We start from the raw sequence: 57,671 nt of genomic DNA, 5'->3' as shown, positions 1-57,671 counted from the left end.
CGATCCAACCACCGAACAAAGCTTTACTCCTGCCTTGTGCCATCGTATCGACCGAAACACGCAGGGGCTGGTAATTGCGGCTAAAACAGCTGCGGCTCTTCGCTGCATGAATGAAAAAATCGCACTTCGTCAGGTGGAAAAGAAATATCTGTGTATCGTACAGGGGAAATTGAAAAAAAAGCAGGATCATATCGTACTGTATCATCGAAAGAATGAGCAAAATACGGCGGAGGTTACCGATTGTGAGCGGGAAGGCTATACACGCATGGAAACAGGCTATCGTGTTTTGCAGGAGGCGGAACGCTACTCTCTTGTTGAGGTGGAGCTGCACAGCGGTAAAAGTCATCAGATTCGAGCTCTTATGAGCTGGCTGGGACATCCTCTGCTGGGCGATGTAAAATACGGAGCGAGGAAGACAAAAGAGAAGACTTATCAGGCACTCTGTGCGTACCATGTGGCATTTCATTTTCAAGGGGATGCGTGCTGTCTTCAGTATCTCAACGGCAGAGCATTTGAGCTGCAGGATACCGATATTGAGCGGCAGTTTGCGGATATCGCAAGACCGTTTTGAAATGTTATAACGGCATGCTTTTGACTCTTTCAAAGATACGGTTCTTTGAAAATCGTAAAATCCTATGAGCCCGGTGTACCCATAGGACCTGTAGCATTCCCCCATCTTCACCGGTTTCATGTAAAATCACATGCAGAAGACTTACTCTGCTAGAGCTTCATCACAGATATCGACAGGAAACAGTATGCAATAAAATGACTGGCCAAGGATCATGACTTTTATGAACATTGCGGCCTGTGCTAGAAACGTATGAATATCATATATACACTGTCTGGTTGATCATTGAATCGCTGCACTGGAAATAAATACCGGATAGAATTTGGGTGAAATCGCTTGCTTTTATGAAAAAGGGGTGTATAATCAGTTAAGTTGAAAATAAAAGGAGAGAGTTTATGGAATCTTATCGTTACCTGCTGGACGTGGCGCTGATTCTGCTCAGTACGAAAGTATTCGGACTGCTGACAAGAAGAATCGAAATGCCGCAGGTCGTTGGGGCGCTGGTTGCAGGACTGCTGCTGGGGCCGGCATGCTTTAATATCGTACAGGAATCGGAATTCCTGGATCATATTGCGGAAATCGGGGTTATCGTACTGATGTTCTCCGCCGGTCTGGAAACAGATATATCCGAGCTGAAGAAAAGCGGCAGAAACAGCTTTGTCATTGCCGTTATCGGTGTACTGGTTCCGCTGATTGCCGGTTATGTGCTGGCATCCTTCTTCAATACGGAGCCGGAGGCATTTCTGCAGAACATGTTTATCGGCGTCATTCTGACGGCAACCTCCGTCAGTATCTCAGTGGAAACGCTGAAGGAGATGGGGAAGCTGTCCACACCGAGTGGCAATGCCATCCTTGGGGCGGCTTTGATAGATGATATTTTGGGAATTGTCGCATTGACCATCATTACCGGTATGGCGGATACATCCGTACAGCTAACAGAGGTTATGCTGAAAATCGTTGCATTCTTCGTACTGGCAATTGTTGTTGGCGTGTTTGCACGCAAGGGAATCGAGAAGCTGTTTGACCGTTATCAAAAGGTTCACCGCCGTTTCTCTATTCTGAGCTTTGCCTTCTGCCTGCTGTTCGCCTATGTTGCAGAAGCGTTCTTCGGTGTTGCGGATATCACCGGGGCGTTTATCGCAGGGCTGATCATCAGTGGGACAAGCCGCTGCAACTATGTACAGATGCGTATTGAAACACTATCCTATCTGCTGATATCACCGGTCTTTTTCGCCAGCATCGGCTTAAAGGTTGTGCTGCCGGAAATGAGTACCAGCATTATGATATTCTCTGTACTGCTTCTGGTACTGGCGATTCTGACAAAGATTGTCGGATGCGGTCTGGGGGCCAAGCTTTGCCGATATGAGAATATTCAGAGCCTGCGCATCGGCATCGGCATGGTATCCCGCGGGGAGGTCGCTCTGATTGTCGCCAGCAAGGGCATAAAGGTTGGCTTGATGAATGAGGCATTTTTCGGCCCGATTATCATTATGGTTGTACTGACAACTGTGATAACCCCGATTCTGTTGAAAATCGTATTTAAGGATCGTGAAAATGACCCGGATGTATATGCATCCTCGGAGCTGATTGAAGATTACGAGAAAATCGAGCAGAACGAAAAGCTGGCACAGAAGGTGCTGGAGCAGAGCTGATAGCTTTCGCAAGCTGTGCAAAGAGCAGGAAGTTGGACAATCATCGGATGTATTACATGCAATATTGCTTTCCTATATAAATAAAGAAGAGGATACCCACGGTTATAAATATAGGAGAGAAGATCCACGCAAATTCAAATTAGCAGCCTTATCTATATAGATATAAAGTAATATCCACGAAAACTTCAACGTGGCGGGCTTTATCCATTCGGATGAGGTCTGCTTTTTTTTGTACAGCTGTATGAGCTTGACATTGCAGCTGTAATTGCTGGGACCATACAGTACCAGCTTACGCATTCCCTGTAAGATATCCATGTACAGACAGCGTGTTTTCTTCATGGAAATGATCAGCTGTGCGTGAATGAAATGCTTTATTGCAAGGGGATGCAAGCTAGCATTACAAATTAAATGTCTGCTATGTGGAAAGGATAAAAGCAGTAATCTCTTGAGCCCTCTGCCTGTGTGTGCCTCTTTCATGGTTCGCAAAATGCACTGCGAGATATTCTTTTTACAATCGTTGAAAAAAATTCAAGGAAAAAACGGAATGCCTCCTAGTGAATATCAAAAATGATATATTCGTAGAAAGAGGCAATCGTGCATTTAGAAAATGAACGTTATATCGCCACCTTTACAGCGCAGGATGGCGAAATTGAAAGCTTCAAGAATAAAGAAACAGGTATGGAATATATGTGGCAGGGAGATGAAACCTACTGGAAAGGGAAAAATCCAACGCTGTTTCCCCTGATCAGGAGCACCTTCGATCACGGAAACTATACCATTGACGGGAAAACCTATCATATGAAAAATCATAGTCTGGTTCGCTATGAAGACTTAGAAGTGAAAACACAGAAGGACAAAATTATTATGGTTTTGGACAGCAATCCCAAGTTGCTTGCAAAGTATCCCTTTGAGTTTCATTATGAAATAGAATATGTATTGCATTATAACTGCTTGAATATCACCTATCGTATCACGAATACCGGTAAACGGGATATGCCGTTTATGCTGGGGGCGCATCCGGGCTTTAATTGCCCGCTGTGTGAGGATGAGGTGTATGAGGATTATACGTTCTGCTTATCAAAACACGAGCATATGGAACAGCTGGTTTTTGACCACGAGAAAAAAAGCCGTACAGCGGGTTGAACTGCAGGAAATACCATGTGACTACTCTTTGTCTGTATCCAGTCATTGTGAAGGCATGATGTCATTGAAACCGGAAGAGACATTTACAGCCGGATATACAATAGAGGTGTTTCTGATAAGTATCCGATTTTCACTGCTTGATGTATTGTGGGTTTAACAGAAGCCTGTGTTTCTATTGTAAGGTGTACAGATCAAGCTCCTGCTTATTTCAAAGAAGCACGAAATTATCATAGACTTTCAAAAAGGAGTAATATAGTTCAAAATGAACCGATTACTCCTTTTCTGATAGTTGAGCATTACTGGAATGCTTTCAGCGATAATAACATTAAAATAAAATTTGAAAGAAATGGAGCTGCCGGTATTATTTCTTTTCATATTTCGGAAATACTCCTGCTATGATAAAAACAAAACCGATGAGTGCTAAAAAAGAAGTTTCTTCACTGGAAATTAAAATAAGAGCAAAGCCCAATATTACACTCCTGATTTCATATGGTTTCATAAGTATTCACCCTCCTCCACTATTATATTTAATTATACCATATAGAGTGTTTTATAAATAGTCTTATATTTTATAAAATACGTGTTATTTTTTAAATAGAGGATAGCTATATAAAAGTGAGGAGGGAAAAATATGAAAAAGACACTTATTGCGATGTTATCTATCTCTATGCTATTTGGATTTTCACTATCAAATGGCAGCATAAGCGCAAAGTCCCGGCAAGATACATCAGAAGCAAATAATATTATGGAAGCATTAAAAGATTATGAGTATAGAGAATTAACTTATGAGGAGTATGTTCAAGCAGTAGCTGAAGCGGAGCATATAACTTATAACGCAGCAGAAGCCAGAGTGAGCTTAGGAACAAGAGGTAATACAAGAGCAGCGACATATGGTGAATTTACTAGATATTATGACCTTAATGATGCCCCTTTAAATAGTTATAAAATAAATACGGGGGTTTGGCAACATGGTATTCTCCTAGTTCCAGTGAACCTTGGAGTTCACGGAAATGGATGACAATTCATGCTACACTTCTTGAACCTGGTGAAAACGTAAGAGGATTTACGTATTATTCAAAAAACGCATCAATAACAAGTAACTATATTATCAATTATTATGCCAGTGAAAAATATTATATCTTTGAGCAACCTTCAAAATCCGGTACTATAAATGATATCTTTGCAATTTAATTCTATGCGATTGAGAAAATGTACTCCTTTGGGATGTTTAAAAGGTTTGGCGTAGTACGGTTATAACTGTAAAAATAGGTCTTAAGTCCTTTATCTAAAGGGCTTAGGACTTTATTTTTATTATTTGTTCAGCTTTGCACTCTACTTGAATTTATAGTAATTAAGAGAATTTATGTTTTGTTTATATTTTACATAATTGAAATTTTTATGCACGGGATCCGAAACCGCATATAGAAAAGCAGCTTTAAGACAGCTTTTTAAATCGGAAACAACATCCGACAGCCGTGTACAGAAAAAGGGGTTTCAGGATAGCTTTGTTTACAAAATTTTCATAAGGTAAAAAATACACAAAAAAAGGCTGGAAAACCGCAATTTTTACAGGGGTTTTACGGAACCGATTTCAGGGAAAAAAGGAGTGAAATCTTTGCTTGCACACCAAAATAAAAAGGTGTATACTTCTAGAAGTTTGGTGAACGGCCAAACGAATCGGTGGTATAATAAGGATAAAGGAGGTGTCGTTTTTTGGAAGAAATCATTCGTAATATTGTAGATGCCGACAAGCAGGCAAGAGCGCGTGTCGAGCAGAAACAGCAGGAACGCCACAATATCCAGAATCTGATACAGGACCAGAGTATGGAAATCAGAGAAAAGTATCGAAAGGAAACAGAAGACTGCATAGCGAAGCAGCGCGAACAGATGGACGCGGATTTACAGAGTGCTATGCAGCAGGAAGAAGCAGTCTATGAGGAATCGCTCCATGCTCTCCAGCAGAAATATGAGGAGCATAAGGAGGAGTGGGTTTCACAGATTGTAAAACGAACGCTGGCGATGTAGCCGTGTGTTCGCCTGTACACGTTGGGAGGTGATGTGTATATGAGTATGGCAGAAGGTGTTATTGTGGCGAAGGCCAGAAGCATGCATGGGGAAGCGCTGAGTGAAGAAATGTATCAGGAGCTGCTGCATAAGAAAAGCGTGGCGGAAATCGCCGGTTACCTGAAGCATGAGACCTCCTATGCCGCTGCCCTGAAGGATGTGCGTGAGAACAATATTCACCGCGGTCAGCTGGAAAGTATCCTGCGACAGGAAATTTTCAAGAAAACCATGAAATTGTACCGTTATGCGGATGCGGCCATGAAGCCGTATTACCGGCTGCATATGCAGCAGATTGAAATTGATTTGATTCTTTCTCGAATCCGGGTACTGATTTCTCAGGAGTATGAAGCTGCTATTGCGGAATTTCCTATCTTTCTAAAGCCGTACACCAGCTTTGATCTGCTGCGGCTGGGAAATGTTCACAGCTACGATGAGCTGCTGGATGTTTTGAAACATACGATGTATTATGCAATACTTCTTCCTTACCGTGTGAAAAAGGGGGAGGAAAATGATATTGATTATACAAAAATCGAAACACAGCTGCAGGTGCAGCATTACACCCATACCTTTCAGGTGATTGACAAGACACTGAAGGGGAAAAGCAGAAAAGCAGTCAAGCAGTATTTTGCAACACAGATCGAGCTTAGCAACATTGAGAAGATCTACCGCTACAAAAAATACTTCAATGCCCGTGAGGATGTCATACGTGAATCCCTGGTACCGGTGCATGAGCATCTGTCCGCCGCCTTTGTGGAAGAGCTGATTGCGCAGCCCAATGCGCGTGCATTTATCAAGCTGCTGCAAAGCAGCACGTATCGTCTGGGGATTGAGGATACGGAGAAGGATTATGTATATATTGAATATTATACCGATTCCTTTCTGTATGCATTGGCGAAGAAGAATATTTACTATTCTCTCGATGCCCCGCTGGTATATTCCAGCTATCTGTATACCGCAGAGCGCGAGCTGGAAAATATCATCAATATTATTGAAGGTGTGCGTTATCACGTATCCATTGAGGATATGCAGCGCATGCTGATTTACTAGAAAGGAGAATGTTCATGGCAATTTCAAAAATGAAACTGGTCAACATCCTTGCGGATAATGAATATCTCAATGATGTACTTTTGAAATTCGTGGAACTGGATTACTTTCATCCGGAACCTGCCAGCAAGTTTGTGGACAGTGTACACGGGCTTACCACACTGAGTGATGAAAACCCGATTACCGATGTGCTGACGCATTTCAATGAAGTGCTGCAGGACATGGATATGACACTTCCGCGAAAGGATGTAAAGAACAGTACGTATGATCTGGAAGGCATCCGCAGCTATATCGACAGTATCCACGAACGCTTTGAAAACGGTGCCGCAATCCGCCGCGAGCTGGAAACTGTTATTCAGGAAAACCGCGATGCGCTGACACAGGTTCGCAATATAGAAAGTATTGATCTGAATCTGGATGATCTGTTTGAGTGCAAATATATCAAGATCCGCTTCGGAAGACTGCCGATCGACAGTGTCGAAAAGCTGCAGTATTACCGCAACCGCCCGTTTGTATTCAAGTCATTCAGTACGGATGACACATACAGCTGGTGTGTATATTTCACAACCGCGAAATACGAGGGAGATGTGGACAATATCTTCTCCTCTCTCTACTTTGAACGAATCCGTATTCCGGAATTTGTTCACGGGAATCCGGTTCAGGCAAAGGAATCACTGCAGGAGGAAATCGACAGCGATCTCAAGCAGCTGCAGCATGTAAATGAAGTAATCGAAGCTTTAAAGGCTGAATGTATTGACAATTTCGCTGACATCAAGGCGGAACTGGAGTTTATAAACCACACCTTTGAAGCCAGAAAATATGTACTGGGCCTTGGTGAGAGATTTTCCATTACAGGTTTTGTGGTTGAAGAAGATGTGCCAAAATTGAAGGAATCATTCTCGAATTTGAAGGAGGTGGAAATCGAAGTCAGGCCTGCCCATAGCGACAAGCGACTTTCGCCTCCGACCAAATTAAAGAATGGGTGGTTTGCCAGGCCCTTCTCGATGTTTGTAGAAATGTATGGCACCCCCGAATATGAAGGAATCGATCCGACGCCCTTTGTAGCGTTTACGTATTCTCTTCTGTTCGGTATCATGTTCGGCGATCTTGGTCAGGGAATCGTCCTGATTCTGGTCGGATATCTGTTCTATAAATGGAAAGGCATGCGTCTTGGGGAAATCGGTATGCGCATCGGTATCTTCTCCAGTATCTTTGGGGTTGTATACGGATCCGTGTTCGGTAACGAGGAGCTGCTGAATCCATTGTATAAGACCGTTTTCGGTCTTTCCGAAAAGCCGGTTGAGGTTATGACCAGCAACTTCATCCCCGTTCTGCTTGTTATGGCAGTGGGGCTGGGGGCTGTTCTGATCATAATCAGCATCGGTATCAATCTGTATCTGCAGATTAAAAACAAAAACTACGGTGAGCTGTTCTTTTCACAAAACGGTATCGCCGGACTTGTCTTTTATATTTCTCTGGTTGGAGGAGGCGCTTATCAGCTGATTAGCGGAACCGGCGTCCTAACCAATCCGGTCTTTGCCATTGTCTTTCTGCTTGTACCGCTGGTACTGATTTTCCTGAAGGAGGCATTGGAGCGGAAAATGGAGAAAAAGGAAATGTTTCCGGACGGCTTTGGAGGCTTCTTTGTGGAGAGCTTCTTCGAGCTGTTTGAAATCTGCCTGTCTTTTATTACCAACACCATCTCCTATCTGCGTGTCGGCGGCTTCGTCTTGTCACATGCCGGTATGATGATGGCCGTTATGCTGATTATGGACATGGCCGGAGGTGCAGGATGGATCGTGATGATCCTCGGGAACATCTTCGTCATGTGTCTGGAGGGTATGATTGTCGGAATCCAGGTGCTTCGTCTGGAATTCTATGAAATGTTCTCCCGTTATTTCACGGGGAACGGAATTGTGTTTAAATCACTGAATGATTAAAGGAGGAACTATCATGTTAAACATGTTTGAACTTTTATTACCGCTTATTCTGATCGCGCTGATTTCTTTACCGCTGGTGAATGTATTCCGTGGAAAGAAGAGCGTGTCAGTAGCAAAACGCCGTATGATTACGCACGTCTGCTTCTTCTTCGCTATCGTACTTGGAACGGTGTTCTTCAGCGCTACAAAGGCGTATGCTGCCGGTGCTGATGATGTCACAATGAAGATGGCCGGCTCCATCGGTCAGGGTCTGGGCTTTATCGCCGCTGCACTTGCGACCGGGCTGTCTGCACTTGGTGCAGGTATTGCCGTAGCTGCCGCTGCTCCTGCCGCAATCGGGGCATTCTCTGAAAACGAAAAGAACTTCGGTAAATCCATGATCTTCGTTGCTTTGGGTGAAGGTGTTGCTATCTACGGTCTTCTGATCTCTATCTTCATTATCTTCATGAAGCTGTAATAACGGGTGGTGATCATTCGTGAAATTCTACCTGCTCAGTGATAACATTGATACCCAGATGGGGATGCGTCTGGCAGGTATCGAAGGGGTGGTCGTCCATGAGCGTCACGAGGTTCTGCAGGAACTGGAGCGTGTGATGCATATGGAGGATGTGGCCATCGTCTTAATGACGACAAAGCTGATTGAAACCTGCCCCGAGGTTATTTCTGAATTAAAACTGAAACAGAAGAAACCGCTGATTGTCGAGATTCCCGACCGTCATGGCTCCGCCAAAATCGGAGAAACCATTGACCGCTACGTATCTGAGGCAATCGGTGTGAAACTATGAGGTGTTTGCTATGCTAGATGACAAAATTAAATTGGAGCAGTACTTTGAGGAAGAGATAAAACGAGTTAGCGACATCGAGATTGCCGGTATTGAACAGGAAATTGATGAAATCCGTAAAAAATCCATGGAGGACCTGGAGCTGGAAGCACAGCGTGAGGCTGGACTTACCAGAGAACAGGAGTTGAAGGAAATGGCCAGTGAGCATGCCATTCGTCTAAGCAAGGCGCATGAGGAAACGAATCGCAGACTTATGAAAAAACGCCGTGAGCTTACCGATGCAGTATTCAGGGCCGCAAAACAGCAGCTGAGGGATTTTGCTGTCAGTAAGGATTATGTGGAGCTTTTGAAGAAAAAAGCTGCCGATCTGGCACAGCTGTCCTATGAACAGGTTGTGTTTTATGTCGCAGACAGAGATCAGGCTGTTTTGAAGGATATTTGTGAGGCGTATGGAAAGCCCTGTGAAGGGAAATGCGATGCAGATATTCTGCTTGGAGGATTTCGCATGGAATGTGAGGAAAAAGGAATTGTTGTAGATGAGACCTTTGACACCGGCATTGATGAACAGAAAGACTGGTTCTATACGAACTCCGGATTGTTTATAAAATAAAGTGCATACGAAACCGTATGATTGAGGTGATAATGTGAGTGAAAATGTTATATATTCCATCAACGGTCCAGTCGTAAAGGTCAAAAATGCAGTCGACTTCTCCATGCTGGAGAAAGTATATGTCGGTCATAAACGTCTGATGGGAGAGGTTATTTCCATCAGCAAAGAGGCAACGACGATTCAGGTGTATGAATCCACAACAGGGTTAAAGCCGGGAGAACCAGTCGAGCCTACGGGCAGTCCGATTTCTGTAACACTGGGGCCTGGTATCCTGCGTAATATCTTTGACGGCATCGAACGTCCGTTGAAGGAAATCGCTAAGGAATCCGGAGCCTTCATTGCGACCGGAAGCGATGTGGCACCGCTGGATGAAGAGGCTTTATGGGATGTGACAGTAAAGGTTTCTGTGGGAGATGAGGTTGTTCCCGGACAGATATTTGCGACGCTTCCGGAAACGGATCTGATCGAACACCGCTGTATGATTCCGCCAACCCTGTATGGAACGGTTGTGGAAGCGGCAGAGAGCGGAAAATACAATATCAACCAATGCATCCTGAAGGTGAAGGATGCAAAGGATAAGCTTCATGAGCTGACGCTGGTACAGAAATGGCCGATCAAGACGGCTCGTCCTGTGGCAGAACGATTGCCGATCAGTGTGCCGTTGATTACCGGGCAGCGTATTTTCGATACGCTGTTCCCGATTGCCAAGGGTGGAACGGCAGCGATTCCGGGCGGCTTTGGTACCGGAAAGACCATGACGCAGCATCAGCTGGCGAAGTGGTGTGATGCCGATATCATCGTCTATGTCGGCTGCGGGGAGCGTGGAAACGAGATGACGCAGGTTCTGGAGGAATTCTCCGAGCTGATCGACCCGAAATCCAACCGTCCGCTGACGGATCGTACCGTACTGATTGCCAATACGTCCAACATGCCGGTTGCAGCTCGTGAGGCGAGTATTTACACCGGTCTGACACTGGCCGAATATTATCGTGATATGGGATATCATGTTGCCATTATGGCGGACTCCACATCACGCTGGGCGGAGGCGCTTCGTGAAATCAGCGGACGTCTGGAGGAAATGCCGGCCGAGGAAGGCTTCCCTGCATATCTGCCAAGCCGTATCTCACAGTTCTATGAGCGTGCCGGTTATATGAAGACACTGAATGATCAGGTGGGGTCGGTATCCATCATCGGTGCCGTATCCCCGCAGGGTTCTGATTTCTCTGAGCCGGTTACCCAGAATACGAAGCGTTTTGTCCGCTGCTTCTGGGCGCTGGATAAGCAGCTGGCCTATGCACGTCACTATTTTGCCATTAACTGGACGGAAAGCTATTCCGAATATGTGACGGATTTGACGAAATGGTACAATAAGAATGTGGATATGCGTTTCCTGCGCAGCCGTCAGGAAATCATGAGTCTGCTGGCAGAGGAAGCGAAGCTGATGGAAATCGTGAAGCTGATCGGTAGTGATGTACTGCCGGAGGATCAAAAGCTGGTCATTGAAATCTGCAAGGTCATCCGGGTAGGATATCTGCAGCAGAATGCGTTCCATAAGGATGATACGTATGTACCTTTACAGAAGCAGCTGAAGATGATGGATGTGATTCTGTATCTGTACAAACGCTGCAAGGATTTGGTAGCACAGGGAAAACCGATGAGTCAGGTTGTGACCTCCGGTATTTTCGATAAGGTTACCAAAATGAAATACGATGTGCCGAATGACCATATCGAGCTGCTGGATGATTATTTCAAGCAGATTGATGCGGCCATCTCACAGGTTGCGTAAGGAGGAAAGTGCATGAGTCTTCAATATGTAGGATTGAGTGAAATTAACGGACCTCTTGTCTTCCTGGATAACGTGGAAAACACCAGCTATGAAGAGATGGTGGAAATCAAATGCGGAGATGGAACGACACGTCTGGGAAGAGTGGTTCAGCTGGAGGGTAAAAAAGCAGCCATCCAGGTATTCGAGGGAACCAATGGAATCTCTTTAAAAAATACAAAAACAAAATTCATGGGAAAGCCGATGGAGCTTGCCCTGTCGCGTGAAATGCTGGGACGTACCTTTAACGGAAGCGGGCAGCCAATCGACGGTCTGGGTGAAATCTATGCGGAGAAGAGTGCGGATATCAACGGACAGCCGTTGAATCCGGTTTCCCGTGTGTATCCAAGAAACTATATCAATACCGGTATCTCCAGTATCGATGCCCTGACGACTTTGATCCGCGGGCAGAAGCTTCCGATTTTCTCCGGCTCCGGTATGCCGCACAATGAGCTTGCTGTTCAGCTTGTTAAGCAGGCGAAGATATCGGAGGGGGACGGTAAGAATTTCTGTATCGTCTTTGCGGCAATGGGGGTCAAAAATGACGTTGCCGATTACTTTAAGCGTTCCTTTGAGGAAGCTGGGGTTATGGAAAAGGTTGTTATGTTTATCAATTTATCCAATGATCCGATTATTGAGCGTACGCTGACACCGCGTTGTGCCTTGACCGCTGCGGAGTATCTGGCATATGAGCAGGATATGCATGTACTGGTTATTCTGACGGATATCACATCCTATTGTGAGGCGCTACGTGAATTCTCCAGCAGTAAGGGGGAGATTCCGGGGCGTAAAGGATATCCGGGGTATCTGTATTCTGATTTGGCTTCGCTGTATGAAAGAGCAGGTATCGTCAAGGGAGCGGGAGGATCTGTAACACAGATTCCAATCCTGACCATGCCGAATGATGATATCACCCACCCGATTCCTGACCTTACGGGTTATATTACCGAGGGACAGATCGTACTGGATCGTAATCTGAATCAGATGGGCGTATATCCGCCGGTTGGTGTTTTGCCTTCTTTGTCACGTCTGATGAAGGATGGCATCGGTGAAGGCTTTACAAGAAAGGATCATTCAGATGTTTCCAACCAGCTGTTTGCAGCCTATGCAAAGGTGCAGGATGCCAGAAGTCTGGCTTCTGTTATCGGTGAGGATGAGCTGAGTGATGTCGACAAGCAGTATATGTCCTTTGGTACATTATTTGAGGAGTATTTCCTGAATCAGGGATTTGATGATAACCGCAGTATTGAGGAAACGCTGGATCTGGGCTGGGATCTGCTCAGTGTCCTGCCGCGTGCAGAGCTTGATCGTGTAGATAACGAGGTTCTTGAAGTGTACTACGATCATGAACGTGCGGTGAAACGCTTTGGGCTGAAGAGTGGACCTATCATCAAGGAACTGGCATCTCAGGGTAACTGATTATGGCTAATAAACAGGTGTTTCCAACCAAAGGAAATCTGATTGCGACAAAGAAATCAAACGATCTGGCTCATATGGGCTATGAATTGATGGATCGGAAACGAAATATCCTGACGCGCGAAATGATGTCGCTGCTGGATGATGTAAAGCTTCTGCGTGATAAAATTACCATTACCTATCAGAAGGCTTACTATGCCTTACAGCAGGCGAATATGTCCCTAGGTGTCATCAGTGATATGGTGGAAGCAGTGCCGGTGGATACCGGTATTCAAATCAGCTATCGAAGTGTTATGGGTGTGGAGATTCCAAAAATTCAATATGAAAAGCAGGAGTATAAGCTGACATACGGCTTGGATCATGCAAATTCCAAGCTGGATTATGCCTACCGCTGTTTCTATAAGGTTAAGGAAATGACGGTGATTCTGGCAGAGGTGGAGAACAGTGTCTATCGTCTTGCGAATGCAATCCGTAAGGCGCAGAAGCGTGCCAATGCTTTGAAGAATATCGTCATTCCGGATTTTGAACATAATATCAAGTTCATAACGGATGCACTTGAGGAAAAGGAGCGGGAGGAGTTTTCCCGTCAGAAGGTCATCAAGGCAACCAAGGATCGAAGAAAAGCTGAAGAGTCCGCAACTTAGCGGCTCTTTTTTTTGATGCTGTGCTATACTAGAGATAGAGATAGAGATAGAGATAGAGATAGAGATAGAGATAGAGATAGAGATAGAGATAGAGATAGAGATAGAGGTATAAGGAAACGTGTTCATGTAAAGGAGAGGAATATATGGTAAAGACTACGTATCGGACAATACAGGACTATGTACAGGGATGTGATGAGGAATATCGCGGCCGCATACATGACATACTTTCAATATGCAGAGAGCTGGTGCCGGATGCAGAGGAGAAAATCAGCTGGGGATTGCCAACATTTCTGTATCATGGGTATCTGGTGCAGGTGGGGCAGTGCAAGGGCTATATCGGCTTCTATCCGGGCGATGATGCTATTCGTGAATTTCAGGAGGAGCTTGCTTCCTATAAATGTACTAAAACAGCAATTCATCTGCCTCTGCATGAAAAACTGCCGCTTGCTTTGATTCGCAGAATACTGATTTTTTGTAAAGAATATAATGAGACACACGATTAATCCTGCAAAAGGGGGGGAAAGCAATCGGAGAAAAAGGCACAAGTCCTTTATTTATAAGGCTATTTTGCATCTGTATAAAAAAAACGAAAAAAATTCAAAAAAAGTCTTGCATAAATGGTCTTTCTGTTGTATTATATATGAGCGCTGATGAGAACAGCGTGATGATAGAAAACGAAAAACGATGCGCCCATAGCTCAACTGGATAGAGCGTTTGACTACGGATCAAAAGGTTGTGGGTTCGATTCCTGCTGGGCGCGCCATTTATTTCGGGATGTAGCACAGCTTGGTAGTGCACTTGATTTGGGATCAAGGGGTCGCAGGTTCAAATCCTGTCATCCCGACCATTGTAAAATTGTAAACACGGCTGGGTAGCTTAGTTGGCTAGAGCATCCGGTTCATACCCGGAAGGTCGCGAGTTCGAGTCTCGCCCCCGCCACCAATTTTGCTAATTGGACCCTTAGCTCAGTTGGTCAGAGCATCCGGCTCATAACCGGTGGGTCGTAGGTTCGAGTCCTACAGGGTCCACCATTATGTTACCGAACATCTGGAGGAATACCCAAGTGGTTGAAGGGTCCGGTCTTGAAAACCGGTAGGTCGGGAAACTGGCGCCTGGGTTCGAATCCCAGTTCCTCCGCCATTTAAATCTTCAACAAAAAAAAGAATAGCTCATTAAACATCGCGGGGTAGAGCAGCCTGGTAGCTCGTCGGGCTCATAACCCGGAGGTCGTTGGTTCAAATCCTTCCCCCGCAACCAAATGGTCCCGTAGCTCAGTCGGTAGAGCAATGGACTGAAAATCCATGTGTCGTTGGTTCGATTCCGACCGGGACCACCATTTGACGAAATGTAACCACTCAGAAATGAGTGGTTTTTTCTATGCTCTGCGGGGAAGGTGCCTTGATTCGAATAGGCTGCTCTTATTCAGCGGCGGAGGAGCTGGGATGTTATCCGTTCACCTTCCGGTTTTCGACAGGGGATTCCTCATGATGGGCAAATATTGCGGGGCGAGGCGTTTCACACGCGATAGCTTAACGATATATGGGTAACAGAGGAGGTTGTAGCCTGCGTGAGAAGCTGTGCGGTAAAATTACCATAGACAGCGACCATGAAAAACGTTCCATATGTGAAAGGTGTACACTTTTCTTACACAGTCCCTTTCCGAATTGCAATAGAATGGTAGCTCTTACATTGATTAACACACAGAAAGCGTATATAATGGTGTTATAAATTACATATGCAGGTTTGCAATCAGCCCGTTTCGATTATGATGTATTCTGTCATGATACGAAGCAGCGGCATAGCTCTACCTTCATTCCTGCAGCTGTTGAACTACATGAAAGAAGGTACCTTATGAAAAAAGGCTGGTTGTTTTCTCTGCTCGGAATTTTTTTATGTCTTATACTACTTGGCGGAGTCACCATCAATTCCATATATCGTGTCCAGCGACATGGACGCCTGATCAATTATACCGGAATCGTGCGCGGAGCTTCTCAGAAACTCGTGAAAATGGAGCTTAATGATATTCATGGGGATGACTTAATAGTGTATATTGATGATATTGTGAACAGCCTTTGTACCGGACGCGGTGCTTATGACCTGCCTTTGCCGGACGATGCTGACTATCTTGACGAGCTGCATCAAACAAAGGAAGCGTGGGAACAGCTGAAACAGCAAATCTATGCTGTCAGAACAAGCAGGAATGATCAAAACGTGAAGCATCAGCTGCTACAGGACAGTGAGGATTTCTTTCAGACAACCAATGATATGGTCTTCGCTGCAGAATCCTTTACCGAGCAGCATGCAAAGCGCCTGATGCTGCTGGATATTATCATGTTTTTGAGTGTGCTCGCTTTATGGGTTTTTATTTTCATAACAAATATTCGTAAAATACTCCGTTTGGAAACCACAAACAGACAGCTGAAGGATACGGCGGGAAGAGACACCCTAACCAAAGCCTATACACTTGAATATTTCATCACACGCGCAGAACAGCTTATGAAAAGCAATACGAATTTTAAATACGCACTGTTCTATGTGGATTTTTCGGATTTCAAATATATCAATGATGTTTTCGGTTATGCGAACGGAGACAATCTGTTGAAGCACTATGCGGCGCTGCTGATAAAGGATAAGGAGCATGATGAGCTGGTAGGACGCATCAATGCGGATAATTTTATCATTTTCCGTCATTATAACAGCAGAGCTGAGCTGACAAAACGGCAGTCTGCCGTGGATTCTGCTATTCGTGACTATATGCGCTCTCATCTTGACAGACAGGCGCTCAGTATTTGCTGCGGTATCTGCTGTCTGGAGGATGTCGATGAAAAGCTGAATCTGAATGAATTGCTGAACCGTGCCAATTTTGCGAGAAAAATGGTGAAAAACGGACATGAATTAAACAATTACTGCTTTTATGATGAAAGCATCCGGCAGCATTTACTGGAAGAAAAGTCGATAGAAAGCGGTATGGAGGAAGCTTTGAGTAGCCGCCAGTTTGAAGTGTTTTACCAGCCGAAGGTTTGTATGCGAACCGCAGAGATTGCAGGCTCGGAAGCACTGGTGCGCTGGCGTACGCAAAAGGGCACGTTGCTGATGCCGGATCAGTTTATCCCTGTCTTTGAAAAAAATCGTACCATCCCTCAGCTGGATCAATATGTATTCGAATCCGTTTGTGTGTGGTTGCGAAAGCTTCTGGATGAGGGTAAGCCGATGCTTCCTGTATCTATCAATGTTTCACGTCTGCAGTTCTGCAATATGGATTTTGTAGAGACCTATGCAGGCATAAAAAAGAGCTATGCCATTCCCGACGGCCTACTGGAAATTGAATTTACAGAATCCGTCATGTTTGACAACTGGGAGAGGCTGACCTCCATTGTGGATCAGCTGCATTCCTGTGGCTTTGCATGCTCCATTGATGATTTCGGGAAGGGCTATTCTTCTCTGGGAATGTTTAAAAATCTGAATGTGGATGTATTGAAAATTGATGCGCTGTTTTTCCATAATCTGGAGACAGAGGAAAAGGATCGGCTGCTGGTTGAAAGCATCATTCAGCTTGTACGGCAGTTTGGTGTGAAAACAGTGGCAGAGGGGATTGAAACCAGGGAACAGATTGAAATTCTAAAGCATATGCGCTGTGATTATATTCAGGGCTATGTTTACTATAAGCCAATGCCGCAAAAGGAATATGAAAAGCTGCTGTTGCAGTTGTTTCCTCTTTGCGCACAAGAAGCGGTAACGGTGTGTCCGGTTTGAAGATAGGAGGAATGCATATGCAGGCTGGAGATTGTTTGCAAATTCTGCGTGAGATAAAGGATGTTTCCTTTGCGAGCGTTGATGAACAGGGGAATCCGCAGGTCAGAATCATTGATGTTATGCTTGTAGAGGATGAAAAGCTGTATTTCTGTACTTCAAGAGGGAAGGATTTTCACAGGCAGCTGCTTCAGCATCCGCAAATCGCGATTACCGGAATGAACAGCGCGTATCAGATGGTGCGCCTGCAGGGGCGCTCGATTCGTCTGTCACAGCAGGAGTATTGGATTCATATTTTTGATGAAAACCCGTCTATGAAGGACGTCTATCCCGGTAATTCGTTCAGCATACTGGATGCCTTTGTGGTTTGTGATGCACAGCTTGAATTCTTTGATCTTGGAAGACAGCCGATCGAACGCCGATATTTTACAATCGGAGAAGCATCGATGCCGAAAAAGGGGTTTATGATACAGGAGAGCTGTATCCAATGCGGAAGCTGTATTCGCCATTGTCCGCAGCAGTGCATTGTGTGTGGGGAACCCTGCCATATCCGGCAGAACAATTGCCTGCATTGCGGTCTGTGCGCAGAGGTTTGTCCAGTTCATGCGATCATCAGAAGATAAAGGCAACTCCTGTTTCTGTTGCAATGAGAAAAATGTGTGAATTTGCATGAGAATCAGGGTTAAGAAAAATGTAGTTGTCATGCAGCAATGAAGCAGTTTCATCATTTACTGCTGTTCTCATTCATTAAGCACGGATAACAGCAGATTATTCTTAAAAAAATCAGGTTTTTTCCTGATATATGTGACATCTGTGTGATAATGTGCTATGATATTACTATCGCCGCTGTTATTTCAAATAGAAAGAGATACCTAGGCAAAGGAAGCGGCAGTCATCCGAAAGGATGACTTTTTTCGTTTGCAGGGGGATTCACCTGTCCGTTCGCCTTTTATAAAAAATAGGAATCGTTCAGAGCTATCCGGATCGAGAACGGTAAGCTGCAGTATTAGCAGAGGGAAAAGAATCAAGTGTACGGGCTTGTAGAAAATAATGCACCTGATCTTTTCTATTAGCAGATTATCCAAATGTGTATCCCTGTCTGACTGCCCTGAATCGGTTGTCCTATAAATAGCCATGATGAAAGAAGCATACAGCAGGATAGGACTTATTTATATGGGAAGTGATTGCTGGCGACCTTAATTTCGATAAATATTTCTATGTATTGCTTGACAATTCTTTCTCGATACTGTACTATTGTATTAGATGGTTAATACAGTGATACACAAACCATTTACGAGGGAGGAATTATATGTTCTGGAAATTATGCAAGCATGAGCTGAAATGCTCATATCGAAGCTTTCTTGTTTTATATGCCATCGTCATGGTGGCGGCACTTCTGATGAATCCTAGGAATGAGGGAATGATAACCAACATTGCAGCAATTGTCTATATTATCATGAGTGTGGTTATGTTCATCATGTGTGTTGTCGTCATTATTAAGAATTACAGCAATTCGATGTTCTCCAGGAATTCGTATCTGACGCATACCCTGCCTGTCACAAGCACACAGCTGCTGTTGACAAAAATTCTGAGTGCGGTGTTCTGGATCATTGTTTCCGTGTTTGTCCTGTTTCTGTCGATGCTGATTATCGGTCTGCGTGTCAGCGGCTTTGATTTTTCAGCTATTACAGAGACGCTGCAGCAATTCTTCAGCACCGTGATTGCAGTGGATTCCCTGCTGTATCTGTTCTATATGATTGTCGGTACGGCAGAATCCGTGGCCTTGGTCTATCTGGTTATGAATATAACGCATACCACCTATGTACCGCGATATCGCACGGCAGTTGCCATTCTGCTTTATATTCTGATATCCTGGATACTCAGCTTTGTGTTTGATCGGATATTGCTTGCTCCGTTTCATCTTGCCTCCGATGATTTTGCCGGCACGATCATGGGGATGTTTATGGGAATGCAGGTGGAATACCAGTTCATGGCAGGTGTGGGCATTATGATTGTGAAATCCCTGCTGCTTCTCAGCCTGTTCTTCTTCGGAAGCAAATATATCCTGGATCATAAACTGGAAATAGAATGATGAATGACCTGAAGGAGAGAGCACTGATCATACTGATTATTCTGCTATTCTCGTTCTGGTATGTATTTACCGGATATCTGCTGCTGGATTATTTCAGAATCGGATGGCCAATCTATATCGTAGGAGCACTGCTGCTGGGAATTATCATCATAGCAGTGCTGCAAACAGTGAAACGAATGAAAAACGGAGAGTATTAGGAAGGAAGTGAACCTGCATGAATTTTGATTCCAAGATGCCGATCTATCTGCAGATTATGGATGAAATAAAGCGATGGATCGTTACAGATGTATATCAGCCTTCTCAGAAAATTCCTTCTGTCCGTGAACTGGCTGTGGAATTTGGTGTCAATCCGAATACGGTACAGCGTGCGCTGAGTGAACTGGAGCGCAGCGGTCTAGTGGCGAGTGAACGCACGAGTGGCAGATTTATCTGCAACGATACAGAAATGATACGGAAACTAAAGGAAGATGTAATCTGTAGAAAAACAGACATGTTTATTGAAGAAATCCGTCAATACGGATGTGATGATGAAGCCATCATCGCCACAGTGGAAGAGAGGTTGCACAATGGAAAAGCTGATTGAAATAAGCGGGCTTAGCAAAGCCTATGGGAAAAAGCAGGCCCTGCATAATGTGGATATGGTTTTTGAGGGAGGGCAGATCATCGGTCTGCTCGGTCCTAACGGAAGTGGAAAGACAACGCTTTTAAAGGTTATGACCGGACTGCTGAAGGATTATGACGGTGTCGTAAAAATCGATGGAACATGCATCGGGGCAGAGACGAAGGCGATGGTGTCCTATCTGCCGGATGAGCCGTATTTCTCAGACTGGATGAAGGTGAAGGATGCACTGGCTATTTTTGTCGATATGTATGCGGATTTTGATCTGGATAAATGCCTGACGATTATGCGGCGTTTTCAAATTGATGATGGAATGCGCATCAAGACGATGTCTAAGGGGACAAAGGAAAAGTTTCAGCTGGCTCTGGTAATGAGTCGCAAGGCAAAGATCATCGTACTGGATGAGCCGATTGGCGGTGTCGATCCAGCCGCAAGGGAAGTGATTCTGGATACAATTCTGGAAAATTATTCTCCGGAGCAGACGATTCTTATCGCAACGCATCTGATTGCGGATATCGAACGTATCTTCAGTACAGTTGTCTTCATCAAAAACGGACAGATTGTCTTGAACAGTGAAGTAGAGGATGTGCGTCAGGAAACAGGAAAATCCATTGATGAACTGTTCCGTGAAGAATTCCGTTACTAAATAGTTGCTTGCTTTTCAACCATACAGGTATCAAGGAGATTTCCATCTGCGCTTTTCATTCAGCGAAATGGGAATCTTTTTTTATTTTGCGACCTGCCTGTATATAATATGTACAGCAGCTATGTCTGAAGCGGTGACTATGCCCGTATGCACTATCGGGCATATACGGTTGCGTATCACATGGAAGGCACGGTAGGTTATTGGACCATGGCTCGTACAAGCAGTATACACAGGCAAAAAGCTTAGCACATTATGCGATTGTCCTGCATTGCTGTATATGAAGAAGAGGGTACGATGAAGGCATCATGCAATTATAAAACTTCAAAACATCCTTCAGTATGCGATTGTTTGCACAGCATTGCAGACACAGCTTCGAAAAAGTGGGAAAATCCACAGTATTTTCTCTGTTCAAGGGCTTTTAAACACGATATAATAATGCAGTATGAGAGTACATGATTGATCTTGTTTGGGAGGTACATATGAAATATGATTTTGATACGGTTCTGTCGAGAACGGGAACCGGATGTATCAAATGGGATAAGCCCTTTGCCTGCAGTGATGAACAGACGGTGCTGTCTCTATGGGTGGCGGACATGGATTTTCCCTGCAGCACAGAGATACAGGAGGCCCTGCACCGTCGTGTGGAGGAACAGATTTACGGATACTCCTGCGGCTTTGATGATGCATACAGAAACAGTGTAACTGGATGGTTTCAGCGTCGCTTTCAATGGACGATTGCGGCAGATTCCATCTTTTATGCAGGGGGAGTCGTTCCAGCTATCGCCTATCTTTTGGAAATTCTGAGTGAGGAGGGTGACAGCATACTGATTCAGCCGCCGGTATATTATCCGTTTCGCAATAAGATTCTGGCAACCAGGCGCTGTGTTGTGGAAAGTCCCCTGTGCAATACGGATGGAGTCTACACGATTGACTTTGCGGATTTAGAGGAAAAGCTGGCTGCGGATGAGGTAAAGGGAATGATTTTGTGTTCTCCGCATAATCCGGTAGGCCGGGTATGGTCAAAAGAAGAGCTGCAGCAGGTGGCTGATCTTGCGCATACCTATGGAAAATGGATCATCAGTGATGAAATTCACTGTGATCTGATACGGGAGGGGATTCATCATATCCCGCTGCATACGCTGGTTCCGGAATATAAGGATGAAATCATCGTCTGTACAGCGCCCAGCAAAAGCTTTAATCTGGCAGGTCTGCAAAACAGCAATATCATCATCACAAAGCCGGAATATCAGCAGCGCTGGAAGGAGTTTGTCGGAAACCGACTGTCTTTGAACAGCTGCAATTCCTTTGCATTAGCGGCAACGAAGGCGGCATATAATGAAAGTGAAGACTGGTTGAATCAGGTGAATTCCTATATCGATCAGAATATTCGCTATGCATGTGACTATCTGGTAAAAGAGCTGCCGCAGGCTGTTGTTTCCCCCTGTGAGGGAACCTATCTGTTGTGGGTGGATGTCCGTGCGTACTGTCCTGACGAGAGGCAGCTCGAGAAGCGGATGCGACAGCAGTCTCTGATTTTGGATGAAGGCTATCTGTTCGGTGCGCAGGGAAAGGGCTTTGAGCGTATCAATATGGCTGCACCGCGTTCACTGATTGAAGAATGCATGCGCCGGTTTGTCAAAGCGGTGTCGGGGGAAGCTATAGAATAAATAGAAAAAGAGCAGCTGCTTTCTGCGAGGGAGGCTGCTGGAAAAGGAAAGGAAAATGGTATGCTGTATCTTGAATATATCGTATTGGCGGCACTGGTGGTGTTTTTGTCTGTACGTCTGTCGTATTACGTTGATTGCCTGGATAAGAAAACAAATCTGTCCGGTGCGTTTATTGGAGGTGTCATGCTTGCGGCTGTGACCTCTCTGCCTGAATTATTTACATCTCTGACTGCCGTTCTGGCACTGGATCAGCCGGATCTGGTACAGGGAAATGTGCTGGGAAGCAATATCTTCAATCTCTGTGTCATTGGAGGACTGATGCTGTTTACATCCCGCCGTTATCAAAGAGCCACACTGTCAAAATCACACAGCAAGACGCTGTGGTTCGGTCTGGTCATGTATGCCCTGGTATTTGCGGCCATCATGATGCCGAAGGAGGTTGGGTTCAGTTTTCTGAAGGTCAACCTGATGTCCATTCTCATTCTGCTTGTGTATGCGGTAAATGTGAAATTCATGGGGAATGATGACAGCGGTGATGTGGAGGAGGAAGTGTACATCTCGCTGAGTGTAAGGCAGATTGCTGTTCGGTTTATCTGTTACAGTGTGGGACTTGTTATCGTAAGTATCCTGCTGACAACGGTAACGGACCGCCTTGCGGAGGAGCTGCAGCTGGGGGCTACGGTTGCCGGGGCGATCTTCCTGGGAGTGGCTACCTCACTGCCGGAGCTGAGTGCTTCTGTCAATCTGGTACGGATTGGAAATTTCAACGCATCCTTCGGTAATATCGTCGGCAGTAACCTGTTCAATTTTATCATACTCTGCTTTGCGGATGTTCTCTTTACGCAGGGAAGCATTTATGTCAATGAACCGCAGGTAATGAATCTGCTCGGCTTTGGTGCGTTTTCCATGGTCTGTACACTGGTGGTTATATATGGAAAGAAGCATCGCGCCCTGGTTCTGTTGGCGAGTGTGGCGATACTCGGCTCTTATGTCACAAGCATTTTACTGTCCATGTAATAAATAGCGGAGGGTATGGCCTGTTTCTATGGTTTTTATGCTTTGAAAATAGAATAATCAGGAGGATCAGGTTCGTCTTTATCATGTACCTGATCTTTTTTCTGTATATTTATCATCCTGCTTGTTTTTCGAATATGCTTTTATGCGTTCATTTTTTGTACGGTTATGCAGATCGTGGTGGACAGGAATGACAGACAATGGCTTTGTTAATCTACTGAAACCATCTTGACAGAATGTCCGGGATACGATAAGATAAACATAAATTAAACAGTGTTTAATTTATTAAGAGGTGATGACTGTGAGAACATTACGATTGAATGATACGGAATATGCGTTTTGCGATGAATTGGGGATGGAGACAGTGGATGTCAGAGAGTTGAAGCTGCAGGGCTGTATGGGATGTGGGGCCTGTGAACGTCGCATACATCATGGTGGTGAATGTGCAGTTGCGGATGATATGCAGATGCTGTATCCCAAAATCGCGCAATGTGAAAAGCTGGTCTTCATATGCCGGCAGAGCTTTGGGTGCTGCAGTCCGAAGTGCAAGCGCATTTTGGATCGTATGGCGGTGCTTGGCTATCCGGAATATACCGTAAAAAACAGGGAGCTGACCAAGAAGGGATGGAAAATACCGCTGCGTGAAATCGAATTTCTTCTTTACGGAGAGGCGACGCCACAGGAGCTGGCATTGTTTGAGGAATGGCTGGAGGAGATCCATGGTATTACCGGGGGTACGCTCATGCGTGTACAGTATATTGGCGAGGAGGCAGCACTATGTCCATACTGATTTTGAATCTGAGTCCGCGCAGGCTTGGAACCAGTGCCCTGTTGGGAAGACTTATGCAGGAGCAGCTCGGTGAGCAGACGCAGCTGTGGAGCTGTCTGGATATCGAGGCTGCATGGGACAGCTTTCTGGAAGCTGCAGGGCTGGCAGATACATGGATTTTTATCACTCCCTGTTATGTGAACGCTATCCCGGGGGATGCAGTAGAGGTACTGGCTAAGCTGCATCAGGCAGAGCTGTCGAGAAACAAATATGTATATGCAATCGCACAGGGTGGAATGCCATACACTCATACGCATCACTGCTGTATCGGCAATATCGAGCTGTTTGCAAAGGCGATGCAGCAACGATGGATGGGCGGCTTGATTATCGGGGGAGGGGCAATCATTGACGGTGTTACATTGAAGCGTCTTCCCAATGCGGTACCGGTGGAGCATTGCCTGCAGAAGCTGATTGCCTGTGTACAGCATAAAACGGAAGTTGCCAGCTTGCTTTCAAAGCAGGCGGAAATGAAAATCCCAGGCTTTGTAGCCCGTCTGATGTGTTTGAAAATGAATTATACGATTCACAAGCAGCAAAAGAAAATCAAAGCAGACCGCCATATCTGCTTTTATGCAAAGGAGGAGAAGCATGCGCGTAAAGGATGAGGAACAGATAGCATCACGCAGGGCGCTTATTATGCGTGCAGCCAGAGAAATCATGGAAACGCAGGGAATGGAGGCTTTAAGCATTCGTAAAATAGCGGCGATGATACAGCAGACACCCGGTATTATTTATCATTATTTTTCCGGGAAGGAGGAGCTGATGCTTGCGGTCGTACAGGAGGGATATCATAATATCCTGTGCATCATACAGCAGACCATGGCATCTGAAAAATCTCCCGCTGCCCAGCTGCGAGCCACGTTGTTTGGTTATGTTAGAGGGATGCTGGAGGATCCGCTGCTTTATCAGGTCGTCATGCAGAGCAAGCTTCCTTCCGTACAAAAGCAGACTGCAATTTTGCAGGAAAATCTGCGCCAGCATCGAAAAAGTATCGCTATGCTGTGCACCTGTCTGGAGGAAGGCATTGCATGCGGCGAGTTCAGTGTGGAGCAGGTGGAGCTTCGCGCACAAGGCATCTGGTGCTGTGTATACGGTCTTTTGGAGCGTATCCTCATAGAACAGCCGGTGCCTGCATACCGGGATAAGGTCATTGAGGAAGTGCTGGATTTGATCATGGCATCTCTGCGACCGCATGAAACAGCATAGGATGCAGAGCAGTCAGAAATGTAGGCATATGACAGAGACAGTATCACGATCTATGAGGCAGCCTGCAGAAAGCAGGGGAATGGAGAACAAATGAAAACACTGATTATTTATAAAAGTAAGCATGGCACCGGGAAAGAGGTGGCAGCGTATCTGCAGCAAAAGCTTTGCGCAGATTTACAGGAAGCAGACCCTGCACTGTCGTGGGAAGGCTATGAGCGCATTGTATGTGTTGGAAGCATTTATGCCGGCAGGCTGGCAAAGCAGCTGCTTGCCTGCATTCGTGCAAATACGAAGGAGCTGGCAGGGAAAAGCGTCGGTATGCTGCTGTGCGGTATGAGCGATGCTGCACCGGAAAAAATCATCACAGAAAATCTGGGAGAAGCATGTTATCGGCAGCTTGCCTTTTCTGTGAATATCGGCGGCAGACTGGACTTTCAGAAGCTGGGCTTTCTGGAAAGAAAAATCATCCGCATGGTGAATAAGCAGGAACATCTGTATGATAAAGACGCTGTACTTGTAGACCGCCTGCGCTGGGATACGATTGACAGTGTCATTGCAGGGCAGACTCATGAAGCGTAAGCTCATCAAGGCTCTGGTGGTACTGATTCTTCTTGGCGCGGGAGGGATTGCTTATCAGTTCTATCAGACGAAGCAGCAAAGTGATGCGCTCGCATTTGAAGCCGTGGATATGAACCGTCTGCAGGATGGCAGCTATGAGGGAGAATGTCAGACTGGTCTGGTGCAGGTACGGCTGCGGCTGCGGATTCAGAATGCTGCCATACAGAGAATTGAACTGCTTCAGCACGATAACGGTATGGGGAAAGATGCTGAGCGTATTCTTGAAGATATTCAGAAGCAAAACAGTACGGCTGTTGATGATGTTTCCTCTGCCACCATATCCAGCAGAGCAATTCGCATGGCGGCACAGAATGCACTGAAAAAGGCGGCTCTGCCGCAGTAAAGCAGCCTTCTGCATTCCACCAGTGAATGGGGAACGCAAAGTCCGATTGGGATGAGCCAGTGCGGCTAACTGCTTAAACAGCGATATACGGATACATCCGAAAAGGACGGGATGTATCCTTTTTATGTGCAGGGAAGAAAATTTCTTGCGCCTGATCCATTACGGCACATGAGGATTGCTTTTTGCATCCTGCACAAGATGTTGTGAAAAGCGCAGCGGATATACGCAGTAAAAAGGGAGCGTCAGCTGAACATCGCATGCGCCGTGAACAAAATGGTCGCGCGTGGTTTGAATATGACACATCCGGAAAATGAGCGATAATTTTACTTTTTCAAAGGGGCGAAATATGCTATCATATAAGGAGCGGAAAAGAGGGATTCAATGGAACTGAAACTGATTGATTTAGTGAGAAAAATGGAACAGAACAATCCGGATCTGGAGTATTTTAAACAGGGTACCTTTACTATGAAGCCGGTATATATGAAGAAGTCCAATGTTATCAAAATGGAAATCTCTCTGCCGAAACCACTGCCGTTTCAGGTATGGGATGTTTTCTGTATGCGTTTAACAAAGCTGACACGCTGCAGTGTGGATTTGCATATCACAGCTGAAAAGGCCGAAGCGGAGCTGTTGGAGGTATCCAGCTATATCGAACGCTTTGTCTCCCGGCATATGCAGCTGAAAATATTTCATGAATCACTGCCGACCATCAATGAACAGAAATATCTTGTCTATCAGATTCTGGATGAGCAGGAACGCGACCGGGCGATCCAGAATAAGCATTTGCTGCAGGAATTTCTGGAGCGCTGCGGCTTTCAGCTGGAAATTCATGTTGAGGAAATGAAAAAATCCGCACCGATTCCGACGGTCACGGTGAAAAGTGAAGCGGCAGCGAAGCCGGTGAAGGTGTATGAGGAAAAGAAAAGCTATAATTTTAAGCCGAAGGGGAAAAAGGGACTGGACCAGTATGTGCCGTTTTCCATTCATGATATTACAGAGGAATGCCATGGTATCCGTATCCATGGTAAGATCTTTGAAACGGAAACACGAACGCTGCGCAATGGACGTGATATCCAGATGCTGTGGATCGGGGATGACGACGATGCCATCATCATGAAGCGGTTTGAACGCGGTGCCGTCACAAAGGAAGTACTGGCGGAAATAAAGAACGGAGACTGTGTCGTAGCCTATGGTAAGGCGGAATACGATGCCTATACCCGGGAGCTTGTCTTTATGCCTGACGTGATTGAAAAGGTTGCGGAAGTAAAGCGTGTGGATGAAGCAGAGGAAAAACGTGTGGAGCTGCATGTGCATACCAAGCTTTCGGAAATGGATGGTGTCTGCAATATTGAAGAATACATCGATCAGGCGAATGCGTGGGGAATGGATGCCATCGCCATTACCGATCATCTTGTGGTTCAGGCCTTTCCAAAGGCACAGCATAAGGTGGAGGCGATCAATAAGGGCAGAGAAACACCGTTTAAAATGATTTACGGTCTGGAAATGAATATGGTGGATCCCGCCCTGCAGATTGTTCGTAATATTCAGGACATTGAACTGGAAAAGGGAACCTATTGCGTATTTGACCTTGAAACAACCGGCTTATCCAGCCGTTTTGATCACATTATCGAATTCGGCGGGCAGATCGTTAAGGATCGTGCCTGTATAAAGAGTCTGCAGCTGTTTATCAAGCCGCCGGTGGCGCTGAGTGCCTTTACCACGGAGCTGACCGGTATTACGGAAGAGCATATGAAGAATGCGAAATCCTTTGCGGACAGCATAGATGAGATTCTCGACTTTATCGGGGACAGTATCCTGGTGGCACATAATGCGACCTTTGACTATAACTTTCTAAACGATGAGCTGGCAAGGATCGGACGTCCCCCAATCATGAATCCCGTGATTGATACACTGGATCTTGCCAGAAGCATGCAGGCGGACCGTAAGGGCTATCGGCTGGGGCAGATTGCCCGTTCCTATGGCATTCGATACGATGAGGATGTTGCTCACCGTGCCGATTATGATGCGGAGGTTCTTGCGCAGACCTATATGAATATGCTGAACGATTTGAAGCATATCAAAAACCTGCAGGAGCTTCAGGATATGCAGACAGCAGAGAGCTTTCGCAAGGTGCGTGTCAAGCATGTGACGATACTGGCGAAAAATATGGCGGGACTGAAGGAGCTGTTTGAGCTGGTGACGCTTTCCCATACCAGCTATCTTGCCTACAGCAGTAAAAGTACAAACAATATCGTAGCGGAGCCTAGAATTTTGCGAAGTGAAATTGAAAAGCGGCGTATCAACGGCAATCTGCTCATTGGCTCCAGCTGTCTGAACGGCGAAGTGTTTGACATGGCACAGACTCGTAATGAACAGACACTGGAGGAGGTTATGCAGTTTTATGATTACATAGAGCTGCAGCCGCTGGAAAACTACCGCCACCTTGTGGAACGTGATTCCATTTCCAGTATGGAGCGGTTAAAGGAAATTCTGACATCCATTGTGAATGCAGCCGATAAGCTGGATAAGCTTCTGGTTGCCAGCGGAGACTGTCATTATGTACAGCCCGGTGAGAAAATGATTCGTGATATTTATATTTCCTCACAGGCGATTGGCGGTGTCCGTCATCCTCTCTATATCTACAATCAGGAAAAGCGTCGGAAATTCAAGGCGCCGGACCAGCACTTCCGTACAACGAAGGAGATGCTGAAGGAATTCGCATGGCTGGGAGAACAGCGCGCCTATGATATGGTTATTAAAAACACCAAACGGATTGCCGATATGATCGGGGAAGTGAAGCCTGTCAAGGATCGTCTGTATCCGCCGGATATCGAGGGCTCTGATCAGAAGCTTACGGATATCTGTTATGAAAATGCTCATAAAAAATACGGACCGGTGCTTCCCGAAATCGTGGAAAAGCGCCTGGAAAAGGAGCTTGCAAGTATCATCGGACACGGCTTCTACGTTGTTTACTATATTTCCCATCTGCTGGTTAAAAAGAGTCTGAATGACGGGTATCTGGTAGGCTCTCGTGGATCGGTCGGCTCCAGCTTCGTTGCGACGATGTCGGAAATAACCGAGGTTAACCCGCTTGCACCGCATTATGTATGTCCGAAGTGTCATTATGTGAAATTTTATACGGACGGAAGCGTGGCAGATGGCTTTGATCTGCCGGATATCATCTGTCCAAACTGTGGAGAAACCATACGAGGGGACGGACACGATATTCCGTTTGAAACCTTCCTTGGCTTTGAAGGGGATAAGGTTCCCGATATCGATTTGAACTTCTCCGGTGATTATCAGCCCAATGCCCACGCCTATACAAAAGAGGTGTTCGGGGATGATCATGTGTACCGTGCAGGAACGATCGGTACCGTTGCGACGCAGACAGCGTTTGGTTATGTGAAGGGCTATGAGGAGGAAATGGGCATTGAGGGAAGTATGCGAAATGCACAGGTCCTGCATCTGGCGAAGGGCTGTGAGGGAGTGAAGCGTACGACCGGGCAGCATCCAGGTGGTATTATCGTCATTCCGCTGGATTTGGATGTTCATGATTTTACACCGGTACAATACCCTGCCAACAACCCGTATGCGGAGTGGAAGACCACCCACTTTGAATTCCACGATATCCATGACAATGTTTTGAAATTTGATATTCTGGGACATGTCGATCCGACCGCAATGAAGATGCTGGAGCGGATGAGCGGGATTGATCCGACGACGATTCCGATGAATGACCCGGAAACGATGAGTGTTTTCTCCAAGGTGGATGCCCTGAAGATTGATACGAGTAAATCCTGTGAGGAAACCGGAGCAGCCGGATTACCGGAGTTCGGAACGCCGTTTGTGCGCGGTATACTGGAGCTGACGCGCCCGACCACCTTTGATGAGCTTTTGAAAATATCCGGTCTGAGCCATGGTACCGATGTCTGGCTGGGAAATGCGAAGGATCTGATCGACAACGGAACGTGTACGCTGAAGAGTGTCATCGGATGTCGAGATGACATCATGGTCTATCTGCTGCACAAGGGACTGCGTCCGAAGCTTGCCTTTACCATCATGGAGAGTGTGCGTAAGGGGAAGGGCTTAAAGGATGAATGGATTCCGGAAATGAAGGCCAATGGTGTGGAGGACTGGTATATTGATTCCTGTCTGAAAATCAAGTATATGTTCCCGAAGGCACATGCGACAGCCTATGTTATGATGGCGATACGTATCGCCTGGTTCAAGGTGCATCGTCCGCAGGTGTATTACTGCATGTTCTTCTCGATTCGCTGTGATGCCTATGACATTGAAACGATGATTAAGGGAGAACAGGCGATACGGCGCCGGATGCAGGAAATCAGCGATATGCTGAAAAATAATGAAACGAAAAAGGATGTTTCCAAAAAGGATAAGGATACCTTCAATACGCTGGAGCTTGCTCTGGAAATGAACCTGCGAGGCTATTACTTTACCAATATTGATATCATGCGCTCGGCATCCCGTGAGTTTATCGTCGATCCGGAGAATGCGAACTACATCATTCCGCCGTTTACCAGCATCGACGGACTTGGTGAGAACGTTGCGGATACGGTTGTGGAGGCACGAAAGCAGGGAGCCTTCCTTTCCAAGGAGGATTTACAGCGGCGTACGGCATTGAGCGGAACACTGGTGAAGAAGATGGAGAGTATGGGAGTTCTGGAGGGAATGCAGGATGAAAATCAGATGTCTCTGTTTTCCTTTTAAGCGTTAAGGAATCCTTGACTCGCAAAACAGCACTTCCGTGTTGTAGGATGAACAGGCATATGCCTGTTTTTCTTCGCCCTTATAAAAGAGCATTGACTCGTAAATTGCACCTGTACAGGCTGAACGGTGTGACTGCTGACGGCTTCGGCCGTATAAGAATCGTGTAGCAACGGGAAGTGATTTGTAAAAGGGAGATACGAATGCTATAATTTTAGAGAAAGAAGGATGAGATTTGTGAAAGAGAGAAAACATGGAAGTACGCTTCATATTCTGCATAGTGCAGGAAATTTTAAATACGTATTGATTGGGGAAGGGCTTGCGGCCGGTCTTTGTGCCGGTCTGATTGCCGTGCTGTATCGCATCATTCTGGGCTACGCGGAGGATTTTGTTGCGGCTGCGGTTGCATTTATCCGCACCGACTGGACGCATATCGTGTTGTGGTTTGCTTTTCTGCTCATACTGGGATTTCTGGTTGCGCAGCTCTTGAAGGCGGAGCCGTTGATCTCCGGTAGCGGAATTCCGCAGGTGGAAGGAGAAATCATGTCCTTTATCGACCAGCAGTGGACGCGTGTGCTGCCTGCGAAGGTGATTGGCGGAACGCTGTGTGCCTTCGGCGGTCTGTCTCTGGGAAGGGAAGGCCCCAGCATACAGCTGGGAGCGATGGCAGGAAAAGCGATTGCAAAGCTGTTTCACCGTGTAAAGATGGAAGAGCGTCTGCTTTTGACCTGCGGGGCTGCGGCAGGATTGGCTGCAGCATTTAACGCACCCCTTGCCGGTGTGATGTTTGCACTGGAGGAGATTCATAAAAATTTCAGCGTGTCGGTATTGATTTCCGTCATGTGTGCGAGTGTGAGCGGAGATTTTCTATCCCGCAATGTGTTCGGTCTGGCTCCGGCATTTCATTTTGAAGTCCTGAACACCTTTCCGCTTGGCTATTACTGGATGCTGATTCTGCTGGGAATCGTCTGCGGCTTGTTTGGAGTACTGTACAATAAATCCACGATGAAGGTGCAGGCACTGTTTGCAAAAAGCGGTCTGCAGCATTACGGTGTGATGGTGGCAATGCTGCTGTCCGGTGTGCTTGCCCTGTGTCTGAGCGATGTGCTTGGCAGCGGACATGCGATGATCGAAATGCTCAGTGAGAATCCTGTCATGATGCTTCGCACACTGTTTCTTCTTCTGGCAGTGAAATTTGCGTTCTCCCTTATCAGCTTCGGCTCTGGAGCTCCGGGCGGTATTTTCTTCCCGCTGCTTGTCCTTGGCAGCTTTACCGGGGCAATTTTCGGGAATATCGCCGTACAGGTGTTCGGCTTCTCTGCCGGCTATATGAATAATATAATCATTATGGCGATGGCAGGGGCATTTGCCGCTATCGTTCGCGCACCGATCACCGGAATCATTCTGATAGCAGAGATGAGTGGTACCTTGACGAATCTTCTGCCGCTGGCGGTGGTATCGCTGATCAGCTATCTGTGCGCCAGTCTGTTGAACTGTGAGCCGATTTATGAAAGCCTGCTGCACAATCTCCTTATGAAAAACGGTGTGAATCTTTCTGCCTTCCATGGAGAGCGCCATCTGGTGGAAGCCGTTGTAGAGCTGGGAAGTCCGGTCTGTGATCAGGCGATATGCGATGTGAAGTGGCCGAATAAGTGCCTGCTGATCAGCATTGAGCGGCAGGGGAAGGAGCTTCTGCCGAAAGGAAGTACTGTGCTGCATACCGGGGATAAGCTAATCGCCTTACTGGATGATGAGGATGCCCCCTATATTCAGCATCAGCTGGAAAAATGCTGCAGCTCAAAGCTGGAATAATGAAGCGTATGGAAGCAGAAGGAATACGGTATACAGCTGGTTCATGAGACAGATGAACAGGAGAACTCCTAAGAAAATCATACAGCTTGTTCCTGTATGCAAGAGAGACATGAAAGCGACGCAATCTGGAAGCAGGGAAAGACATATGCTTGCGAAGGAAGAAAATGGAGGCGTTTATGAAGCTGGTTTATAAAAATTTTACCATCTGCAGCAAAGCGGAAGGAAGTATTCCTGTATGTGATACAACCTGTGTTCCTCAGCTGCAGGAAAATCTAATGAACAGCACTTTGCAGCTGTATCTGCTGCTGGATACCATTTATGCCGGCTATATGCAGGTGACGCTTCAGTCTGCACGCACGGTGACGATCGCAATGCGGCTGGCGAATATCGGAAAGAATTTTGCACTGCTGCATCGACAGTATGTGTATATGCTGCTGTTCTACGTCCTGTATCGCTGGGATATCGAGCAGGTGATGATGGAGGTGGATGCAAAGGAGCAGCAGCTGCAGGAAAATCTTGTTCAGCTGGGCTTTCAAAGAATCGAATATGAGCAGGAACATCCTGCCATAGCAAAGACCCCTCTTCTGTACCGATTACAGAAGTCTGATTTCAATCGTACAGATAATCAGGATGCAACGGAACTGCAGAAGCTTTCTCTGGAACAGCTCTGGGAACTGTTTCCGATTGTCATACGACCGTATAATGAGCAATATACAGCATGGTATGATGCGCAGCGTCTTCGTCTTCAAAGCCTTCTAAAGGCTTCTATCGTACGAATATCCCATATGGGAAGTACCGCGGTAAAGGGATTGGAAGCAAAGCCCTGTGTGGATATTCTGCTGGAAACGGATACCCGCCATCCGCAGAAGCTGATCAAAACGCTTACACGGGACGGCTGGATACTGATGTCGAGAAAACAGGAGGAGCAGGGGGATATCTTATGCTTCAATAAAGGCTACACGGCCCTTGGGTTTACGGAGAAGGTATATCATCTGCATGTACGCTATCCTGCAGCATGGGGGGAGCTTTATTTCTGTGAGTATCTGCGTACGCATGATGCGGTGTGTCGCAAATATGCAGCCTTGAAAAAAGAACTGGCACAGACCTATCGCAGAGATCGGGATGGATATACACAGGCAAAAACAGAATGTATTGAGGAAATAACAAAACTGGCCCGTGCAGAGCTTTCTGATAAATTCATCATCAAGTGAGGAAATCGCAGAGAACGCAGCTTTTGATGCATTTCTTCCATATACGTCACATAACTGGAAAATTAAGGAAAATCCGTCGAACCCGGCAGGATAAAATCCTTAATTTTTTTAATTCTTTATGTACAAAACCATAGCCAGAGGGTATAATGGTGGTATAAAGTAGCAGAAAGTGGTAGATAGTGGAGGTGAAGGGCATGTTCATGGGTGAATACGCACATAATATTGATAAAAAAGGGCGTATCATCATTCCTGCAAAGTTTCGAGAGGAGCTGGGAGATCATGTCATCATCACACGCGGGCTGGACGGCTGTCTGGCTGTTTACACAAAAGAGCAGTGGGAGACCATCTATGAGCAGCTGATGAAGCTGCCTTCAACGAAGAAGGATGCCCGTATGTTTGTCCGAATGATGACGAGCAAGGCCGCTGAATGTGAAATTGATGCACAGGGTCGTGTACTGATTCCCTCTCCCCTTGTGAAGCTGGCAGAACTTGTGAAGGAATGCATGGTGATCGGTGCTGCCAATCATGTGGAAATTTGGTCCAGAGAACGCTGGGAGCCGGTGGATGAGGAAGCAAACGACGCCTTTGAAGACATAGCCGAGAGCTTAACGGAGTTTATGATATGATGAAACACTACAGCGTATTACTGCAGGAGAGCATTGACAATCTGGCAATTCATAGCGATGGAATCTACGTGGATGGTACGCTGGGACGAGGCGGTCACAGCGCGGAAATACTCGCACGGATACCGCAGGGGCATTTATATGCCTTTGACCGTGATGCCTCTGCTATCGAGGAATCCAGGGAACGGCTTGCGCAGATTGGCGATAATGTAACCCTGATACATAGTAATTTTTCAAATCTGAAGCGTGAATTAACAGCACGCGGCGTTACCGGCATCGATGGTATGGTTCTGGATCTGGGCGTATCTTCACCGCAGTTTGATGAAGCACAGCGCGGTTTCAGCTACCGCTTTGATGCACCGCTGGATATGCGCATGGATCAGAGCCAGAAGCTCAGTGCCTATCAGGTGGTGAACGAGTGGGAGTACCAGGAGCTAGTACGCATCTTTTTTCAGTTTGGTGAGGAAAGCTTTGCGAAGCAGATTGCCAGAAAAATTGAAAAAGCAAGAGAAGTAAAACCGATTGAAACAACCTTTGCGTTGGTGGATGTCATTAAATCCGCACTGCCTGCGAAGGTGCTGAATAAGAAGGGACACCCGGCAAAAAAGGTGTTTCAGGCAATTCGTATTGCCGTGAATGATGAGCTGGGTGAGCTGCAGCTGGTGCTGCGGGATGCACTGGAGCTTCTCCATGTCGGAGGAAGGCTGTGTGTCATCAGCTTTCAGTCGCTGGAGGATCGGATCGTAAAGGATACCTTTGCCTCCTGCAGCAAGCCGAAGCAATATGATAAGCGCATTCCGATCCTGCCGCAGGATATGGAAGCTGCACCGTATCGGCTTCTCAGTAAAAAGCCGATAACCGCTACGGAAGAGGAGCTGAGGGAAAACATGCGCTCTCATTCCGCAAAGCTAAGATGTATAGAAAGGATCAGGTGATGAACATGGCGAAGGCGAAAATAGTGAAAAGAAAAAGAAGACTGCGTATAGAAGGACTTGCGACACTGCTTTTAACACTGTCGATTTTCGGATACTTCGGTGCCAAGTTTGCACTGAAATCCTATAACATAACGCTTCAGCTGAAGGCACAGGAAAGCGAGCAGAAGGCAAACACATTAAAAGAGGACGTGGCAAATCTGGAGGCGGATATCACAAAGCTGGAGGATCGCGACCGCGTACTTGGAATGGCTGAAAAAGAGGGGATCAAAACGAATCAGGACAACGTTGTTGTTGTAGATAAAGATGAAAAGAAATAACAAAGGCGTGATGATATGAACCCGAAAAGAAGTAATCGAACATTAGTATATATGCTGTTGATGATAGGGATCATTGGGGTAGTTATTTTATCCAATGTCCTTTTTACTATGGTGACACAGAAGCATCTGCGCACCGGTACCAATGTAAAGGAATACAAGGATCCCGACATTTCCAGCAGCAATGTCCTGAAGGCAAAGCGCGGTACAATTTATGATCGAAACGGCGAGGTAATTGCGCAGGATGAGGATACCTACAAGCTGATTGCATACCTGAACAAGAATCGTAAGGGAATCGGCAACAAGCCTGCCTATGTACAGGATATCACCAAGACGGCCAGACTGCTTGCCCCGAAGCTGGGCATGGACGAGAAGGATATTGTCGATACGCTGACAAGGGCACAAAAAAACAATCAGTATCAGACAGAGCTCGGGGATAAGGGGAAAAATCTTACCAAGGAGGTAAAGGAGAGCATCGAGGCGCTGGAGCTGCCGGGTATTTCCTTTGAAGAATCGGTAAAACGGTATTATCCATCCAGCGTATTTGCTTCTCATCTGATCGGCTATGCGCAGTTTGATGAAGAAAAGAATACAATGGTTGGCAAAATGGGGCTGGAGTCTGCGTTAAATAAATATCTAAGCGGTAAGGACGGTCTGGAGGTGTATCAGCAGGATGCAGACGGAAACCTGTTGCCGGGTACCAAATATACGAAGACCTATGCGACGGATGGGAACAATGTCGTTTTAACACTGGATCGCAATGTCCAGCAGACCCTGCAGAATTCACTGGATAAGAGTGTGAAAAAAACAGCAGGCGGAGTCCGTGGCTGGGGCATTGTCATGGAGGTGGAAACAGGGAAAATTCTCGGTTGGGCATCCTCTCCTTCCTTTGATTTGAATAAACGGGATATGAAGGATTACATAGACCTTCCATCAGGCTATCTGTATGAACCGGGGTCTGTTATGAAAGGCATTACGTATTCTGCGGCCATCGACAGCGGCAAGTATCCGTATAATGAGACCTTTGATTCCGGAGCCTTCCATTTCGTGGAGGACTCCAAGGGGAAAATCTATCGAACAAGTAATTCGGATTTAACTATATATGATGCATTGGGTAAGAATCACGGCACGGTTACCTTTGATAAGGGCTTTGTATTGTCCAGCAACATTGGAATCTGTGAGCTTTTGACAAAGTATATGGATCCCTCAATCTATAAGGAATATCTTGATAAATTTGGTTTTTTGAAGCCGGTGAATTCGCCATTCTTAAATAATAGAGGAGGTACGATGTCCTTTAATTATGCATCGGAGAAGCTCTCCACCGGCTTTGGACAGGCAATCAATGTTAATGCCCTGCAGATGGTACAGGCATATTCCGCAATTTTCAATGATGGGAAAATGGTGGAGCCGTTTGTTGTCGACCGTATTGAAAATGCGAATGGCAAGATTGTAAAGCAGTATGACACAACGATAGCAGGTCAGCCGATTTCAGAGAAAACAAGCAAGTATATGCAAAAGCTGATGAAACGGGTCGTATATGATAAGGATGGTACGGCAGCTCCCTATAAAATGAATGATGTGGAAATCATTGCCAAGACAGGAACCGGCGAGGTTGCGGGGAAAAACGGCTATGACGGCAGCCTGTACACCAACTCTGTCATGATGGCGGCACCGGCGGATGATCCGAAGGTCATGGTGTATTATGCATTTCAGGCAAGTGATATTCTCAGCTATGACAGAGAGCCGATGAAGGAAGTCATGCGCTCTGCTCTGGTAGCGGCAAACATCACCAGTGACGGGGAATCGAATAATGGACAGAAAACATATAAGGATTTTAAGCAGTCCGATATGCCTTCTTTATTGAATCATTCTCTTGACTATGCGAAGGAAAAGCTGGAGGGAACCGCAACCAATCAGGTCATCATCGGAAACGGCTCCAGTGTTATCAAGCAGTATCCGGAGGTGGGAGAAACCATTATATCCAATCAGAATGTCTTTATTCTGACAGATGGCTCCAAAATCACCATGCCGGATATGAAAGGCTGGACAAAGAAGGATATCACCGCATTCTGGGAGCTGACGCATATCGAGGTTGAAATGAGCGGTACCGGCAGGGTGACCTCACAGAATATCAAAACGGGAAAATCAATCAATAAGGATACCGTTATTAAAGTTAAGATGGAATAGTGGAAGTGGCACCTGTTAAGGGGCCATTTCCTGTAAAGGGGGATTGTAGATGAAGAGAAGCAACCGCACACTGGTAATGATGATGATGGCTATGGGATGCATTACGCTGTTCATTTTATCCAATGTTTTATATACCATGACCTCCGCCAGACATTTTCGTACCGGAATGAATGTAAAAGAATATAAGGATGGCGATATCGTAAAAACCGAGGTTTTAAAGGCCAAAAGGGGAAGCATTCTGGACCGCAGCGGAGAAATTCTTGCAAAGGATGAGGACACATATACAATCATTGCTGTTCTCAGCAGGACTAGAAAGGATATCGGTAATCGACCCGCTTATGTACAGGACATTGATAAAACAGCAAGGCTGCTTGCACCCAAGCTCGGTCTGGAGGAGGCCTTTCTTCGTAAAAAGCTGCAGGATGCCAGAGATTCGAATATGTATCAGACCGAATTCGGAGAAAAGGGGAAATATCTTTCCAACAGTGTCAAGGAAAGTATAGCAGCCTTAAAGCTGCCGGGCATAGAATTTCAGAGCAGTGTGAAAAGAACCTATCCCAACAGTGTCTTTGCCTCGCATCTGCTTGGCTTTGCACAATATGATGAAGCAAAGAAGAAAATCACCGGACAAATCGGTCTGGAAGCAGCGCTGGATGAGGAGCTGAGTGGTACCAATGGCAGTAAGGAATATCAGAAGGATGCGGATGGCAACCCACTGCCGGGTACAGAATATACAAAGGCCTATGCGAAGGATGGCGATAATGTCGTATTGACACTGGATCGCAATGTGCAGCAGACCCTGCAGAGCTCACTGGATAAAAGCGTAAAGAAGACAAGCGGCGGTGTTCGCGGCTGGGGAATTGTCATGGAGGTAAAAACCGGTAAGATTTTGGGCTGGGCTTCCTCACCGTCCTTTAATCTGAACAGCCGGGATGATATTAAGGATTATGTGGATCTTCCTTCTGATTTTTTATATGAGCCGGGGTCTGTCATGAAGGGCATCACCTACGCAGCGGCGGTAGACAGCGGACATTATCCCTATAACAAAACCTTTGACAGTGATGTGTATCATTTTGTAGAGGACAGCAAGGGAAACATCCATCGTACGAATAATGCGAATGATCAGGCAATCTATGATGCCGAGCAATACAAGCACGGGACGATCAGCTTTGACAAGGGCTTTGTGTTATCGAGCAACATCGGTATCTGTGAGCTACTGGCAAGCTATATGGAGCCATCGATCTATAAGGAATATCTTGAAAAATTCGGCTTTCTGAAATCGGTGGATACCCCTTATCTCAGCAATAAGCCCGGAGAAATGCAGTTTACCTATGCATTGGAAAAGCTTTCCACCGGCTTTGGACAGGCAATCAATGTCAATGCTTTACAGATGGCACAGGCGTTTTCTGCTATTTTCAATGACGGCACCATGATGCGGCCCTATGTGGTGGATCGCATCGAGCGTTCCAACGGAACTGTCGTGAAGCAATATGAACCGAAGGTGGTGGGGAAGCCGATTTCAGAAAAAACAAGCGCCTATATACAAAAGCTGATGAAGCGGGTTGTGGATGATAAGGATGGAACGGCAAGAATGTACCGGATGGAGGATGTGGATATCATAGCGAAGACCGGTACCGGACAGGTATATGGCAAGCAAGGCTATGATCGCAGTCTGTATACGAATTCCATTATGATGGCAACTCCTGCAAAGAATCCCAAGGTGATGGTCTACTATGCATTTCAGGCGAGTGATTATCTGAACTATGACAGAGAACCTGCGAAAGAGGTCATGCGCTCTGCGTTGGTCGCAGCCAACATCACTACCGATAAAGCGTCCCTGAATGAAGAGAAAGCATATAAGGGTTTCAGAGAAACGCAAATGCCCGTACTGAGAAATCATTCACTTTCCTATGCATTGGATAAGCTGAAGGACACGCATACGGAGCAGATCATCATCGGGGATGGCAGTGAGGTTATGGAACAGTTTCCACAGCCAAAGGAAACCATCATTTCCAATCAGAGAGTATTCCTTCTCAGTAATGGCGGCCGCTTAACGATGCCGGATATGACAGGCTGGACGAAAAAGGATATCACCGCATTCTGGAAGCTGACACATATCGCTATGGAAATGGATGGAACCGGAATGGTTGCTTCGCAGAATATAAAAGCAGGAAAGGCGATCAATAAGGATACTGTGATTCAGGTGACAATGAAATAATGCGATTGCCAAAGAGCGGATAGCGGCGGATACAGGATGAAAGCAGGGAATACACAATACCTCCCGATAAAGCAGGGAAAATGTAATATGGAATAAGACTTTACAATCCTATAAAGTGATTATGATAGCAGGAGTGCGTACATGGGACAGCGAGTCATGAAACTTGGATGAATAAGAGGATGATACAAAGCGAATGCTTGTCATCTTCTTTTTTATACATTCCCGATGATGCTTTACAGCCTGATAGGAAATTCACCTTTTCTTTGTTTTAACTGTTATACGTACTTTAGAAGGCGGATAGAAGCTGATAGTTCTTCTTTTTTCATCAGCTGCACGTGCAAAAATATGACGACGAGATACTGGTGGAATTGCTTGCTGAAGGGATGTGAAGCTCCTGAAAATACGACCTTACACAGCATGGCAGCACTGCGGTGTTTATCGGTTACATGACAAAACTGATAGATACCTGATCGTGTTCTTCAGGTATAATAAAGAAAAGAAAATACGCTAAAGAAGAGAAAGAAGGAATCGTATGAAAATTCTGATAGCCGAGGATGATGAGGTATTGGCAAGAGAAATACAAATGGCCTGCACACGCTGGGGCTTTACCGTGGATACCGTGCAGGATTTCCAGCAAATCGCAGAAACGCTAGCACAGCTGAAGCCGGACCTTCTGTTGCTGGATATCAATCTCCCATACTATGACGGCTTTTACTGGTGTGAAACCATCCGCAGATGTTCCATGCTTCCGATTTTGTTCATATCCAGCAGGGATCAGGATCAGGATAAAATCATGGCGATGATGAGCGGTGGCGATGATTATCTGCAAAAGCCCTTCTCTTTACCCCTTCTGATGGCGAAGCTGCAGGCGCTTTTGCGAAGGAGCTATGAATATGTCGGACATACCGTAATTGTACTGCATGAATCTCTTTGCTACGATCTTGACAAAGGAGTGCTGCAGTATGGTTCACAGGAGATTGTGCTGACCAGGACAGAGCATAAGATTTTGCAGATTCTTGCTCGAAACCGTGGCAGTATCGTAAGCCGTGAGGAGCTGATGATGCAGATTTGGAGTACGGATGAATTTATATCGGATGGCTCCTTGACTACCGGCATTTCACGCTTAAAGGCAAAGCTGCGGTTGTTCAGTGATGAGGATTTGATACAGACACGCAAGAAACAGGGGTATCTGCTGATATGAAGGGCTGGCTGAAGGACAGGCGTTTATGCATTTGTATCCTGTTAGCGGTGCTGATCATTTACCATCTGTATTTTCTCTGGCTTTCCTCTGTAAAAATGGAGCTGTCCGAACTGCTTTATGCGGATTTCATGCTGCTCGTGGTGATCGGAGTGTGTACGGTGTCTGATTGGTATCGATGGATAAAAAAGACAGAAGGTTGGCAAAACGCGATGCAGACAGCCTCCTATGTACTGATTGAGGAGCTGGATGATACCGGAGAACTGCAAACGGTGCTTGCACATAATGAGCAGGAATACCTCAGGGAACAAAAGGAGCATTATATGCAGCAGCAGGAGCTGCAGGACTACATATCCCGCTGGTCGCATGAAATAAAGCTGCCGCTGGCTGCCCTGCGAATGATGAATGAGCGAAATACCGATGCCGCCTTGCAGAAGGATATGCAAAAGCAGCTGGAGAAAATGGAGCGTCAGCTGCATATGATGCTGTGCACCGCCAAAGCCTGGATGCCGGCAGGGGATCGCAGCATTATGAAAATAGAATTGAAAAAAGCCATTCAAAGCGCTGTGAAAAATGCTTCCTATTTTCTGATTCACGAGGGCTTTGAAATTCAAATCGAGGATTCTGTGGATATCCTTGTCCTCAGTGATGAACAATGGCTTGTCTATATGCTGGATCAGCTGATATCCAATGCTGTCAAATACCACAAAGAGCACCCCGTGCTTACCTTTTCCTGTGAAGTAAGGGAATATGCTGTTCTGCACGTTCGAGATAATGGCATCGGAATTCGTCAGGAGGAGCTTTCAGCGGTGTTTGAACGGGGGTATACGGGAAGAAATCAACGCAATGGTGCCTATCGTTCGACGGGGATGGGTCTGTATTTTGTGCGCAAGATTGCAGACCTTCTGGGACATACGGTTACCATCACCTCTCGTGAACAGGACTATACGGATATACAGATTACCTTTTCCCATGACGGCGATTTCTTTCATCTGACAAATTTGTAAGGTTACGTATAAAAACTGTCATCCTGTGGTAAGGATTTTACTATCACGGGCATGGTATGCTTAACCTGTAAGGAGGAATCTGAAGATGAATGAAATCATGAAAATAAGAAATCTGTCGAAAATCTATGGAAAAAAAGAGGTAAGAACGACAGTACTGAATAATCTGTCACTGGATATTGAGGAAGGGGATTTCATCGCGGTCATGGGTCCCAGCGGGGCGGGGAAGAGTACGCTTTTGAATCTGCTGAGTACGATTGACAAGCCGACACAGGGCAGCATTATACTGGATGGACAGGAGCTGACAGCCATTCGCAATGAAAAGCTGGCAAAGCTTCGAAAGGAACACATCGGCTTTATCTTTCAGGATTACAATCTACTGGATAATATGACGCTGATGGACAATATTGCCCTGCCGCTTTCTTTATCAAACGAGAAGGCAAAAAACATACAGCAGCGTGTGCAGGAAATGGCAGGGCTGTTTCATCTGGTGGGGCATTTGAAAAAGTATCCGCATCAGCTAAGCGGAGGTCAAAAGCAGCGTGGAGCCGCTGCACGCGCACTGATTCGCAATCCCCGCATTGTGTTTGCGGATGAACCGACGGGTGCACTGGATTCCAAAAGCAGCCGTGAGCTTTTATGCAGCCTGAAGGAAATCAACGAGGAGCGCAATGCGACGATTCTGATGGTCACACACGATGCCTTCAGTGCCAGCTACGCCCGCAAGGTGTTTATGCTGAAGGACGGAGAGATATTTACAACGCTTCATGCGGATGCAGAGCGTTCGGTATTCTATGAGCGCATCCTGCAGCTGCTCGCTTCCATGGGAGGTGACTAACATGCAGATACTGCGTCTGAGTATTGCAAATTTCAAACGCAATATCCGGTTCTATCTGTCCTATATTCTGTCTCTTTCCTTCAGCGCCTTTATCCTGTATGACTTTCTTGCCTTAATGGATTCCGGACTGCTGGAAATCATGGGAAAAAAGAATCAGGAGTTCAGTGATATGATTCTGGTCTCTATGATTGTCGTGCTGCTGTTTTTCGTCTTCTGCTTTCTCTGGTATGCGACCAACGTGTTTTTGAATTTGCGGAAGAAGGAAATGGGGACCTTTATTTTCATGGGACTGGACCAGAAAGAAATCTCCCGTATGTATACGCTGGAAATGCTGTTGGCTGCTTTGAGTGCCGTATTGACCGGTATTGGTGCAGGTGTTGTATTCTTTAAGCTGTTTGCCATGCTGTTTTTTCAGCTGAGTGGTATGGAAGCGGATATTTCCATGCAGTTTTCCTTCGTATCCGCTCTGCAATGTGCCGCAGCCTTTCTCATTTTATATCTGCTACTTGCCATAAAAGGGTATTTTTCTATCATAAAGACAAGCATCAGGGATATGCTGGAGGCAACCCGTCAGCGTGAGGTGGTAAGGGCAACAGGGCTTCGTGCTCTGCTTTCTTCTCTTCTCTTTTCCATCCTGCTGATTGGCGGATACTTCTGTGCTATGCAGATTGGGGAAATGGACAGCTTCAGCTATATGCTGCTTGCTGTTGTTCTGGTCATTGCTGGTGTATACGGCCTGTATCGTTCGCTGTTTCCCTATCTTTTACAGCAGCTTTCTATCAAAAAGGGTTTTCTTTATCGAAAGCAGCGGACATTATGGATCAACAATCTGGTATTTCGTGTAAAGAAAAATTATCGTACCTATGCCATCGTAACCATTATGATGCTGTGCTCCGTCAGTGCTCTGAATGCAGGGCTGGCCTTTAAGCAGCGCTATGACGCCATGGCGGCAGGGGAAGGACAATTCTCCTATATTCTGCTCAATACACAGCCTATTCCGACAGAAGACCTTAACAAAGCCGCAGCGGCTTTTGGAAACATGGGATATCAGGCAGTGCTGCAGGGCTTTCCGTATACCTATGAGGATGAAAACCATCTGATCTATACAGATATGGTGCTTTCCTATACAGACTATGAGACATATTGTAAAAGCATTCATAAACAGGTGTTCGCCAGGGAACCGAAGCCGGGAAACGGTCTTCGTCTATCAAAGAAATATCTGATTTCCATGGCTGATGAGGTAGAGGATATCGTTCCCTTTCCTCGACGCTCTATCCATATTCAGGAAAAGAGTGAGGAGTATTATTTTGGAATCATGCAAAACAATATGAACTTTATCATTCTGAATGATGAGGACTATCAGGCTGTTATCAATGAAAAAACACAATATATGCATATGCAAATGGTGCAGATGGATACCGCCGTCGATATCAAAGAGCTTCGCAAGACATTGGCACCGCTGTGTGATGAACAGATTTCAGCTATGGGGGTCGATCCCGAAAATGATGATCTGGCATTTGTCCGCGTTATGTACGCTGCCTGCGTCTTCATGTTTCTAGTCTTCGTCGTTTCCTGTGGTGGTGTGATCTTTATGAAAACCTGCAACGATGCGGATGATGATTATGGCCGCTGTCAGATTCTGAAAAATATCGGCATATCGAAACAAGACATGAAAAAAGCCATCCACAGGGAATTGGGCTTCACCTATATCATGCCGCTGCTGCTGACAGCTATTTCCAGTGTGTTCATCATTCATGCCATTGAACGGGTTATGCGAACAAAAACACTGCTGCCGATCAATCTTTTAACTCTGGCGGTTGTCTTCCTGTTCGATCTGATGCTGTATCTTATTTCTGTACAGATGTATGAAAAACGCTGCGGACTTGCGGATGAAAAACAGAGGTAAGGATACGCATGAAAATACAGCTGGAACGGTATACGTAAAAAAGTATTCGGTTAATGCAAGCTGTATATCCAGTGTGCATAATTCAAAGTCAGGATATCCTGTGCATAGAAATTGATAACCTATACTCATAAGGAAAAGTCGTATACAGGGCTGTCTTCAATCTCAAATCGGGCAGCTTGAACAAGGATAGAAAGAGCTTCTTTGGAATAGGGATGTGAAGAATTATGTGTAAGCTTACCATGCAGTTTCGCCATATTCCCACAACCCGTTGACTGGAGCAGGAGCCCCTATACCAAAGGTGCTTCCCAGAGTGTGATTTCTTAACCGTTTGCCTGCTTGTGGTATGTATCGAACGAGGATGCCACATGCCTCTTAAGCATGTCCTTATAAAGAAAGTATCCGGAAGATAAAAGCAGAGGATAACATGATCGCGCTGCTTTACTTCTTGCACGCAAAAGGAAGCTTACATAAGCTTCCTTAAAAATAATGGATATCAAATTATCGTAGGGGTACGTCATTTACATGCTTTTCTTTACGAGCACGGTTGTATAACCGGCATTGGAACAACAGCCTCTTTGGTATATCTCATGCGGGTGTCCTGGCTTAGCTTATTTAAAATCCGGAATAAACCATGTAAGGATATCAAAAATTATACCTATGATTCTGCACTGTTTATCACCTTTTATTTTATCTTTTGCCACATATGCTATTTGTTCCATGGTGAATCCTTCCTTTAACAGCTCTGTTACCTCCTCCTCAGTAAATTTTTCTTTTATTAGTTTTTCTTGCTCATCCTTGGCAGCTAATGGCTTTTTTCTTTGTGTTGCTTGTTTGTTATTTCTCACGATTGAGTTTGTTTTCAGCTGAATATACAAGTATCGTTTTCACAGGGAGCAAACACGGTGATCGCCATTAGATTTGCGGTTATAGCAGCTGTTATTTTCATAGTATGCGCCTCCTCGGAATGGTTCTTCTATCACCTATATCATATCATAAAAAACAGGTGATAAAGCTAATTTATTCTTTTTCCTATGCTGCACCAGCTCTGCATTCACTGCCGGTTCTGTCACTGCAATACAACGCATGAAGTTCTGAGAAATGATGTTTGCGTATACCCTTGCGCATCCTTAAGAATGCTTCTTCTCCTCATAATCAGCATCTGCACCGACACGATTCGGATATTCTCTACACATTCTTTTTGTTATTCCAATAGCTGTGTTCCCATGCAGAGGAATCCGCGATATCGTCATCCAGCACAGCCATTTGCATATTGCAGTCTTGCTTGCATACGTTGTTGATTAAACAATTTATAAAAGCCACAGGGCTTTTGTTAGTTCCTGTGGCTTTTATGCATTCCTTTGCCTTTCTCATTGCATGTTTCTTCATCTCTGTTTTTTTGCCGCATCCTCCTTGTCAAAATAGATGCGCAACGCTTTTCCAATGAATCTGGATGCTCCCCTGCCATAGCGCTGATCCGTCTGCTGTATCAACGCTTCATTATGCAGGTAGCTGTCAATCAGCAGCTTTTGCTGATGCATACCTGGATTACTGCCACAGGCTTCCTCTTCCGGTATCAGATGCTGCATGTCGTAAATGATCTGCTGCACCTGTGCGGATGCGGGGTCACATGTGGTATCCTGCAGCAGCTTCTCCATGAGCTGTTGATTACGTTTTCCATAATTCTGCTGCCTGATATGCTCCAGCTTTTCCATAATCTCTGAAAAATGCTCCAGATTGTACTTCATGGCATCAGTATACGCCGCAGTGCTTCCATAGTATTCAACTGCGGTTTTTGCGATATCCGCTTCATGCTCACGTATATGGGCGATAATGTCATCAAAGGCGGCAATGCTGCCCCACTGCTGCATAATTTCCTCGGTATGCTCAGCTTTAAATTGCTCCAGCAGCTGCAGGTAGCTCTGCAGCTTAAAATCTTCAAATTCCATACAGGATTCTCCCTTCTCTAATTTATCGAGCAGCGATAGCAGACGATCTAACCGATCCCGCCGCTTGATCAGCAAAGCCTTCTGCTTCTGAAATGCTTCTGCCTGATCGTATTCCTTCTGTGTCATAATGCGTTTGATTTCCTTCAGCGGAAAATCCAGCTCCCGAAAGAGCAGAATCTGCTGCAGGGTTTTCAATGCTTCCTCATCATACAGGCGACGATAGCCTGCTTCCGTAAGTGTCGTTGGTTTGAATACGCCGATTTCATCATAATATTGTAGGGTCCTGACACTGATGCCTGTCAGCGCTGCGACCTCTTTTACTGTTTTCATGGTACCACTCCTGTCTTCGATACGTAAGTCATTTTACTTTGCGTGCGCCAATGCTTACCATATCTTCTCTTTCATCATACAGTATCACGCAGCGTGAGAGTCAACAAAAAAATATTATTTACTGAGCACTGCTGCAAAAAGGGAATCCTAGGAATGAAGCCAGGGCTTGCGCATGATTTCCATCATAAAACCGGACTTGATTTCATACGATGGATTGAGGTGATCCGGTATGATTCGAGGAAAGGTCAAAACGAGAATATCCACTATCTTTCTCTGCTGCATTCTTATTTTTTGCTGTATACTGGGCAAGCTCGGTTATGAACAGATCTTTCATCATACCGATATTATGGAAAAAGCCCTGAGCCTGTGGGAGCGTGATTTTACCGTAGCGGGTCTGCGCGGTTCCATTCTGGATAAAAACGGAAATGTTCTGGCACATGATATTCCAAGTACATCGGTGATGGTCGTACCTGCCCAGATACAGGATGCCGACAAGACAGCCCAGCAGCTGGCAGATGTATTACAGGCGGATAAGAAAAAAATCCTGTCTACCATCACCAAGCATGTCAGCACCCAGAAGCTGCAGCCGGAGGGACGTTTGATCAGCGATGATAAGGCGCGCAAGCTGGAGGCGATGGATTTACCAGGCGTTTATCTGGTGCAGGATTCCCTGCGCAACTATCCGAATAATAACTATCTTGCACAGGTGCTGGGCTTTACCGGTATCGATAATCAGGGACTGGCAGGTCTGGAGCTGCAGTATAATGATATTTTGTCTGCGAAAAGCGGTGCTTTGAATATCCCGTTTGATGCCAAGGGGCATAATGTTGAATTATATAAGGAAAGCTATGAGGCACCGGGCAGAGGGATGGATGTACAGCTGACCATTGATTCCAATATTCAGGATATCGTGGAGCGGGAGCTGAACAATCTGGTCAAGCGCTATAAGCCGAAATCCGCACTGGCTCTGGCGATGAATCCGAATACCGGGGAAATTCTGGCCATGGTCAGTAAGCCTGACTTCGATCCGAATCATTACAAGGATTATTCCAGTGATGTATATAACCGCAATCTGCCAATCTGGAAGAGCTATGAGCCCGGCTCCACCTTTAAATCCGTAACCTTCGCTTCTGCATTGGAGCTGAAGCTGTTTGATATGTTTAAGGATACGTATTACGACCGCGGCTATGAAATGGTCGGCGGTGCCCGTATCAAATCCTGGAAGGCGGGAGGTCATGGGCAGCAGACCTTCCTGCAGGTGCTGGAAAATTCCTCCAATCCTGGCTTTGTGGAAATATCGAGGCGTATGGGACTGGACAATGAATATGACTTTGTAAAAAAATTCGGCTTCGGTGAAAAAACGGGCATTGATCTGCCCGGAGAAAGCAAGGGCATCATGTTTAAGAAAAGTGCGATGGGAGAGCTGGAACAGGCGACGGTTGCATTTGGACAGGGGCTGAGTGTCACACCGATTCAGCTGGTTACCGCTTTCTCTGCCATCATCAACGGCGGAACCCTGTATACGCCGTATATCACCAAAAGCATCAACGACCCGATTACCCATGATGCAATACTGGAATATAAGCCGACAGCAAAACGCAAGGTGATCAGTGAGGATACCAGCAAGAAGATGCGCTATGCATTGGAAAGCGTTGTCGCCAATGGCGGCGGTAAGCCGGCATATACCGAGGGCTATAAAATCGGTGGTAAGACCGGTACGGCACAGATTGCGGAAAACGGTGTGTATTCCACCAGTAACTACATTCTGTCCTTTCTGAGTGCGGCACCGATTGATGATCCGCAGATCGTGCTGTATATTGCGGCAGACAGTCCGCAGAATGACGTACTATACGGTGGAACGGTCATTGCGCCGGTCGCAAAGGCCTGCTATGAGGATATTCTGCCCTATCTCGGCGTGAAAAAGGCGGAGGAACAGATTCCGAAGAAGCTGGTCTGGCCGGAAACGGAAAATATCAAGGTGCAGGATTTTAGAGGAAAGAAGAAAAAGGATGTAGCGCAGGAGGGTGTCACCTTTACCTTTATCGGCAGCGGCGATACGGTAATGGAACAGATGCCGGAAGCAGGCACCACACTCAGTGCTGAGGGAGGGGAGGTTTGGATTTATCTTGGAAATGATAAGGTTAAATGAGTTGTTTGCACTGCTGCATATCGACTGTGAGGATGCGCGTATCCTGCAGGGAATCAGTGATGATACCCGCGACGTAAAAAAGGACTGGCTCTTTGTCTGCCGCAAAGGAAGCCTGTATGATGGAGCGGCGTTTTTACAGGAGGCGCTGGACAAGGGGGCAGTGGTGCTGTGCGATCAGATGCTGCCTATGCAGCATGTCTACTACACACCGCATGTAGAGCGCATTACACAGGCATTGCTGGAGCTGTACTATGGGGATTTATGTACCCATCTGCATGTGATCGGCATTACGGGAACCAATGGAAAAACAAGCGTTGCCAGCATCATCTCCCAGCTGCTGAAGATGGAAGGATGCCGGGTTCTGCAGATCGGCACCGGAAGTGTCCGCTATCCGGATGAGGTCATTGAAATTCACAACACCACTCCGGGCTGTTTTCAGCTGGCAAACTATTTCAGGAGAGCGCACGATGAGAAGATTACCCATGTTGTCATGGAGGTCAGCTCACATGCCATTGATCAAAACCGCATCAGCTTTCTGCATTTTGATGATATCGTATATACGAATATCACACAGGATCATCTGGATTATCACCTGACCAGAGTGCATTACCGCTATACCAAATTCAAGCTGCGCCGCTATCTGAAGCCACAGGGAACCATTGTGTACAACAGTGACCTCAGCTATATGCAGGAGCTGGTCAACCTTGCCCAGCATGCCTGTATCAGCATCGGTATGCAGGCAGCACATTTTCCGCTGCATGATGTGGAACTTAGTGATCATGACCTTTCCTTTCGCCTGCAGGGCTATGATTTTCATGCCCGTTTGCTGGGTATGGTGAACGTATACAATCTGGCAGAGGCAATTGTGGTTGTCCATCGACTGGGCTTTTCCTATGAGCGCTTGCGTAAGGATTGTGAGAAGCTGCTGCCGGTCAGCGGTCGCATGGAGGTTATGGAGGTTGGCGGATTCACCATCTGGATCGACTATGCACATACTGCAGCCGCGGTCGAAGAGCTGCTGGTCTTTGCCAATTCTGTAAAAAAAGGAAGGATTCTGACCATCTTGGGGTGTGGAGGAGAACGGGATCGCACCAAGCGTCCTGCCATGGCTGCCATTGCCGCAAAATACAGTGATCTTGCCGTTTTCACGAGTGATAATCCAAGAGGGGAAAGTGTAGACCGTATCCTTGCTGACATGAAATGTGAGAGCTTTCCCAACGCAGCAGTCTTCGAAAATCGCTACTTTGCGATAAAACATACTATCAAAGTAGCACAAAATAGTGATATAATAATAATCGCTGGAAAAGGGAGCGAGGAAACCATCACGGCTTTCGGACACGAATATCCCTTTTCTGATCGATCCTGCGTAAAGGAACGTCTAGCTAAGGAGGAACTACTTTGGAAATAAAATATCTGCTTGCATTCGGAATCAGTCTGGTGGCAACCCTGGTGGTAATGCCGCTGCTCATTCCGTTTCTACATAAAATTAAATTCGGACAGAGCATCCGCAAGGAAGGACCGCAGAGCCATATGGCGAAAACGGGAACCCCGACGATGGGAGGACTGGTATTTGTAAGTGTCCCAATCCTAGTTATGCTGGTTCTGGACTACAAGGCTTTTTTCTCAGGGGAAATGCTGATCTGTGTCCTGGCTTATCTGGGCTATGCCCTCATCGGATTCATTGATGATTTCCTGATCGTCGTGAAAAAGAACAATGACGGTCTGAAACCATCTGTGAAGTTTCTGATGCAGTCCGTGCTGGCGGTCGTATTTTATCTGTTCTACCGCTCCATTGCGGAAACGACGCTGATTCTTCCGGTTGTTCATATTTCACTGGAGCTGGGAATTCTGTATTTTGTACTGATCTTCTTTATGTTCACCTGTGAATCCAATGCCGTCAATCTTACGGATGGTCTGGATGGCCTGTGCGCCGGAACCTCCATCATTGCGATTGCGCCCTTTGTGATATTTGCCCTGCTGCAGGGAAATAAGGATCTGGCAATGCTGCTTTTGGCGGTATGCGGTTCGCTGCTTGGGTATCTGCGCTTTAATGTGCATCCGGCTAAAATCTTTATGGGGGATACCGGCTCCCTGGCAATCGGCGGTCTGCTTGCGGCAAGCGCCATGATTTTAAAGCAGGAGCTGCTGCTGGTAGTGATCGGCGGTGTCTTCGTCATGGAGCTGCTGTCTGTTGTCATTCAGGTAACAAGCTATAAGGCGACAAAGAAGCGAGTGTTTCGGATGGCACCGCTGCATCATCATTTCGAGCTGGGCGGTATGAAGGAAACACAGGTGGTGCTGATGTTCTGGAGCATCGGTGTTGTCCTTGCGGCACTTGGCTTATGGCTGGGGGTAATGTAATATGAAGGAACATGTACTGGTAATTGGAGCCGCAAAAAGCGGTGTTGCGGTCGCAAAGCTGTTACAGCGGCATGGCTTTGATGTTACGATTACGGATATGAATGCGATCCATGAGCTGGATGAGCTGCAGACTCTGGGCATTCATGTGTTTGAAAAGGGACATCCGGAAGAACTAAAGCGCGAGGACTATGCCTTCGTTGTGAAAAATCCGGGGATCAAATACACGGTTCCCTTTGTCCGCTACTTTGTGAAGCACAAGGTGAAGATCCTGACAGAGGTGGAAATCGGCTACCGGTATGCGACAAAATTCAAGTATGGTGCTGTGACGGGGACGAATGGAAAAACCACCATCACCACCATGCTGTATGAAATGCTGAAATATAACCATAAGGCAATCGTAGCCGGCAACATCGGCTGGCCGCTGAGTGAGCTTGCGCTTGCTTATGAAGATGAAGAAAAGGATGTCGCCTTGGAGCTGAGTAACTTTCAGCTGCTGGGCATTGAACACTTTGCGCCAAGTGTCAGCGTGGTATGCAACCTCGCACCGGATCATCTGGACTATATGCCAAGTGTGGAATCCTATTATGAAAGCAAAATGCGCATTTATGAGAACTGTACAGAGGATGATTGGTTCCTGCGCAATGTGGATGACGCAACCGTCATGCAGTATGCGCAGCATATTCCATGTAAAGTGATTGATTTTTCCCTGACACGTCAGGATGTTGATTTGTATCGTAAAGACGGTACGGTATATCTGCATGAGCTTGCGCTGTTTGAAGAAAAAAACTTTCATGTCGTCGGCGACTATAATCTGTCCAATGCCATGATTGCATCCTGCATGGCCTATAAGCTGGGCGTATCCGTTTCTGATATTCAAAAGGCGATCGCCGCCTTTTCGCCGGTGGAGCATCGTCTGGAATATATCGGAGAGAAAAACGGTGTAAAATTTTACAATGACTCCAAGGCAACCAATACGCATGCGGTCACTGCGGCATTGAACTCCTTTGATAAAAACATCATTCTGCTTGCCGGCGGGCATGACAAGGGTATCAGCTTTGCGGATTTAAAACAGTATGATGAACGCGTCAAGCTGTGTGTGGCCTTTGGGGAAACCGGAGTGCAGTTTCAGGATATCTTCTCCCGTGTTCAGGTTGTGGAAACCATGCAGGAGGCACTGGATGTGGCAATTGCGAACAGTAAGGAACAGGATATCGTCCTGCTGTCACCGGCCTGCTCGAGCTATGACCAGTTTCCAAACTATGAGGTGCGCGGAACCCTGTTTAAGGAAATGGTAAGAAAGTGGCTGCAGGCATAGGTCTGAAAAAGGAGCTTATGCATACACCCTAGTTGTTTTGGTCCAGAAAAAAGCTTATTTCTTACACAATTGTTATTGTTTTTTCAAGGGGAAAGGTTGTGCTTTACCTCCGCGTGGTTTACAATGGTAAAGAATGAAAAAAAGGAGATTACACTATGTTTCTATTTGATATGATAAAAGCGGTTCTGCTGGGAATCATTCAGGGGATTACGGAATGGCTTCCTGTCAGCAGCACCGGACATATGATTCTGTTCAACAGCTTCTTTCCAATGAGCTCGTCGCTGGCCAAACCGGATACTCCGGAATTTGCATTTTGGGGATTGTTTCTGGTAGTTATCCAGCTGGGGTCCATTCTGGCGGTCTGTGTTTTGTATTTTCATAAGCTGAATCCATTTTCACCAAGAAAATCCATCAGTGAAAAGCGCAATACCTGGGATTTGTGGTTTCATGTGCTGGTAGCGTCCATTCCCGGCATCATCGGTATCTTTCTGAATGACTATGTTGAAAAGTATATGAACAATGCCATTGTTGTGGCAATTGCACTGATCGTATTCGGTATCGGATTTATTGTACTGGAAAGCACCAAGCATCATCCCAAATACCGTAGGGTTGGTGAAATCACCTATCAAACGGCCTTTCTGATTGGTTTGTTCCAGCTGATTGCGGCTCTGGTTCCCGGAACCTCACGGAGTGGGGCAACCATTTTAGGAGCTTCCATACTGGGGTGTTCCCGTTTTGCGGCCAGTGAGTTTTCCTTCTTTATGGCAATTCCTGCCATGGCGGGTGCCAGCGGATTAAAATTCCTAAAATACTTCATGCATTACGGATTCTCCATGAGCGGGGGAAATATTGCACTGCTCGTTGTCGCAAGCATTATCGCATTTGTGATATCCATGTTTGCCATCCGCTTCCTGATGAATTATATCCGCAACCATGATTTCAAAATCTTCGGTTATTATCGAATCGTTGTAGGTGTTGCAGTGCTGATCTGTTACTTCCTCGGCGTATTAAATTTAAGTGCAATTTAATCCAATCGTATACAGGGCAGAGGCTGGTTCAGCTTCTGCCCTGTTTGCTTATGCATAAAGTCTGATATGGCTTGTTACCAGCTCATGCTATTCTCAAACAGAAGCCGTGCAACGATAATGTACATAGAGAAGGATGCTTCTCAAAAGGGTAGCAGCTTGTTTTGTATTCATCGCTTTTTATTTCTCGTTTTCCCGTAACAGCTTGTCGAGCATATACTCACGGTTATTCATAAACATTTCGGTGATCTGATAGGATGCGGTCTGCTCATAGGTGATTTCTTCAATGATTCCATCATCAAAGCTTAAAATCTGTGCATTGGGAATACCAAGCAAAATCGGAGAGTTTGTTGCAATGAGAAACTGTGAGCCCTCCCAAGCCATCGTTGACAGCTGTATCAGCAGGGTCAGCTGGCGCTGTGGGGACAATGCGGCCTCCGGCTCATCCAGTAAAAACAAGCCGATGTCCCGAAAGCTTTGTATAAAGGATAAAAAGCTCTCACCATGGGAACAGGAATGCAGTTCTCTTCCCTGATAGATGGACGCATACTCCTCAGCCTTGGTCGCAAGATTATAAAAACTTTCCGCCCGTAAAAAATAAGAACAGGAGGGCTGACAGAAACCGCGGCTTAAATGAATCCCCTCGTGCAGGGAGGAATGCGTATCCTTTGTATAAAAGCGGTAGTTTTTGGTACCACCCTCCGGATTAAAACCATAAGCAACAGCAATCGCCTCCAGAAGCGTTGATTTGCCGGAGCCGTTTTCTCCTGTAAAAAAGGTAATCTGTTTTTGAAAGATTAGCCGGTCAAAGGAGTGCAGTGCCGCAATATGTTGCGTATAGTCGCTAACAGCATCCCAATCTATTGATACTTCGCGTAGAAATAAGCTATGCATACAACCCCCTCCTTCTATATGTATCATATCATACATAAACAGGAAAACCAGCAAATAAGCTGCTGGAAGAGAAAAGAAGCATTACGGGGAATGCTTCTTATTCGAACAATTGAAAAGTTATAAGCAATGCGTTTATTTAAAATAACTGGAAACCAACTTTTTTCTTGACCTTCATCAGCTTTTTGTGCGCACTGCGTCTTGCTTTTTCATTTCCTTCTGTAATAACCTTTTCCACCATACCGCTGGAGAGAATCTCTTTGTACTTTGCCTGCAGCTCACTCAGGAAATCAAAGACTGCAGCGCCGACCTCCTTCTTGAAATCGCCATAGCCCTTACCTTTATAGCGCTCAACAATGTTTTCGATGCTTTCCCCATTCAAGGATGATAAGATTGTTAACAGATTGGAAACACCCGGTTGATGTTCGGGGTCATACTGAATGATACCCAATGAATCAGTAACTGCAGACATAATTTTCTTTCGTGCTACTGCCGGTTCATCCAGCAGATCAATGGTACCCTTTGGATTTTCCTCAGATTTGGACATCTTCTTTGTAGGATCCTGCAGGGAATAAATTTTTGCACCTACCTTACTGACAAGCGGTTCCGGAATGATAAAGGTATCACCATAACGGTTGTTGAAGCGCTCTGCCAGATTTCTGGTCAGCTCCACATGCTGCTTCTGATCCAGACCTACCGGTACATAATCCGCATCATACAGCAGGATATCCGCAGCCATCAAAGAAGGATACGTAAACAGTCCTGCGGTAATACCTGTTTCACCCTTTGCGGTCTTATCCTTATACTGTGTCATTCGCTGCAGCTCGCCCATATAGGAATTGCAGGTCATTATCCATCCAAGCTCCGCATGTTCATGCACATCGCTCTGTAAAAAAATCGTAGCTTTTTTTGGATCCAGTCCGGCAGCCAGGTACAGGGCAATTAAATCCTTTGTGTTCTTTTTCAGCTCTGCACGCTCCTGTGGAACCGTGATTGCATGCATATTCGCAATGAAGACATACATTTCATAATCGTCCTGGTAAGCTACGAAATTCCGTATAGCTCCGATATAGTTTCCGAGTGTTAAACGCCCGGTTGGTTTGATGCCGCTTAGCATTCTTTTCATATAAAACACCTCCATAAAATAAAAAAAGTACCATGTAGGGACGCTGACAGCGTGGTACCACCCGACTTATTCCATTGCTTTTCGCACAAGGGAATCACTTGCCTGTAACGTTAAAGGCTTTTACGGTTCCCGCAGGAACATGCTCCAAAGACCCAATTCATTTTACAGTCTCCTGCTGACTTGCACCGTATGTCAGCTCTCTGCTGAGGAACACCAGTAAAACTACTATATCTTCTTCACAGCATTTCTGATTCCTTATTATCATACTATTATCAAATATGAAAAACAAGGAAAAAAGCAAAATATGCAAAAATTGCTTTCCTATTAAAATACAATGAATTATAATAGATATATGTGAAGGAGGCAGAGAAGATGATTATTTTATATACTTCGCCTGGGTGTGCTAGCTGTAGAAAAGCGAAACAATGGTTAAAAGACAATGATATGAAATACATTGAAAAGAATATTTTTACAACACTGCTGAAGGAGGATGAAATCAAATACCTTCTGCAGAGAACAGAGAATGGTACGGAGGATATTATATCCACACGTTCCAAGGCATTTCAGGAGCTGCATAGAGATTTGGATGACATCTCTATCAAGGAGCTGGTGGATATTATACAAAAAAATCCATCCATTCTGAAGCGTCCGATTATGATCAATGAGAAGAGCTTCGTTGTCGGATATGACGATGATGAAATTACGGCACTTGTTCCGGCGAAGCTGCGGCTTACCGCACAGCAGGCATGTAATCCAAGCTGTGCAAACTATCCGATCTGCGGCAGGGTTCGCGAGGAAGCATAAGAGCTTTACAAAATGGAAGCAACTAAAAGAGCTGTGACAGACTGTCTTCAGGCAGGTTGTCACAGCTTTTTATTACCTTTCATCGCATTTTATTTTATAAACGGAGATAGAAAAGCTCCTATAGAATAGAGAAACAGCTGTAAACAAAGGATGTAACCGTTTACGATTGATAATGTTAAAAAAAAGATGAAAAAAGTGAATTTTATCGTTGACACAGGGTATGATTCGTTGTATTATATACGAGCGCTGATGAGTACAGCGGCGCACGAAATAGAAATTTCGGT

Annotated in this window: 50 protein-coding genes and 7 tRNA genes (1 of these 57 running past the window's edge); 52 read left to right on the top strand and 5 right to left on the bottom strand. The window is 45.9% G+C overall.

The window, feature by feature from the left end; all coding sequences use genetic code 11:
- From ACESPQ_RS19575 to ACESPQ_RS19565, 3 genes are all read left to right on the top strand, one after another.
- A protein-coding gene (locus tag ACESPQ_RS19575) for an RluA family pseudouridine synthase (RefSeq protein ID WP_373144792.1) crosses the window boundary here: on the top strand, nucleotides 1–571 show its 3' portion. It extends 383 nt beyond the left edge of the window; only the last 571 of its 954 coding nucleotides appear in the window; its start codon lies beyond the left edge, outside the window; its stop codon occupies nucleotides 569–571.
- 392 nt (nucleotides 572–963) lie between these two features.
- On the top strand, nucleotides 964–2,220 hold the full coding sequence (locus tag ACESPQ_RS19570) for a cation:proton antiporter (protein WP_002609945.1): 1,257 nt from the start codon (nucleotides 964–966) through the stop codon (nucleotides 2,218–2,220).
- A gap of 594 nt (nucleotides 2,221–2,814) precedes the next feature.
- On the top strand, nucleotides 2,815–3,363 hold the full coding sequence (locus ACESPQ_RS19565) for a hypothetical protein (RefSeq protein ID WP_002609946.1): 549 nt from the start codon (nucleotides 2,815–2,817) through the stop codon (nucleotides 3,361–3,363).
- Nucleotides 3,364–3,724: 361 nt separating this feature from the next.
- On the opposite strand, the gene ACESPQ_RS19560 is transcribed toward ACESPQ_RS19565, so the two are convergent.
- Nucleotides 3,725–3,862 carry a hypothetical protein gene (locus ACESPQ_RS19560; RefSeq protein WP_002609949.1) on the bottom strand — a complete coding sequence of 46 codons (138 nt, stop codon included), beginning with the start codon at nucleotides 3,860–3,862 and terminating at the stop codon, nucleotides 3,725–3,727.
- 132 nt (nucleotides 3,863–3,994) lie between these two features.
- Here ACESPQ_RS19560 and ACESPQ_RS19555 point away from each other — a divergent pair, with 132 nt between their 5' ends.
- The 43 genes from ACESPQ_RS19555 to ACESPQ_RS19345 all read left to right on the top strand — a co-directional run bounded on the left by ACESPQ_RS19555 (nucleotide 3,995) and on the right by ACESPQ_RS19345 (nucleotide 45,440).
- Complete coding sequence (locus ACESPQ_RS19555) at nucleotides 3,995–4,381, top strand: hypothetical protein (RefSeq protein WP_233105500.1); 387 nt, start codon at nucleotides 3,995–3,997, stop codon at nucleotides 4,379–4,381.
- Nucleotides 4,382–5,076: 695 nt separating this feature from the next.
- Nucleotides 5,077–5,388, top strand: coding sequence for a stress protein (locus tag ACESPQ_RS19550; RefSeq protein WP_109771514.1), 312 nt, complete (start codon nucleotides 5,077–5,079; stop codon nucleotides 5,386–5,388).
- 39 nt (nucleotides 5,389–5,427) lie between these two features.
- The gene (locus ACESPQ_RS19545) at nucleotides 5,428–6,474 is read left to right on the top strand and encodes a V-type ATPase subunit (protein WP_373144791.1); all 1,047 of its coding nucleotides are present in this window, start codon (nucleotides 5,428–5,430) and stop codon (nucleotides 6,472–6,474) included.
- 14 nt (nucleotides 6,475–6,488) lie between these two features.
- Nucleotides 6,489–8,411: a V-type ATP synthase subunit I gene (locus tag ACESPQ_RS19540; protein ID WP_109771513.1), complete on the top strand. Its 1,923-nt coding sequence runs from the start codon at nucleotides 6,489–6,491 to the stop codon at nucleotides 8,409–8,411.
- A 13-nt stretch (nucleotides 8,412–8,424) separates the two neighbouring features.
- Nucleotides 8,425–8,868: an ATP synthase subunit C gene (locus ACESPQ_RS19535; protein ID WP_002609959.1), complete on the top strand. Its 444-nt coding sequence runs from the start codon at nucleotides 8,425–8,427 to the stop codon at nucleotides 8,866–8,868.
- A gap of 19 nt (nucleotides 8,869–8,887) precedes the next feature.
- Nucleotides 8,888–9,196 (top strand): V-type ATP synthase subunit F, encoded by a 309-nt coding sequence (locus ACESPQ_RS19530; RefSeq protein ID WP_002609961.1) that lies wholly within the window; start codon nucleotides 8,888–8,890, stop codon nucleotides 9,194–9,196.
- 10 nt (nucleotides 9,197–9,206) lie between these two features.
- The gene (locus tag ACESPQ_RS19525; protein WP_002609962.1) at nucleotides 9,207–9,803 is read left to right on the top strand and encodes a V-type ATP synthase subunit E; all 597 of its coding nucleotides are present in this window, start codon (nucleotides 9,207–9,209) and stop codon (nucleotides 9,801–9,803) included.
- 34 nt (nucleotides 9,804–9,837) lie between these two features.
- The gene (locus ACESPQ_RS19520) at nucleotides 9,838–11,589 is read left to right on the top strand and encodes a V-type ATP synthase subunit A (protein WP_002609964.1); all 1,752 of its coding nucleotides are present in this window, start codon (nucleotides 9,838–9,840) and stop codon (nucleotides 11,587–11,589) included.
- A gap of 12 nt (nucleotides 11,590–11,601) precedes the next feature.
- On the top strand, nucleotides 11,602–13,044 hold the full coding sequence (locus tag ACESPQ_RS19515; protein WP_118002867.1) for a V-type ATP synthase subunit B: 1,443 nt from the start codon (nucleotides 11,602–11,604) through the stop codon (nucleotides 13,042–13,044).
- A gap of 2 nt (nucleotides 13,045–13,046) precedes the next feature.
- Nucleotides 13,047–13,685: a V-type ATP synthase subunit D gene (locus ACESPQ_RS19510; protein ID WP_002609968.1), complete on the top strand. Its 639-nt coding sequence runs from the start codon at nucleotides 13,047–13,049 to the stop codon at nucleotides 13,683–13,685.
- A gap of 143 nt (nucleotides 13,686–13,828) precedes the next feature.
- Entirely contained in the window at nucleotides 13,829–14,188 is a 360-nt protein-coding gene (locus ACESPQ_RS19505; RefSeq protein ID WP_257334890.1) for an iron chaperone, read from the top strand.
- A gap of 183 nt (nucleotides 14,189–14,371) precedes the next feature.
- Nucleotides 14,372–14,448 (top strand) — tRNA-Arg (locus tag ACESPQ_RS19500).
- A 7-nt stretch (nucleotides 14,449–14,455) separates the two neighbouring features.
- A tRNA-Pro gene (locus ACESPQ_RS19495) sits at nucleotides 14,456–14,532 on the top strand.
- 18 nt (nucleotides 14,533–14,550) lie between these two features.
- Nucleotides 14,551–14,627, top strand: a tRNA-Met gene (locus tag ACESPQ_RS19490).
- A gap of 12 nt (nucleotides 14,628–14,639) precedes the next feature.
- A tRNA-Ile gene (locus tag ACESPQ_RS19485) sits at nucleotides 14,640–14,716 on the top strand.
- A gap of 18 nt (nucleotides 14,717–14,734) precedes the next feature.
- Nucleotides 14,735–14,825, top strand: a tRNA-Ser gene (locus ACESPQ_RS19480).
- A gap of 40 nt (nucleotides 14,826–14,865) precedes the next feature.
- Nucleotides 14,866–14,942: transfer RNA gene (locus ACESPQ_RS19475), tRNA-Met, on the top strand.
- Between the two features lie 3 nt (nucleotides 14,943–14,945).
- Nucleotides 14,946–15,021: transfer RNA gene (locus ACESPQ_RS19470), tRNA-Phe, on the top strand.
- Nucleotides 15,022–15,536: 515 nt separating this feature from the next.
- Nucleotides 15,537–17,438 carry a putative bifunctional diguanylate cyclase/phosphodiesterase gene (locus tag ACESPQ_RS19465; RefSeq protein ID WP_373144786.1) on the top strand — a complete coding sequence of 634 codons (1,902 nt, stop codon included), beginning with the start codon at nucleotides 15,537–15,539 and terminating at the stop codon, nucleotides 17,436–17,438.
- Between the two features lie 17 nt (nucleotides 17,439–17,455).
- Nucleotides 17,456–18,058 (top strand): 4Fe-4S binding protein, encoded by a 603-nt coding sequence (locus tag ACESPQ_RS19460; protein ID WP_373144784.1) that lies wholly within the window; start codon nucleotides 17,456–17,458, stop codon nucleotides 18,056–18,058.
- Between the two features lie 686 nt (nucleotides 18,059–18,744).
- A complete protein-coding gene (locus ACESPQ_RS19455; RefSeq protein WP_002609979.1) occupies nucleotides 18,745–19,527 on the top strand; it encodes a hypothetical protein in 783 nt (260 codons plus the stop codon).
- A complete protein-coding gene (locus tag ACESPQ_RS19450; protein ID WP_002609981.1) occupies nucleotides 19,527–19,724 on the top strand; it encodes a hypothetical protein in 198 nt (65 codons plus the stop codon). The genes ACESPQ_RS19455 and ACESPQ_RS19450 overlap by 1 nt, the downstream gene beginning before the upstream one ends.
- Before the next feature lie 17 nt (nucleotides 19,725–19,741).
- Complete coding sequence (locus ACESPQ_RS19445) at nucleotides 19,742–20,110, top strand: GntR family transcriptional regulator (protein ID WP_002609983.1); 369 nt, start codon at nucleotides 19,742–19,744, stop codon at nucleotides 20,108–20,110.
- Complete coding sequence (locus ACESPQ_RS19440; RefSeq protein WP_008817692.1) at nucleotides 20,094–20,792, top strand: ABC transporter ATP-binding protein; 699 nt, start codon at nucleotides 20,094–20,096, stop codon at nucleotides 20,790–20,792. The genes ACESPQ_RS19445 and ACESPQ_RS19440 overlap by 17 nt, the downstream gene beginning before the upstream one ends.
- 479 nt (nucleotides 20,793–21,271) lie before the next feature.
- Nucleotides 21,272–22,459, top strand: coding sequence for a MalY/PatB family protein (locus ACESPQ_RS19435; RefSeq protein ID WP_002609986.1), 1,188 nt, complete (start codon nucleotides 21,272–21,274; stop codon nucleotides 22,457–22,459).
- 60 nt (nucleotides 22,460–22,519) lie between these two features.
- Nucleotides 22,520–23,476 carry a sodium:calcium antiporter gene (locus ACESPQ_RS19430; protein WP_002609988.1) on the top strand — a complete coding sequence of 319 codons (957 nt, stop codon included), beginning with the start codon at nucleotides 22,520–22,522 and terminating at the stop codon, nucleotides 23,474–23,476.
- A gap of 298 nt (nucleotides 23,477–23,774) precedes the next feature.
- Complete coding sequence (locus ACESPQ_RS19425) at nucleotides 23,775–24,263, top strand: flavodoxin family protein (RefSeq protein WP_002609990.1); 489 nt, start codon at nucleotides 23,775–23,777, stop codon at nucleotides 24,261–24,263.
- Nucleotides 24,251–24,907 carry an NAD(P)H-dependent oxidoreductase gene (locus tag ACESPQ_RS19420; protein ID WP_257271596.1) on the top strand — a complete coding sequence of 219 codons (657 nt, stop codon included), beginning with the start codon at nucleotides 24,251–24,253 and terminating at the stop codon, nucleotides 24,905–24,907. The genes ACESPQ_RS19425 and ACESPQ_RS19420 overlap by 13 nt, the downstream gene beginning before the upstream one ends.
- Nucleotides 24,891–25,508, top strand: a complete 618-nt coding sequence (locus ACESPQ_RS19415) for a TetR/AcrR family transcriptional regulator (RefSeq protein WP_118002860.1) — start codon at nucleotides 24,891–24,893, stop codon at nucleotides 25,506–25,508. The genes ACESPQ_RS19420 and ACESPQ_RS19415 overlap by 17 nt, the downstream gene beginning before the upstream one ends.
- Nucleotides 25,509–25,598: 90 nt before the next feature.
- On the top strand, nucleotides 25,599–26,087 hold the full coding sequence (locus tag ACESPQ_RS19410) for a flavodoxin domain-containing protein (protein ID WP_257377167.1): 489 nt from the start codon (nucleotides 25,599–25,601) through the stop codon (nucleotides 26,085–26,087).
- Nucleotides 26,077–26,469, top strand: a complete 393-nt coding sequence (locus tag ACESPQ_RS19405; RefSeq protein WP_002609997.1) for an FMN-binding protein — start codon at nucleotides 26,077–26,079, stop codon at nucleotides 26,467–26,469. The genes ACESPQ_RS19410 and ACESPQ_RS19405 overlap by 11 nt, the downstream gene beginning before the upstream one ends.
- Nucleotides 26,470–26,850: 381 nt before the next feature.
- Nucleotides 26,851–31,197, top strand: a complete 4,347-nt coding sequence (locus tag ACESPQ_RS19400; RefSeq protein WP_008728584.1) for a PolC-type DNA polymerase III — start codon at nucleotides 26,851–26,853, stop codon at nucleotides 31,195–31,197.
- 225 nt (nucleotides 31,198–31,422) lie between these two features.
- Nucleotides 31,423–33,006 carry a ClC family H(+)/Cl(-) exchange transporter gene (locus ACESPQ_RS19395; RefSeq protein WP_109771508.1) on the top strand — a complete coding sequence of 528 codons (1,584 nt, stop codon included), beginning with the start codon at nucleotides 31,423–31,425 and terminating at the stop codon, nucleotides 33,004–33,006.
- A 176-nt stretch (nucleotides 33,007–33,182) separates the two neighbouring features.
- Nucleotides 33,183–34,217, top strand: a complete 1,035-nt coding sequence (locus ACESPQ_RS19390) for a GrpB family protein (protein ID WP_109771507.1) — start codon at nucleotides 33,183–33,185, stop codon at nucleotides 34,215–34,217.
- 194 nt (nucleotides 34,218–34,411) lie between these two features.
- Nucleotides 34,412–34,843, top strand: a complete 432-nt coding sequence (mraZ, locus tag ACESPQ_RS19385; RefSeq protein ID WP_008817682.1) for a division/cell wall cluster transcriptional repressor MraZ — start codon at nucleotides 34,412–34,414, stop codon at nucleotides 34,841–34,843.
- A complete protein-coding gene (gene rsmH, locus ACESPQ_RS19380) occupies nucleotides 34,840–35,775 on the top strand; it encodes a 16S rRNA (cytosine(1402)-N(4))-methyltransferase RsmH (protein ID WP_109771506.1) in 936 nt (311 codons plus the stop codon). Before mraZ ends, rsmH begins: the two co-directional genes overlap by 4 nt.
- A gap of 5 nt (nucleotides 35,776–35,780) precedes the next feature.
- A complete protein-coding gene (locus ACESPQ_RS19375) occupies nucleotides 35,781–36,092 on the top strand; it encodes a hypothetical protein (RefSeq protein ID WP_009588214.1) in 312 nt (103 codons plus the stop codon).
- Nucleotides 36,093–36,107: 15 nt separating this feature from the next.
- Complete coding sequence (locus ACESPQ_RS19370) at nucleotides 36,108–38,276, top strand: penicillin-binding protein (RefSeq protein WP_257379531.1); 2,169 nt, start codon at nucleotides 36,108–36,110, stop codon at nucleotides 38,274–38,276.
- A 49-nt stretch (nucleotides 38,277–38,325) separates the two neighbouring features.
- A complete protein-coding gene (locus tag ACESPQ_RS19365) occupies nucleotides 38,326–40,494 on the top strand; it encodes a penicillin-binding protein (protein ID WP_373144780.1) in 2,169 nt (722 codons plus the stop codon).
- Nucleotides 40,495–41,026: 532 nt separating this feature from the next.
- Nucleotides 41,027–41,695, top strand: a complete 669-nt coding sequence (locus tag ACESPQ_RS19360) for a response regulator transcription factor (protein ID WP_002610008.1) — start codon at nucleotides 41,027–41,029, stop codon at nucleotides 41,693–41,695.
- The gene (locus tag ACESPQ_RS19355) at nucleotides 41,692–42,699 is read left to right on the top strand and encodes a sensor histidine kinase (RefSeq protein WP_002610009.1); all 1,008 of its coding nucleotides are present in this window, start codon (nucleotides 41,692–41,694) and stop codon (nucleotides 42,697–42,699) included. Before ACESPQ_RS19360 ends, ACESPQ_RS19355 begins: the two co-directional genes overlap by 4 nt.
- A gap of 85 nt (nucleotides 42,700–42,784) precedes the next feature.
- Nucleotides 42,785–43,534 carry an ABC transporter ATP-binding protein gene (locus ACESPQ_RS19350; protein WP_373144778.1) on the top strand — a complete coding sequence of 250 codons (750 nt, stop codon included), beginning with the start codon at nucleotides 42,785–42,787 and terminating at the stop codon, nucleotides 43,532–43,534.
- Nucleotide 43,535: 1 nt separating this feature from the next.
- Nucleotides 43,536–45,440, top strand: a complete 1,905-nt coding sequence (locus ACESPQ_RS19345; protein ID WP_373144777.1) for an ABC transporter permease — start codon at nucleotides 43,536–43,538, stop codon at nucleotides 45,438–45,440.
- A gap of 608 nt (nucleotides 45,441–46,048) precedes the next feature.
- On the opposite strand, the gene ACESPQ_RS19340 is transcribed toward ACESPQ_RS19345, so the two are convergent.
- Nucleotides 46,049–46,285 carry a hypothetical protein gene (locus tag ACESPQ_RS19340; protein ID WP_038274633.1) on the bottom strand — a complete coding sequence of 79 codons (237 nt, stop codon included), beginning with the start codon at nucleotides 46,283–46,285 and terminating at the stop codon, nucleotides 46,049–46,051.
- A gap of 537 nt (nucleotides 46,286–46,822) precedes the next feature.
- Entirely contained in the window at nucleotides 46,823–47,716 is an 894-nt protein-coding gene (locus tag ACESPQ_RS19335; RefSeq protein WP_373144776.1) for a MerR family transcriptional regulator, read from the bottom strand.
- Between the two features lie 229 nt (nucleotides 47,717–47,945).
- On the opposite strand from ACESPQ_RS19335, the gene ACESPQ_RS19330 reads away from it, so the two are divergent.
- The 5 genes from ACESPQ_RS19330 to ACESPQ_RS19310 all read left to right on the top strand — a co-directional run bounded on the left by ACESPQ_RS19330 (nucleotide 47,946) and on the right by ACESPQ_RS19310 (nucleotide 54,569).
- The gene (locus ACESPQ_RS19330) at nucleotides 47,946–49,865 is read left to right on the top strand and encodes a penicillin-binding transpeptidase domain-containing protein (protein ID WP_002610016.1); all 1,920 of its coding nucleotides are present in this window, start codon (nucleotides 47,946–47,948) and stop codon (nucleotides 49,863–49,865) included.
- Nucleotides 49,849–51,273, top strand: a complete 1,425-nt coding sequence (locus ACESPQ_RS19325) for a UDP-N-acetylmuramoyl-L-alanyl-D-glutamate--2,6-diaminopimelate ligase (protein ID WP_233105502.1) — start codon at nucleotides 49,849–49,851, stop codon at nucleotides 51,271–51,273. The genes ACESPQ_RS19330 and ACESPQ_RS19325 overlap by 17 nt, the downstream gene beginning before the upstream one ends.
- Nucleotides 51,264–52,226, top strand: coding sequence for a phospho-N-acetylmuramoyl-pentapeptide-transferase (gene mraY, locus ACESPQ_RS19320; protein ID WP_002610019.1), 963 nt, complete (start codon nucleotides 51,264–51,266; stop codon nucleotides 52,224–52,226). The genes ACESPQ_RS19325 and mraY overlap by 10 nt, the downstream gene beginning before the upstream one ends.
- A gap of 1 nt (nucleotide 52,227) precedes the next feature.
- The gene (gene murD / locus ACESPQ_RS19315) at nucleotides 52,228–53,541 is read left to right on the top strand and encodes a UDP-N-acetylmuramoyl-L-alanine--D-glutamate ligase (protein WP_373144774.1); all 1,314 of its coding nucleotides are present in this window, start codon (nucleotides 52,228–52,230) and stop codon (nucleotides 53,539–53,541) included.
- A gap of 155 nt (nucleotides 53,542–53,696) precedes the next feature.
- Nucleotides 53,697–54,569 (top strand): undecaprenyl-diphosphate phosphatase, encoded by an 873-nt coding sequence (locus ACESPQ_RS19310; RefSeq protein ID WP_002610022.1) that lies wholly within the window; start codon nucleotides 53,697–53,699, stop codon nucleotides 54,567–54,569.
- Between the two features lie 177 nt (nucleotides 54,570–54,746).
- Here the strand turns inward: ACESPQ_RS19310 and ACESPQ_RS19305 are convergent, their stop codons facing one another.
- Together ACESPQ_RS19305 and trpS are read right to left on the bottom strand one after the other, a co-directional pair.
- Nucleotides 54,747–55,460, bottom strand: a complete 714-nt coding sequence (locus ACESPQ_RS19305) for an AAA family ATPase (RefSeq protein ID WP_002610026.1) — start codon at nucleotides 55,458–55,460, stop codon at nucleotides 54,747–54,749.
- Nucleotides 55,461–55,596: 136 nt separating this feature from the next.
- Nucleotides 55,597–56,583 (bottom strand): tryptophan--tRNA ligase, encoded by a 987-nt coding sequence (gene trpS / locus ACESPQ_RS19300; RefSeq protein WP_118002848.1) that lies wholly within the window; start codon nucleotides 56,581–56,583, stop codon nucleotides 55,597–55,599.
- A 372-nt stretch (nucleotides 56,584–56,955) separates the two neighbouring features.
- Between trpS and spx the strand changes: the two genes are divergently transcribed.
- Nucleotides 56,956–57,387, top strand: a complete 432-nt coding sequence (gene spx / locus ACESPQ_RS19295; protein WP_002610030.1) for a transcriptional regulator Spx — start codon at nucleotides 56,956–56,958, stop codon at nucleotides 57,385–57,387.
- Nucleotides 57,388–57,671: the final 284 nt, after the last annotated feature.

It is taken from the genome of Clostridium sp. HGF2, assembly GCF_964240115.1.
GTDB lineage: Bacteria > Bacillota_I > Bacilli_A > Erysipelotrichales > Erysipelotrichaceae > Clostridium_AQ > Clostridium_AQ innocuum.
Note: the sequence above shows the minus strand (reverse complement) of the source record. Positions and strands in the feature narration are given on the sequence as shown.

Coding starts and splice junctions, on each gene's coding strand:
- ACESPQ_RS19570 (WP_002609945.1), top strand. CDS start 964: ATGGAATCTTATCGTTACCTGCTGGACGTGGCGCTGATTCTGCTCAGT.
- ACESPQ_RS19560 (WP_002609949.1), bottom strand. CDS start 3,862: ATGAAACCATATGAAATCAGGAGTGTAATATTGGGCTTTGCTCTTATT.
- ACESPQ_RS19555 (WP_233105500.1), top strand. CDS start 3,995: ATGAAAAAGACACTTATTGCGATGTTATCTATCTCTATGCTATTTGGA.
- ACESPQ_RS19545 (WP_373144791.1), top strand. CDS start 5,428: ATGAGTATGGCAGAAGGTGTTATTGTGGCGAAGGCCAGAAGCATGCAT.
- ACESPQ_RS19540 (WP_109771513.1), top strand. CDS start 6,489: ATGGCAATTTCAAAAATGAAACTGGTCAACATCCTTGCGGATAATGAA.
- ACESPQ_RS19535 (WP_002609959.1), top strand. CDS start 8,425: ATGTTAAACATGTTTGAACTTTTATTACCGCTTATTCTGATCGCGCTG.
- ACESPQ_RS19525 (WP_002609962.1), top strand. CDS start 9,207: ATGCTAGATGACAAAATTAAATTGGAGCAGTACTTTGAGGAAGAGATA.
- ACESPQ_RS19515 (WP_118002867.1), top strand. CDS start 11,602: ATGAGTCTTCAATATGTAGGATTGAGTGAAATTAACGGACCTCTTGTC.
- ACESPQ_RS19510 (WP_002609968.1), top strand. CDS start 13,047: ATGGCTAATAAACAGGTGTTTCCAACCAAAGGAAATCTGATTGCGACA.
- ACESPQ_RS19505 (WP_257334890.1), top strand. CDS start 13,829: ATGGTAAAGACTACGTATCGGACAATACAGGACTATGTACAGGGATGT.
- ACESPQ_RS19465 (WP_373144786.1), top strand. CDS start 15,537: ATGAAAAAAGGCTGGTTGTTTTCTCTGCTCGGAATTTTTTTATGTCTT.
- ACESPQ_RS19460 (WP_373144784.1), top strand. CDS start 17,456: ATGCAGGCTGGAGATTGTTTGCAAATTCTGCGTGAGATAAAGGATGTT.
- ACESPQ_RS19455 (WP_002609979.1), top strand. CDS start 18,745: ATGTTCTGGAAATTATGCAAGCATGAGCTGAAATGCTCATATCGAAGC.
- ACESPQ_RS19450 (WP_002609981.1), top strand. CDS start 19,527: ATGAATGACCTGAAGGAGAGAGCACTGATCATACTGATTATTCTGCTA.
- ACESPQ_RS19445 (WP_002609983.1), top strand. CDS start 19,742: ATGAATTTTGATTCCAAGATGCCGATCTATCTGCAGATTATGGATGAA.
- ACESPQ_RS19440 (WP_008817692.1), top strand. CDS start 20,094: ATGGAAAAGCTGATTGAAATAAGCGGGCTTAGCAAAGCCTATGGGAAA.
- ACESPQ_RS19435 (WP_002609986.1), top strand. CDS start 21,272: ATGAAATATGATTTTGATACGGTTCTGTCGAGAACGGGAACCGGATGT.
- ACESPQ_RS19430 (WP_002609988.1), top strand. CDS start 22,520: ATGCTGTATCTTGAATATATCGTATTGGCGGCACTGGTGGTGTTTTTG.
- ACESPQ_RS19420 (WP_257271596.1), top strand. CDS start 24,251: ATGTCCATACTGATTTTGAATCTGAGTCCGCGCAGGCTTGGAACCAGT.
- ACESPQ_RS19415 (WP_118002860.1), top strand. CDS start 24,891: ATGCGCGTAAAGGATGAGGAACAGATAGCATCACGCAGGGCGCTTATT.
- ACESPQ_RS19410 (WP_257377167.1), top strand. CDS start 25,599: ATGAAAACACTGATTATTTATAAAAGTAAGCATGGCACCGGGAAAGAG.
- ACESPQ_RS19405 (WP_002609997.1), top strand. CDS start 26,077: ATGAAGCGTAAGCTCATCAAGGCTCTGGTGGTACTGATTCTTCTTGGC.
- ACESPQ_RS19400 (WP_008728584.1), top strand. CDS start 26,851: ATGGAACTGAAACTGATTGATTTAGTGAGAAAAATGGAACAGAACAAT.
- ACESPQ_RS19395 (WP_109771508.1), top strand. CDS start 31,423: ATGAGATTTGTGAAAGAGAGAAAACATGGAAGTACGCTTCATATTCTG.
- ACESPQ_RS19390 (WP_109771507.1), top strand. CDS start 33,183: ATGAAGCTGGTTTATAAAAATTTTACCATCTGCAGCAAAGCGGAAGGA.
- mraZ (WP_008817682.1), top strand. CDS start 34,412: ATGTTCATGGGTGAATACGCACATAATATTGATAAAAAAGGGCGTATC.
- rsmH (WP_109771506.1), top strand. CDS start 34,840: ATGATGAAACACTACAGCGTATTACTGCAGGAGAGCATTGACAATCTG.
- ACESPQ_RS19375 (WP_009588214.1), top strand. CDS start 35,781: ATGGCGAAGGCGAAAATAGTGAAAAGAAAAAGAAGACTGCGTATAGAA.
- ACESPQ_RS19370 (WP_257379531.1), top strand. CDS start 36,108: ATGAACCCGAAAAGAAGTAATCGAACATTAGTATATATGCTGTTGATG.
- ACESPQ_RS19365 (WP_373144780.1), top strand. CDS start 38,326: ATGAAGAGAAGCAACCGCACACTGGTAATGATGATGATGGCTATGGGA.
- ACESPQ_RS19360 (WP_002610008.1), top strand. CDS start 41,027: ATGAAAATTCTGATAGCCGAGGATGATGAGGTATTGGCAAGAGAAATA.
- ACESPQ_RS19355 (WP_002610009.1), top strand. CDS start 41,692: ATGAAGGGCTGGCTGAAGGACAGGCGTTTATGCATTTGTATCCTGTTA.
- ACESPQ_RS19350 (WP_373144778.1), top strand. CDS start 42,785: ATGAATGAAATCATGAAAATAAGAAATCTGTCGAAAATCTATGGAAAA.
- ACESPQ_RS19345 (WP_373144777.1), top strand. CDS start 43,536: ATGCAGATACTGCGTCTGAGTATTGCAAATTTCAAACGCAATATCCGG.
- ACESPQ_RS19335 (WP_373144776.1), bottom strand. CDS start 47,716: ATGAAAACAGTAAAAGAGGTCGCAGCGCTGACAGGCATCAGTGTCAGG.
- ACESPQ_RS19330 (WP_002610016.1), top strand. CDS start 47,946: ATGATTCGAGGAAAGGTCAAAACGAGAATATCCACTATCTTTCTCTGC.
- ACESPQ_RS19325 (WP_233105502.1), top strand. CDS start 49,849: ATGATAAGGTTAAATGAGTTGTTTGCACTGCTGCATATCGACTGTGAG.
- murD (WP_373144774.1), top strand. CDS start 52,228: ATGAAGGAACATGTACTGGTAATTGGAGCCGCAAAAAGCGGTGTTGCG.
- ACESPQ_RS19310 (WP_002610022.1), top strand. CDS start 53,697: ATGTTTCTATTTGATATGATAAAAGCGGTTCTGCTGGGAATCATTCAG.
- ACESPQ_RS19305 (WP_002610026.1), bottom strand. CDS start 55,460: ATGCATAGCTTATTTCTACGCGAAGTATCAATAGATTGGGATGCTGTT.
- trpS (WP_118002848.1), bottom strand. CDS start 56,583: ATGAAAAGAATGCTAAGCGGCATCAAACCAACCGGGCGTTTAACACTC.
- spx (WP_002610030.1), top strand. CDS start 56,956: ATGATTATTTTATATACTTCGCCTGGGTGTGCTAGCTGTAGAAAAGCG.